Annotated in this window: 53 protein-coding genes, 1 pseudogene and 1 riboswitch (2 of these 55 running past the window's edge); of the genes and pseudogenes, 31 read left to right on the forward strand and 23 right to left on the reverse strand. The window is 68.3% G+C overall.

Annotated features, from left to right (window positions below):
• From pknB to thiO, 4 genes are all read right to left on the reverse strand, one after another.
• On the reverse strand, positions 1–1,770 hold the 5' portion of the coding sequence (gene pknB / locus RIF23_RS00275) for a Stk1 family PASTA domain-containing Ser/Thr kinase (protein WP_310910247.1). Its footprint begins 126 nt before the window's first position; only the first 1,770 of its 1,896 coding nucleotides appear in the window; the start codon lies at positions 1,768–1,770; the stop codon falls past the left edge of the window.
• Between the two features lie 75 nt (positions 1,771–1,845).
• Positions 1,846–2,592 (reverse strand): thiazole synthase, encoded by a 747-nt coding sequence (locus tag RIF23_RS00280; RefSeq protein WP_310911181.1) that lies wholly within the window; start codon positions 2,590–2,592, stop codon positions 1,846–1,848.
• 86 nt (positions 2,593–2,678) lie between these two features.
• Positions 2,679–2,879, reverse strand: a complete 201-nt coding sequence (thiS, locus tag RIF23_RS00285; protein ID WP_310911182.1) for a sulfur carrier protein ThiS — start codon at positions 2,877–2,879, stop codon at positions 2,679–2,681.
• A 44-nt stretch (positions 2,880–2,923) separates the two neighbouring features.
• The gene (thiO, locus tag RIF23_RS00290; RefSeq protein WP_407659341.1) at positions 2,924–4,231 is read right to left on the reverse strand and encodes a glycine oxidase ThiO; all 1,308 of its coding nucleotides are present in this window, start codon (positions 4,229–4,231) and stop codon (positions 2,924–2,926) included.
• Positions 4,225–4,336: riboswitch (TPP riboswitch) on the reverse strand. It overlaps the preceding gene by 7 nt.
• 130 nt (positions 4,337–4,466) lie before the next feature.
• On the opposite strand from thiO, the gene RIF23_RS00295 reads away from it, so the two are divergent.
• From RIF23_RS00295 to RIF23_RS00330, 8 genes are all read left to right on the forward strand, one after another.
• Positions 4,467–4,826, forward strand: coding sequence for an Rv2175c family DNA-binding protein (locus RIF23_RS00295; RefSeq protein WP_310910248.1), 360 nt, complete (start codon positions 4,467–4,469; stop codon positions 4,824–4,826).
• Positions 4,827–4,860: 34 nt separating this feature from the next.
• Complete coding sequence (thiE, locus tag RIF23_RS00300; protein WP_310910249.1) at positions 4,861–5,508, forward strand: thiamine phosphate synthase; 648 nt, start codon at positions 4,861–4,863, stop codon at positions 5,506–5,508.
• Between the two features lie 229 nt (positions 5,509–5,737).
• Entirely contained in the window at positions 5,738–6,718 is a 981-nt protein-coding gene (gene whiA, locus RIF23_RS00305) for a DNA-binding protein WhiA (protein ID WP_310910250.1), read from the forward strand.
• 205 nt (positions 6,719–6,923) lie between these two features.
• A complete protein-coding gene (gene gap / locus RIF23_RS00310; protein ID WP_310910251.1) occupies positions 6,924–7,934 on the forward strand; it encodes a type I glyceraldehyde-3-phosphate dehydrogenase in 1,011 nt (336 codons plus the stop codon).
• A 104-nt stretch (positions 7,935–8,038) separates the two neighbouring features.
• Positions 8,039–9,256, forward strand: coding sequence for a phosphoglycerate kinase (locus tag RIF23_RS00315; RefSeq protein ID WP_310910252.1), 1,218 nt, complete (start codon positions 8,039–8,041; stop codon positions 9,254–9,256).
• A complete protein-coding gene (gene tpiA, locus RIF23_RS00320) occupies positions 9,253–10,032 on the forward strand; it encodes a triose-phosphate isomerase (protein ID WP_310910253.1) in 780 nt (259 codons plus the stop codon). The genes RIF23_RS00315 and tpiA overlap by 4 nt, the downstream gene beginning before the upstream one ends.
• A gap of 190 nt (positions 10,033–10,222) precedes the next feature.
• Entirely contained in the window at positions 10,223–10,450 is a 228-nt protein-coding gene (gene secG, locus RIF23_RS00325) for a preprotein translocase subunit SecG (protein WP_310911184.1), read from the forward strand.
• A gap of 77 nt (positions 10,451–10,527) precedes the next feature.
• On the forward strand, positions 10,528–10,890 hold the full coding sequence (locus RIF23_RS00330; protein ID WP_310910254.1) for an RNA polymerase-binding protein RbpA: 363 nt from the start codon (positions 10,528–10,530) through the stop codon (positions 10,888–10,890).
• Between the two features lie 326 nt (positions 10,891–11,216).
• On the opposite strand, the gene RIF23_RS00335 is transcribed toward RIF23_RS00330, so the two are convergent.
• Positions 11,217–12,008, reverse strand: a complete 792-nt coding sequence (locus tag RIF23_RS00335) for an IclR family transcriptional regulator (RefSeq protein ID WP_310911185.1) — start codon at positions 12,006–12,008, stop codon at positions 11,217–11,219.
• A 269-nt stretch (positions 12,009–12,277) separates the two neighbouring features.
• Between RIF23_RS00335 and tnpA the strand changes: the two genes are divergently transcribed.
• The 6 genes and pseudogenes from tnpA (at position 12,278) to hutU (ending at position 18,564) form a co-directional block, all read left to right on the forward strand.
• A complete protein-coding gene (gene tnpA / locus RIF23_RS00340; RefSeq protein ID WP_310910255.1) occupies positions 12,278–12,724 on the forward strand; it encodes an IS200/IS605 family transposase in 447 nt (148 codons plus the stop codon).
• Entirely contained in the window at positions 12,691–13,947 is a 1,257-nt protein-coding gene (locus tag RIF23_RS00345; RefSeq protein WP_310910256.1) for an RNA-guided endonuclease InsQ/TnpB family protein, read from the forward strand. The genes tnpA and RIF23_RS00345 overlap by 34 nt, the downstream gene beginning before the upstream one ends.
• 18 nt (positions 13,948–13,965) lie before the next feature.
• Positions 13,966–14,798, forward strand: a pseudogene (locus tag RIF23_RS00350) (ring-cleaving dioxygenase); the annotation flags it as partial.
• Positions 14,799–14,841: 43 nt separating this feature from the next.
• Positions 14,842–15,213, forward strand: coding sequence for an alpha/beta hydrolase (locus RIF23_RS00355; RefSeq protein WP_310911186.1), 372 nt, complete (start codon positions 14,842–14,844; stop codon positions 15,211–15,213).
• A 93-nt stretch (positions 15,214–15,306) separates the two neighbouring features.
• Positions 15,307–16,851 (forward strand): histidine ammonia-lyase, encoded by a 1,545-nt coding sequence (hutH, locus tag RIF23_RS00360; RefSeq protein WP_310910257.1) that lies wholly within the window; start codon positions 15,307–15,309, stop codon positions 16,849–16,851.
• 27 nt (positions 16,852–16,878) lie between these two features.
• A complete protein-coding gene (hutU, locus tag RIF23_RS00365) occupies positions 16,879–18,564 on the forward strand; it encodes a urocanate hydratase (protein WP_310910258.1) in 1,686 nt (561 codons plus the stop codon).
• Positions 18,565–18,589: 25 nt separating this feature from the next.
• Here hutU and RIF23_RS00370 read toward each other — a convergent pair whose 3' ends face one another.
• Entirely contained in the window at positions 18,590–19,135 is a 546-nt protein-coding gene (locus RIF23_RS00370) for a GrpB family protein (protein ID WP_310910259.1), read from the reverse strand.
• A gap of 133 nt (positions 19,136–19,268) precedes the next feature.
• Between RIF23_RS00370 and RIF23_RS00375 the strand changes: the two genes are divergently transcribed.
• Together RIF23_RS00375 and hutI are read left to right on the forward strand one after the other, a co-directional pair.
• Entirely contained in the window at positions 19,269–20,690 is a 1,422-nt protein-coding gene (locus RIF23_RS00375) for a formimidoylglutamate deiminase (protein WP_310910260.1), read from the forward strand.
• Positions 20,687–21,919, forward strand: coding sequence for an imidazolonepropionase (hutI, locus tag RIF23_RS00380; protein WP_310910261.1), 1,233 nt, complete (start codon positions 20,687–20,689; stop codon positions 21,917–21,919). The genes RIF23_RS00375 and hutI overlap by 4 nt, the downstream gene beginning before the upstream one ends.
• 133 nt (positions 21,920–22,052) lie before the next feature.
• Here hutI and RIF23_RS00385 read toward each other — a convergent pair whose 3' ends face one another.
• Entirely contained in the window at positions 22,053–22,367 is a 315-nt protein-coding gene (locus tag RIF23_RS00385) for a hypothetical protein (protein ID WP_310910262.1), read from the reverse strand.
• Positions 22,368–22,562: 195 nt separating this feature from the next.
• Positions 22,563–22,865, reverse strand: a complete 303-nt coding sequence (locus RIF23_RS00390; RefSeq protein WP_310910263.1) for a TFIIB-type zinc ribbon-containing protein — start codon at positions 22,863–22,865, stop codon at positions 22,563–22,565.
• Between the two features lie 209 nt (positions 22,866–23,074).
• Between RIF23_RS00390 and RIF23_RS00395 the strand changes: the two genes are divergently transcribed.
• The 3 genes from RIF23_RS00395 to RIF23_RS00405 all read left to right on the forward strand — a co-directional run bounded on the left by RIF23_RS00395 (position 23,075) and on the right by RIF23_RS00405 (position 26,333).
• Positions 23,075–23,530, forward strand: coding sequence for a DUF485 domain-containing protein (locus tag RIF23_RS00395; RefSeq protein WP_310910264.1), 456 nt, complete (start codon positions 23,075–23,077; stop codon positions 23,528–23,530).
• Positions 23,527–25,215, forward strand: a complete 1,689-nt coding sequence (locus tag RIF23_RS00400; RefSeq protein WP_310910265.1) for a solute symporter family protein — start codon at positions 23,527–23,529, stop codon at positions 25,213–25,215. The genes RIF23_RS00395 and RIF23_RS00400 overlap by 4 nt, the downstream gene beginning before the upstream one ends.
• A gap of 239 nt (positions 25,216–25,454) precedes the next feature.
• Positions 25,455–26,333, forward strand: coding sequence for a phosphotransferase (locus RIF23_RS00405; RefSeq protein ID WP_310910266.1), 879 nt, complete (start codon positions 25,455–25,457; stop codon positions 26,331–26,333).
• Positions 26,334–26,548: 215 nt separating this feature from the next.
• Here the strand turns inward: RIF23_RS00405 and pgl are convergent, their stop codons facing one another.
• The 6 genes from pgl to tkt form a co-directional block, all read right to left on the reverse strand.
• Positions 26,549–27,331 carry a 6-phosphogluconolactonase gene (gene pgl, locus RIF23_RS00410; RefSeq protein ID WP_310910267.1) on the reverse strand — a complete coding sequence of 261 codons (783 nt, stop codon included), beginning with the start codon at positions 27,329–27,331 and terminating at the stop codon, positions 26,549–26,551.
• Positions 27,332–27,366: 35 nt separating this feature from the next.
• Entirely contained in the window at positions 27,367–28,275 is a 909-nt protein-coding gene (locus tag RIF23_RS00415) for a glucose-6-phosphate dehydrogenase assembly protein OpcA (protein WP_310910268.1), read from the reverse strand.
• Between the two features lie 30 nt (positions 28,276–28,305).
• Complete coding sequence (zwf, locus tag RIF23_RS00420; RefSeq protein WP_310911187.1) at positions 28,306–29,835, reverse strand: glucose-6-phosphate dehydrogenase; 1,530 nt, start codon at positions 29,833–29,835, stop codon at positions 28,306–28,308.
• Positions 29,836–29,886: 51 nt separating this feature from the next.
• On the reverse strand, positions 29,887–31,587 hold the full coding sequence (locus tag RIF23_RS00425) for a glucose-6-phosphate isomerase (protein WP_310911188.1): 1,701 nt from the start codon (positions 31,585–31,587) through the stop codon (positions 29,887–29,889).
• Between the two features lie 39 nt (positions 31,588–31,626).
• The gene (gene tal, locus RIF23_RS00430; protein ID WP_310910269.1) at positions 31,627–32,733 is read right to left on the reverse strand and encodes a transaldolase; all 1,107 of its coding nucleotides are present in this window, start codon (positions 32,731–32,733) and stop codon (positions 31,627–31,629) included.
• A gap of 195 nt (positions 32,734–32,928) precedes the next feature.
• Positions 32,929–35,025, reverse strand: coding sequence for a transketolase (gene tkt / locus RIF23_RS00435; RefSeq protein WP_310910270.1), 2,097 nt, complete (start codon positions 35,023–35,025; stop codon positions 32,929–32,931).
• A gap of 744 nt (positions 35,026–35,769) precedes the next feature.
• Between tkt and RIF23_RS00440 the strand changes: the two genes are divergently transcribed.
• Both RIF23_RS00440 and RIF23_RS00445 read left to right on the forward strand, forming a co-directional pair.
• Positions 35,770–36,771 (forward strand): heme o synthase, encoded by a 1,002-nt coding sequence (locus tag RIF23_RS00440; protein WP_310910271.1) that lies wholly within the window; start codon positions 35,770–35,772, stop codon positions 36,769–36,771.
• 127 nt (positions 36,772–36,898) lie between these two features.
• Positions 36,899–38,179, forward strand: coding sequence for a PrsW family intramembrane metalloprotease (locus RIF23_RS00445; RefSeq protein WP_310911189.1), 1,281 nt, complete (start codon positions 36,899–36,901; stop codon positions 38,177–38,179).
• Here RIF23_RS00445 and RIF23_RS00450 read toward each other — a convergent pair.
• Both RIF23_RS00450 and RIF23_RS00455 read right to left on the reverse strand, forming a co-directional pair.
• Entirely contained in the window at positions 38,124–39,221 is a 1,098-nt protein-coding gene (locus RIF23_RS00450; protein ID WP_310910272.1) for a COX15/CtaA family protein, read from the reverse strand. The two genes, RIF23_RS00445 and RIF23_RS00450, sit on opposite strands and share 56 nt — an antisense overlap.
• A gap of 161 nt (positions 39,222–39,382) precedes the next feature.
• Entirely contained in the window at positions 39,383–40,339 is a 957-nt protein-coding gene (locus tag RIF23_RS00455; RefSeq protein ID WP_407659342.1) for an EamA family transporter, read from the reverse strand.
• A gap of 133 nt (positions 40,340–40,472) precedes the next feature.
• On the opposite strand from RIF23_RS00455, the gene RIF23_RS00460 reads away from it, so the two are divergent.
• Positions 40,473–41,717 carry an arginine deiminase gene (locus tag RIF23_RS00460; RefSeq protein ID WP_310910273.1) on the forward strand — a complete coding sequence of 415 codons (1,245 nt, stop codon included), beginning with the start codon at positions 40,473–40,475 and terminating at the stop codon, positions 41,715–41,717.
• Between the two features lie 151 nt (positions 41,718–41,868).
• Here RIF23_RS00460 and RIF23_RS00465 read toward each other — a convergent pair whose 3' ends face one another.
• A complete protein-coding gene (locus RIF23_RS00465) occupies positions 41,869–42,594 on the reverse strand; it encodes an ABC transporter permease (protein ID WP_310911191.1) in 726 nt (241 codons plus the stop codon).
• Positions 42,595–42,707: 113 nt separating this feature from the next.
• Positions 42,708–43,658 carry an ABC transporter ATP-binding protein gene (locus tag RIF23_RS00470; RefSeq protein WP_310910274.1) on the reverse strand — a complete coding sequence of 317 codons (951 nt, stop codon included), beginning with the start codon at positions 43,656–43,658 and terminating at the stop codon, positions 42,708–42,710.
• Between the two features lie 274 nt (positions 43,659–43,932).
• On the opposite strand from RIF23_RS00470, the gene RIF23_RS00475 reads away from it, so the two are divergent.
• From RIF23_RS00475 to RIF23_RS00510, 8 genes are all read left to right on the forward strand, one after another.
• On the forward strand, positions 43,933–44,685 hold the full coding sequence (locus RIF23_RS00475) for a helix-turn-helix transcriptional regulator (RefSeq protein WP_310910275.1): 753 nt from the start codon (positions 43,933–43,935) through the stop codon (positions 44,683–44,685).
• Between the two features lie 64 nt (positions 44,686–44,749).
• Positions 44,750–46,162, forward strand: a complete 1,413-nt coding sequence (gene sufB / locus RIF23_RS00480; RefSeq protein ID WP_310910276.1) for a Fe-S cluster assembly protein SufB — start codon at positions 44,750–44,752, stop codon at positions 46,160–46,162.
• Entirely contained in the window at positions 46,163–47,362 is a 1,200-nt protein-coding gene (gene sufD, locus RIF23_RS00485; protein ID WP_310910277.1) for a Fe-S cluster assembly protein SufD, read from the forward strand.
• Entirely contained in the window at positions 47,355–47,681 is a 327-nt protein-coding gene (locus tag RIF23_RS00490; RefSeq protein WP_310910278.1) for a non-heme iron oxygenase ferredoxin subunit, read from the forward strand. The genes sufD and RIF23_RS00490 overlap by 8 nt, the downstream gene beginning before the upstream one ends.
• Positions 47,682–47,695: 14 nt before the next feature.
• Complete coding sequence (gene sufC / locus RIF23_RS00495) at positions 47,696–48,457, forward strand: Fe-S cluster assembly ATPase SufC (protein WP_310910279.1); 762 nt, start codon at positions 47,696–47,698, stop codon at positions 48,455–48,457.
• Positions 48,458–48,465: 8 nt separating this feature from the next.
• Positions 48,466–49,740, forward strand: coding sequence for a cysteine desulfurase (locus RIF23_RS00500; RefSeq protein WP_310910280.1), 1,275 nt, complete (start codon positions 48,466–48,468; stop codon positions 49,738–49,740).
• A 16-nt stretch (positions 49,741–49,756) separates the two neighbouring features.
• Positions 49,757–50,215, forward strand: a complete 459-nt coding sequence (sufU, locus tag RIF23_RS00505) for a Fe-S cluster assembly sulfur transfer protein SufU (protein ID WP_310910281.1) — start codon at positions 49,757–49,759, stop codon at positions 50,213–50,215.
• A 19-nt stretch (positions 50,216–50,234) separates the two neighbouring features.
• The gene (locus tag RIF23_RS00510) at positions 50,235–50,579 is read left to right on the forward strand and encodes a metal-sulfur cluster assembly factor (protein ID WP_310910282.1); all 345 of its coding nucleotides are present in this window, start codon (positions 50,235–50,237) and stop codon (positions 50,577–50,579) included.
• A gap of 111 nt (positions 50,580–50,690) precedes the next feature.
• Here RIF23_RS00510 and RIF23_RS00515 read toward each other — a convergent pair whose 3' ends face one another.
• Both RIF23_RS00515 and RIF23_RS00520 read right to left on the reverse strand, forming a co-directional pair.
• Positions 50,691–52,745, reverse strand: a complete 2,055-nt coding sequence (locus tag RIF23_RS00515; RefSeq protein ID WP_310910283.1) for a hypothetical protein — start codon at positions 52,743–52,745, stop codon at positions 50,691–50,693.
• Positions 52,746–52,991: 246 nt separating this feature from the next.
• A complete protein-coding gene (locus RIF23_RS00520) occupies positions 52,992–53,618 on the reverse strand; it encodes an SseB family protein (protein WP_310910284.1) in 627 nt (208 codons plus the stop codon).
• 304 nt (positions 53,619–53,922) lie between these two features.
• Between RIF23_RS00520 and RIF23_RS00525 the strand changes: the two genes are divergently transcribed.
• Positions 53,923–54,819, forward strand: coding sequence for an SGNH/GDSL hydrolase family protein (locus RIF23_RS00525; protein ID WP_310911192.1), 897 nt, complete (start codon positions 53,923–53,925; stop codon positions 54,817–54,819).
• 386 nt (positions 54,820–55,205) lie between these two features.
• Here the strand turns inward: RIF23_RS00525 and fabF are convergent, their stop codons facing one another.
• The 3 genes from fabF to RIF23_RS00540 form a co-directional block, all read right to left on the reverse strand.
• Complete coding sequence (gene fabF / locus RIF23_RS00530) at positions 55,206–56,438, reverse strand: beta-ketoacyl-ACP synthase II (protein ID WP_310910285.1); 1,233 nt, start codon at positions 56,436–56,438, stop codon at positions 55,206–55,208.
• A gap of 86 nt (positions 56,439–56,524) precedes the next feature.
• Positions 56,525–56,764: an acyl carrier protein gene (locus RIF23_RS00535; RefSeq protein WP_310910286.1), complete on the reverse strand. Its 240-nt coding sequence runs from the start codon at positions 56,762–56,764 to the stop codon at positions 56,525–56,527.
• 79 nt (positions 56,765–56,843) lie between these two features.
• A protein-coding gene (locus RIF23_RS00540; protein WP_310910287.1) for a beta-ketoacyl-ACP synthase III crosses the window boundary here: on the reverse strand, positions 56,844–57,671 show its 3' portion. It continues 129 nt past the right edge of the window; 828 of the gene's 957 nt are visible here — the last part of the coding sequence; its start codon lies beyond the right edge, outside the window; the stop codon is at positions 56,844–56,846.

Here is a 57,671-nt window from a genome sequence, read left to right on the forward strand (position 1 = left end):
TCCGAGAATCCCCCGCACGGTGACTTCCAACCCCAGTTCCTCCAGCTCCGCCTGTGCCTCGTCGAGTGGCATGCCGTGCAGGTCGGGAACCTCGACGTCGGGGGGACCAGCGGACACGGTGAGGGTGACGGTGTCCCCGTGGGCCACGGATTCCCCGGCCGCAGGGGCCTGCTCCATGACCTCGTCCTCGGGGATGTCCTCGTTCTCCTCCTCGACAATGTCCGCCTCGAGACCGGCGTCCTCGAGCTGGGTCCTGGCGTCGTCCACGTGCTCGCCCACGAGGTCCGGAGCATCGAAGCCCGCACTGACCCGCAGTTCGATCGGCTCCTCCCGATCGGCGGCGGAACCCTCGCTGGGGCTGATGCCGACGACCACGTCCATGGGTTGGTCGTAGGAGACCGTCTCCTCCTCCTCGAACTCGGTGAATCCGAGCTCTTCCAGCTCCGCACGTACCTCGCCGGCCGGCCGCCCCACGAGCCCCTCGGGAAGTTCGACGTGCCGCCCGCCCTGGGATAGCGACAGGGTCACCGTGTCCTCGTCCGGGAGGATGGACGCTCCGGCCTCGGGGCTGGTTTCGGCAACCTCGCCCTCGGCCACGTCGTCGCTGTAGACGGGCTCGTCTCCCACGACCACATCGATACCGGCGTCCTCGGCCGTGGCCACCGCCTCGTCCTCGGTCATCCCCACCAGGTCCGGAACCGGCTCGTAGCGCCCCACCAGGAGCCACCAGGCGTAGCCGGCCAGCACCCCGAGCACCGCGAGAACAATCAACGCGCCGACCACGAGCTGCCAGCGCCCCCCACGAGCAGACGTGCTGCCGGGGTCGGTGAGGTTCTGCGTGGCCAGTCCGTCCACCAGTGTCGCGTTGTGGTGCCCCGCGGCCGCGGCTGGAAGCACGGAGGTGGCCGCGGCCACCGGCGCCGGCGCGCCGATGTCGGGAACGGCGGACTGCAACTGCGCGAGCAGCTGTTGGGCGTCGCTGGGGCGCCGCTCAGGATCGCGCGCCGTCGCGCTGGCGACCACCTGGTCCACACCCTCGGGCAGCTCCGCGACCCGCCGCGATGGTGGGGGAACGTCGGTGTTGACGTGCTGGTAGGCCACCGCGATCGGGCTTTCCCCCGTGTGTGGCTGCTCGCCCGTGAGGAGCTCGTAGAGGACGATCCCGGCCGCGTACACGTCGGTGCGGGCATCCGCCCGGTTGTCGGTGATCTGCTCCGGGGCGAGATAGGCCGCGGTCCCCAGCAGCTCACCGGCACGGGTCTGCCCGTCGACACTGCCTTCGGCGGCGCGGGCCAGTCCGAAGTCAGCCACCTTGACCTGACCGTCGGCGGTGAGGAGGACGTTCTCCGGTTTGATGTCACGGTGAACGAGCCCCGCCCGGTGGGCGGCTCCCAGCCCGGCCAGTACCGAGGCCAGAGTGCGCAGGGCCTCTTCGGGCGGTAGCCGACCGTGGGTGTGCAGGAGGTCCCGCAGGGTGCTGCCGGGAACGTATTCCATGGCCAGATACACATAACCCTGGTCCGTGCCCTGGTCGAACACCTGAACGACGTTGGCATGGGAGAGTTTGGCCACAGCCTGGGCCTCACCGATGAACCGACGGACGAACGCCGGGTCACTGGTCAGGTTCGCGTGCATGACCTTGAGCGCGACCCGCCGATCGAGCCGCTGGTCGTGCGCGATATAGACCGTCGCCATGCCGCCGCCGGCCAGGCGCGCGTCCACGTGGTAGCGCTGGCCTAAGGTGATCCCGACGAGTGGGTCCACGGTCATCTGGTCCACACCGGTGAGTGTACGGGTGATCGGGACAACTGGCGCGCACGCGGGGATGTCCCGTGGGTGCGTCGTTCAGTCCACTGGTGGGGACGAGGCGCGGGCATAGCGACGTACCGGAATCCGGCCCGCACGCCGGGCCGCGCGCCCCGCGCGAACCCCGTCGCGCATCGCAGCGGCCATCCGAGCCGGCTCCTGGGCACGGGTGACAGCTGTGGCGGTCATCACCGCCGCGCACCCCAGCTCCATGGCCAGCGCAGCTTCACTCGCCGTGCCGATGCCGGCATCCAGAATGACGGGAAGTTCGGTCTGCTCGACAATCAGTTCGATATTGTGCGGATTGCGGATCCCCAACCCTGATCCGATCGGGGCCCCCAACGGCATGATCGCCGAACAGCCCAGCTGTTCCAGACGCCGCGCCAGCACGGGATCGTCGTTCGTGTAGGGCAGGACCACGAAACCGTCGTCGACCAGCTGCTCCGCGGCCTCCAACAGCTCGACGGGGTCCGGCAGCAGCGTGTGCTCGTCGGCGATAACCTCCAGCTTCACCCAGTCGGTTTCCAGGGCCTCCCGCGCCAGACGGGCTGTTTTGAGTGCGTCCACGGCCGTGAAGCACCCGGCGGTGTTGGGTAGGAGGCGAATCGGCCGGTCACCGAGGACATCCACCAGCGAGCCGCGGCTGGTGGGGTCGACCCGGCGCATTGCCACGGTGACCAGCTCGGTTTCCGAGATGTCCAGGACCTCGGACAGCACCTGCATGCTGGGAATGCCGCCGGTGCCCATGATCAGGCGAGAGTCGAACGAGGTTCCGGCCAGTACCAGCGGATCGTCCCGGCCCTGCGCTCCCGTCGGGGAAGGCGCCGTGGATGTGGAGCCCGACTGGGCTCCGAGTTGTGCCGTCACTATGTTCAGCCTCCCTGCACCGCGGTCAGGACGTCGATCCGATCTCCGGGACGAAGGACACGCCGGGGCCACTCCGTGCGGGGCACCACCTCGTCGTTGAGGCTGACCGCGACACCCGACGTTGCCGTGGTGAGCTCGCCCACGACCGTGGCCACCGTGGTTCCCGGTGGCAGGGTGCGGGTCTCCCCGTTGACTGCGACCTCCAGTACGGTGCCGGACGGTCGGGCCTCCGGGAGCTCGCTGTGCTCGGTCACGCCTGTACCTCCTGCGCTGTGAACGTTCGGTCTGTGAACCGTGTCGCCGCGAAGTCCGCGGCCGCCGCGGGCAGGGTGCCGGTGGTCACCGACTGAGCCAAGGCCTCGGCTGTGATCGGTGCCAGAAGTACGCCATGCCGGGAGTGCCCGGCCGCCAACTGCAAACCGGGTACACCCGTGGGGCCCAGGAGAGGGCCGTTGTCCGGCGAGCCGGGGCGGAACCCGACCGACGTTTCGGTGATCTCCAGTTCACCCACACCGGGAACCAGTTCGTGCGCGTCGCGGAGCAGGCGCCACACTCCCTCCGCGGTGAGGCTCGCATCGAATCCGAGTTCCTCCTGGGTGGCACCCAGCACGATTTCGCCGGTGTCGCGGGGCACCAGGTACACCGGGCTCCCCCGAACCAGGCCACGCACGGTGCGCGAGACCAGTGCCCCGCTGCCTCTCCGCGCTCCTGCCGCCGGACGCAACCGCAGGACCTCACCCTTGACCGGGCGTATGTCCACACACAGATGCTGAGCCAGGTCACGAGGCAGCAGCTCACTCGCCCAGGCTCCGGTAGCCAACACCACCGTGGACGCCTCCACGGTCTCGCCGGTATCCAGACGAATGCCGGACACCGCCGCGTCAGGCTCGGGTGCTGCTGACGCGGTTGACTCTTCCGTTCTCCGGACGCAGAGCTCACGAACCCGGCCGGTGTGCAGCTGCACTCCCCGGCGGGTCGCTGCACTGTACAGGGCCGTGGTGAGCGCCCGAGGATCGACGGAGTGGTCGTCGGGCGCGAGAATCCCGCCACGCACCCCCGGAGCCAGCCCCGGTTCCAGCCGGCGACAGGCACGGCTCGTCAACCGTTCGGTGCGGACCCCGATCCGGTCCTGGAGCAGTCGGAGCTCATCCAGGCGGGCCAGGTCGTCCTGGTCGAAGGCGACCTGGAGCGTTCCGGTGCGGTGATACCCGGACCCCGAGGCGGGAGGGCTGTGTCCGCGATCGGCGTCGACCTCGGCGACGAAGCTCGGATACAGGTCCCGCGAGGCCATCGCCAGGCGCATCAGTGGCTCCTCGCCGAACGACGCCTCCGTCGCCGGTGTGAGCATTCCCGCGGCAACCTGGGATGCCGCGTGTGGGTGTGCGGAATCGACGACCATGACCCGCTGGCCCCGGCGGCCCAGGCGCCACGCGGTCGCAAGCCCGATGATCCCGCCGCCCACCACGATCGTGTCCAGCCTGCTGCCGGCTCCGGCCACCACCGGGGGTGTGGGGCGAGTCGTCGCCGTGGCTGATGTGGGCGCAGCTTCGAACTGCACGAAACACCACTCCCTTCGCCGGCATGATCCGGATCAGGTCTGTGCGGTCGGAGACGCTGAAGTCTCCCTCTCAGCCGGGTGCTCCCGGCTCCCGCGGGTTCGACGGCTCTGTGTTCTTGCCCTCCCATTCTAGGAGAGCCCTCAAGGTCGGCGTTCTGCGCCGGTGAACACGGGCCCCACGCCACGAGGCGAAACCCGGGTTTGTCGAGGCGCGAAACGTGGCACATTGGGCTATGTGACCGAGAACGTTCAAGACATCGAGACCCTCGTCGACGACTGGCTCACTCTCGAGGAGGCGGCACGCGCCCTCAACGTCAGTCCGAACCGTGTGAAACAGTTCATCCGGGACCATAAGCTGCTCGGTGTGCGGAGTCAGGGGGTGCTACGGATCCCCGCGGCGTTCGTCGCCAACGGTGCCGTGGTCAAGGGGCTTCCTGGAACCCTCACCGTGCTCGCGGACTGTGGATTCACCACCGAGGAAGCCCTTCGGTGGCTGTTCACCGCCGACGACACGCTTCCCGGGGCGCCGATCGAGGCGATCGTTGCCAACCGCGGGACCGAGGTGCGACGTCGAGCCCAGGCCATGGCTCTGTGAGGCGGCTGGTCCGAGTCGGGCTAGCCTGGGGGCAATGACCGAATCCGCCCGTGCGCGCCTGGCTGCCGCGCGCCTCTACCTGTGTGTCGACGCCCGTCGAGAACAGGGCGACCTGCCGGAGTTCCTCAACGAGGTGCTCGGGGCGGGCGTCGACATCGTGCAGCTGCGGGACAAGTCGCTGGAAGCCGCCGAGGAACTGGAGGTCCTGGCGACGGTCCGGGAGGCGTGCAACCGCCACGGTGCCCTGCTCGCGGTCAACGACCGCGCCGACATCGCGCATGCCGTTCGCCCCGACATCCTGCACCTCGGCCAGCGGGACCTGCCGGTGCCGATGGCCCGCGCCATCGTCGGTGCGGACATGATCATCGGCCGTTCGACCAACACTCCGGAACGCGCCGACGCCGCGGCGAGTGCAGACGGCGTCGACTACTTCTGCGTCGGCCCGGCCTGGGCAACCCCAACCAAGCCGGGGCGACCAGCCGCCGGCCTGGACCTGGTCGAACACACCGCGCGACGCGCCCCCGCCCGCCCCTGGTTCGCGATCGGCGGGATTGACCACACCAACCTGGATGCGGTACTGGCCGCCGGAGCCCAACGGGTTGTCGTGGTTCGGGCCATCACCGAGTCGACCGACCCGGCCGCGGCCACCGCCGAACTGGCGCGACGGCTGCATCAGCACTGAATCCGACTGAACCCGCCTACGCCGTGCACGACCGACGTGCCTCGCCGCTTCGCGGCCCGTGTCCGGCCCGTCCGGATATGGTCGGAAACGGTGGCACGTGCGACGCGCCGGATTGTTTCGGGGATGGCGATCCTGCGTGTGGATGCGTGGCCCTGCGGCCTCGGACCAGTAGTCTGCGATCAACGGCAGGGACAGCGCGGCAGTTGCAGAGGGGGAGGACGCAGATCTGATGGCGATGACCGGTGTCGTGAAGGATGAGTTGAGCCGGCTCACCGTGCTCAAGCCGTGCTGCCGTAAGGCGGAGGTGTCGGCGACACTGCGTTTCGCCGGTGGCCTGCATCTGGTCGGTGGGCGGATCGTGATCGAGGCGGAGCTGGACACGGGCTCGGGGGCGCGTCGACTCCGCAAGGACATCTCCGAGATCTTCGGGCACGACTCGGAGGTCGTCGTGCTGTCCCCGAGCGGGCTGCGCAAAGGAAACCGCTATGTGGTGCGTGTGATCAAGGACGGCGACAGCCTGGCCCGGCAGACCGGCCTGATCGATGCGCAGGGACGGCCGGTGCGGGGTCTGCCGCGGCACGTGGTGGTCGGGGGAACATGTGACGCCGAGGCCGCCTGGCGGGGCGCCTTTCTTGCGCACGGCTCCCTGACCGAGCCGGGACGTTCGATGTCGCTGGAGGTGACCGCGCCCGGACCCGAGGCGGCTCTCGCCCTGGTGGGAGCGGCGCGGCGGCTGCGGATCCAGGCCAAAGCCCGCGAGGTGCGGGGAGTGGATCGAGTGGTGGTACGCGACGGCGATTCCATCAGCGCACTGTTGACCCTCTTGGGGGCCCACGAGAGCGTTCTGACCTGGGAGGAACGCCGGATGCGCCGGGAGGTCCGGGCCACGGCCAACCGGTTGGCGAACTTCGACGACGCGAATTTGCGCCGCAGCGCCCGAGCCGCGGTTGCGGCGGGTGCTCGGGTGGAACGCGCATTGGAGATTCTCGCCGAGGAGGCCCCCGAGCATCTGGCGGCGGCCGGGCGGCTTCGCCTGACGCATAAGCAGGCCTCCCTGGAGGAGTTGGGTCAGCTTTCGGACCCGCCGCTGACCAAGGATGCGGTTGCCGGACGGATCCGGCGGTTGCTGGCGATGGCCGACAAGCGGGCCGACGATCTGGGGATTCCCGGCACCGACGCGAATCTCACCGCCGACATGCTTGCGTCCTGAGTACCAGGAGCGATGCAGCTGTTGCGGATGGTGCGGATTTTGCACCATCCCTGTAACAGCGATAACTTCGAAGTGGTCTAGACCTTATGGGTGGCGTGTGCTCCCCGCGGAGGACGGCGCAGTGTGCTCCGTTAGGCTCGGTGGTGCCGCAGGCGTCTCCCCCCGATAAACAGCGACAACCCATAGACACGAGGGGATTGGTTCCGTGACCATCCGTGTAGGCGTGAACGGTTTCGGTCGGATCGGTCGTAATTTCTGGCGGGCGGTCCATGCCGCCGGGGCCGCGAGTGACGTGGAGATCGTCGCGGTCAACGACCTCACCGACACCGCGACACTTGCGCACCTGCTCAAGTACGACTCGGTGCTGGGAACGTTGGAGGGTGACGTCGAGGTCAGCTCCGACTCGATCAGCGTTGGCGGCCGCTCGGTCCGAACGCTCGCCGAGCGCGACCCCGCGGCCCTGCCCTGGTCGGACCTTGGGGTGGATGTGGTGGTCGAGTCCACCGGCCGCTTCACCAACGCCGAGGACGCGCGTAAGCACATCGAGGCCGGCGCGAAGAAGGTCATCATCTCGGCTCCGGCCAAGGGTGAGGACTGGAACGTCGTCATGGGTGTCAATGACGGGGACTACGACCCGTCCAAGCACCACGTGGTGTCCAACGCCTCCTGCACCACCAACTGTGTGGCCCCGATGGCCAAGACGCTGCTGGACAATTTCGGCATCGTCAAGGGCCTGATGACCACGGTGCACGCGTACACCAACGACCAGGTGATTCTCGACCTTCCGCACAAGGACCTGCGCAGGGCCCGGGCTGCCGCGGCCAACATCATTCCCACGAGCACCGGCGCTGCCAAGGCCACCGCGCTCGTCCTCCCCGAACTCACCGGCAAGCTGGACGGGATGGCCATGCGCGTTCCCGTGCCGGACGGCTCCGTGACCGACCTCGTGGTCGAAACCGAGCGTGAGGTCACCCGCGATGAGGTGAACGCCGCCTTCAAGGCGGCCGCCGAGGGGCCGTTGAAGGGGTACCTGCGCTACACCGAGGACCCGATCGTCTCCAGCGACATCGTTGGCACGTCGCCCTCCTGCACCCTCGATGCCGGCCTCACAATGACCTTCGGTAACCAGGTCAAGATCATCGGTTGGTACGACAACGAGTGGGGCTACTCCAACCGGTTGGTGGATGTCGCCAAGCTGCTCGGCTCCCGGCTCTAACGTCCGGCACGGTCCAGGGCTCCTCGCGACTGACCTGATTCGGTTTCTGCGGGTCTGCGATGAGCCCTGGGCCCGTCGGGCCCGAACAAGGAGGAAACCCCCCAATGCGAACGATCGCGGATCTCGACGCGGCCGGCCAACTTGCCGGACGCCGAGTGTTCGTGCGCGCGGACCTGAACGTCCCCCTGGACGGCGACCGGATCACCGACGACGGCCGCATCCGGGCGAGTGTCCCCACCATCGCGGCCCTGCTGGGCCGTGGGGCGCGGGTCGTCGTCGCTGCCCACCTCGGCCGTCCCAAGGGTGCGCCCGACCCCCAGTACTCCCTGCGTCCGGTGGCCCGGCGTCTGGAAGAGCTCCTCGGTACAGCGGCCTCGGCGGTCCATTTCGCCACGGACACGGCGGGCCCGGAGGCTCAGCGTCTCAGTGACCAGCTCGGCGATGCCGAGGTGCTGGTGGTGGAGAACCTGCGTTTCGAACCGGGGGAGACCAGCAAGGACGACTCCGAACGGGCCGCCCTGGCCGAGCGTCTCGCCGGTCTGGCCGACGTCTATGTCGGGGATGGCTTCGGAGCCTTGCACCGCAAGCACGCCAGCGTCTACGACCTGCCCATGCGCCTGCCCCACGCCGCCGGGGACCTCGTCTTCACCGAGGTCGAGGTCCTGCGCCGACTCACCGAGCATCCGCAACGGCCCTACGCGGTCGTGCTGGGCGGATCGAAGGTCTCCGACAAACTCGGGGTCATCGACAATCTGCTGGGAACCGCCGATCGCATCCTCGTCGGTGGGGGAATGGTATTCACCTTCCTGGCCGCCCAGGGATACGAGGTCGGCTCCAGTCTGCTGGAGACCGACCAGATCGAGACCGTGTCCGGTTACCTGCGCCGGGCCGAGGAACTCGGGGTGGAGTTCGTGCTGCCGGTGGACGTGATGGCCGCGGACTCGGTCTCCGCCGAGGCCCCGCACGCCGTCGCTGACGTCTCCGCGATTCCCAGCGACCGCATGGGCCTGGATATTGGTCCCCGGTCGGCCGAGCTGTTCGCCGCCAGACTCGCCGACACCCGGACGGTGTTCTGGAACGGGCCCATGGGCGTGTTCGAGATGGAGCCGTTCGCCGCCGGAACCCGGGCCCTGGCCCAGGCGCTCATCGACTCCCCGGCGTTCACGGTCGTGGGTGGCGGTGACTCGGCTGCGGCGGTGCGCTCACTCGGCTTCGCCGAGGACGCTTTCGGTCACATCTCCACGGGAGGTGGTGCGAGCCTGGAGTACCTGGAAGGCCGAACCCTGCCCGGAATCGCGGCGTTGGACAAGGACGAGTCATGAGTAAGCGCACCCCGCTGATCGCGGGCAACTGGAAACTGCACAACAACCACTTCGAGGCCATCGCACTGGTGCAGAAGCTGGCGTTCACCCTCAACGACGCCGACTTCGACGCCACCGAGATCGTGGTGCTTCCCCCGTTCACCGCGCTGCGCAGCGTACAGACGCTTGTGGAGGGCGATAAGCTGCGCTTCGGCTACGGGGCCCAGGACATCTCGGCCCACTCCTCGGGCGCCTATACCGGGGAGGTGTCCGGGAGCATGTTGGCCAAGCTCGGCTGTACCTACGCCCTGGTTGGCCACTCCGAGCGGCGCGAGCACCACCACGAGGATGACAGCCTGGTCAACGCCAAGGTGAAGGCGGCCTTCGCCGCGGACCTGGTTCCGATCCTGTGCCTGGGCGAGGGGCTGGAGGTCCGCAAGGCCAAGGAACATGTGGCGCACACGGTGGCCCAGCTGGACGCTGCCCTCGCCGATGTTCCCGAGGAACAGGCCGCACAGGTGGTGGTGGCCTACGAGCCGGTGTGGGCGATCGGCACCGGCGAGGTGGCAACCCCGGACGATGCCCAGGAGGTGGCGGCCGCCCTGCGAGTCAGGCTGGGTGAGCTCTACTCGCCGGAAACGTCCCGTGCCGCGCGGATCCTGTACGGAGGGTCGGTCAAGAGCGACAACATCGCCGGCATCATGGCCAAGAGCGATGTCGACGGTGCGCTCGTCGGCGGGGCGAGCCTGAAGGCGGACGAGTTCGCCAGCCTCGCCCGCTACCGCGAGTTGTCGTGACGACCCCCGGCCAACTAGCCTGAGTCCACAACTGCGGTACTGTCGGCGCGGTACGATACGATTCGTATCCCGATAGACCTGTCCGCGCCCCTGCTCATCAGGTGCTCGCCGCGGCACGCGTGTCCGGTGAGCAGGGGCCGTGGTCGTTTCCAATCCCCGCGACGGGGCGTTTCGAGTTACGGGTGAGCGTGTGATCCTGGGTTTGTCCATCGTCGTCATCGCGCTCAGTGCGCTGTTGATCCTGCTGGTGCTGCTCCACAAGGGCAAGGGCGGTGGCCTGTCTGACCTGTTCGGCGGTGGAGTGACCTCGTCTCTGGGTGGCTCCTCGGTTGTGGAGCGCAACCTCGACATGCTGACCATCGGCGTCGGGATCCTGTGGTTCCTGCTGGTGGTCTGGCTCGGCATGGCTTCGGTGTAGCCCGGTGGTGCCGTAACTCACGCCCGCATGCAGCATGTCCCCGCCCCCCGAGCCCGGGGAATGTAAAGGAGATTCTCGTGGGTAATGGCAGTGCCATCCGCGGAAGTCGGGTCGGTGCCGGCCCGATGGGTGAGGCTGAACGTGGTGAGGCCGCACCGCGGGTTCATGTGCCGTTCTACTGCGCGAATGGTCACGAGACCGTGCCCAGTTTCGCCTCCGAGGCAGCGGTTCCCGAGGAGTGGGAGTGCCCCCGCTGTGGGTTTCCGGCCGGTAAGGACCGCACGCAGCCCCCCGAGCCACCGCGGACCGAGCCCTACAAGACTCATCTGGCCTACGTGAAGGAGCGGCGCAGCGACGCCGATGGTGAGGCCATTCTGGAGGAGGCGCTCGCGCGGCTTCGGGCCAACCGTGCCGAAATCGAGGCGGCCACGAAGAACTGAGGTTCGTCCGGGCCTGCGCCGGAGCGTGTGGGCAGCTGGGGCGCGCCCGGTTGGCTGTGGTGTGGGTGTGGGTCTGCCTGTGGCTCAAGCGTACGGCGGCGCCCTGGCGTACCTCGCGTTGTCTCTACTCGTGGTTGGGCCAACACCGGCGTCGGCTCTCTGCCCCCAGGACACGCCCCACATCCGCACCCGCACCCGGCCTCCGAACAGGAACGGATCCTGCGGCTGTCACCGGCACTATCGCCGATCGGGAGGCCATCGCCACGTGCTACCAAGCAGCGGTGTCGCGGCCCCCTGTGAACCTCAGCAGCGACCAACACAATGGGTTACGGCTGTCCCGTTCGCCGGTGGCGGCCGCTGACACGTTCGGTCAGGCGCGCGGCGACGTGTCGCGCTCGACCGGCGAGATGCGCGCACTGGTCCGAGCGCCAGTCCGGAACGGTGATACTGACCGCGGCAACCGGATGTGTGGCGTGGTCGAACACGGGGGCGGCCACGGAGACGTATCCAGGGGTGACCTGTCCGTGTTCGCTGGACCAGCCGCGGCGCCGCTCCTCGTCCAGGAGGGTGCGCAGCTCCTGCGCGGAGGCGGGGCCGTGGTCGGTGCGCCGGACGAAGGACTCGCGGCTGGGATACAGCGCGCGCACCTGGGCCCGTGGGAGCCGGGCCAGCATCGCACGGCCCGAGGCGGTGAGGTGCGCGGGCAGGCGCACGCCGACCCCGGTGACGAGCGAGGGGAGGTTGCGGGGCTGCTCCTTGACGAGGTAGAGGGTGTCCGCACCGTGGAGTACCCCGAGATGCGCGGTCACACGTAGCTCGTCGGCGAGCCGGGCCAGTGCGGGACGGGCCAGTCGTTCCAGCGGATCGTGCCGCAGGTAGGCCGAACCGACCTCGAACGCGGCGACGCCCAGCCCCCAGCGCTGTTCCTCGGACAGGTGTACCACGAATCCCTCGGCGGCCAGGGCCTCCAGAAGCTGGTAGACGCTCGACCGGGGGAGGTCCAGGGCACATGCGAGCGTGCCCGCGGACACTGGTCCGCCCTGGCTGGCGAGAAACCGAAGCAGCCGCACCGCTCGGGTGGCGGCCGGGACGCGGGACCCCTCCTGTGCAGCGGCCATACCTGGCACTGTATGCGCCAGGTCGACGTCCTGGCTGTGGCACGTGTCCGCGTGCTCGTCGCCGTCGGGGTTGGTGGCGTGGCCGTGGGGAAGGCCTGGAGTATGAGCCCACAACCTGCCGGTATCCATCACGTTACGGCCGTGGCCAGTGATCCCCAGGCCAACGCTGATTTCTTTCATGCGGCGCAGACCCCCGGCTTCAGTCGTGGGGTTAGCTGCCCCTTTACGTCCTGACGCATTAGGTAGCTCCTAGCTGGATACTGTTTGGTGTGGCAGTCACCGTGCGCTCCAACGCGAACATCACGTTCCAGTGCGCCTTCCACGTCGTGTGGTGCCCCAAGTACCGGCGCCGCGTCCTCGGAGGGCGCATCGAAGCGCGCTTGAAGGAACTCATCCGCGAGGTCGCCGATGACAAGGGCGCCTGGCTCGTGGAGATGGAGGTCATGCCCGACCATGTGCACCTGCTCGTGGAGGTCGACCCCCAGTTCGGAGTGCACCGGCTCGTGAAAGCCATCAAGGGGCGCTCTTCCCGGGCGCTGAGGCAGGAGTTCCCGCACCTGAAGTCCCGGCTGCCGACGCTGTGGACCAACAGCTACTTCGTGGCCACCGTCGGTGGGGCGCCGCTGGCGGCCATGAAGCGCTACGTGGAGGACCAGAGGACCGCTGAGGAAGGGGGTGTTTCATGCTGTCGGGTTGCCGGTACCGGCTTGAGCTGACCGAAGAGCAGGCCGGCCGTTGCCAGGAGTTCGGGGACGTGTGCCGGGCGGTGTGGAACACCGCCCTGGACCAGCGCCGCCAGTACGTCGACCGGTACACGCGGGGTCGTGACGGTGAGTTCTGCGGGTACCACCTCCAGGCCCGCCAGCTCGCCGAGGCCAAGGCCGAAGAACCCTGGCTGTCGTCGGCGCCCTCGCATGTGCTCCAGCAGACGCTGAAGGACCTGGACCGCTCCTGCCGGGAGAAGGGCACCTTTAAGGTCACGTTCCGGGCCAAGCACCGGTGGAATCCCTCGTTCCGCTTCCCTGCCGGGAACCTCATCACCGTGGAGAAGCTGAACCGTACGTGGTCCCGGGCGAAGCTGCCCAAACTCGGATGGGTGACGTTCCGGTCCTCCCGGCCGATCGGCGGCACGATCCGGTCGGCGACGGTGTCGCGCAAGGGCGGGCACTGGTTCGTGTCCTTCCTCGTCGAAGACGGACAGCTCACCCCCGAGTCGCACCCGGGAACCCCGGTGGGGATCGACCGTGGCGTGGCGGTGGCGGCCACGACCAGCGGCGGCGAGTTCCACGACCGCGAGTTCGCCACCTCCGGGGAGAAGGCCCGCCACCTCAAGCTCCAGAAGAAGCTCGCCCGGCAGAAGAAGAGCAGTGCGAACAGGGCCAAGACCCTTAAGGCCATGGGCCGTATCTCCACGAGGGCGGTGGATCGGCGCGGCGACTTCTGCGCGCAGACCGCCCACCAGCTCACGACCCGGCACGGGGTGGTGGTGTTGGAGGAGCTGCGCACCACCAACATGACTGCCTCCGCTCAGGGCACTGTCGAGTCCCCTGGAAAGCAGGTGCGTCAGAAGGCGGGGCTGAACCGGGCCATCCTCGACCAGGGGTGGTACCGCCTCGAAACCGCGCTGCGCAACGCAGCCCGCACGACCGGGACCAGCGTCGTGCTGGTCAACCCGGCCTACACCTCGCAGGCGTGCCACCGGTGCACGCACGTGGACTCGAACAGCCGCACGAGCCAAGCGGTCTTCGAGTGCACCGAGTGCGGACACATCGACCACGCTGACGTGAACGCCGCCACGAACATCCTTCGCGCCGCAGGGCATGCGGTGCCAGCCTGTGGAGACCTCGCCGTTGGGCGGTCCGTGAAGCAGGAACCAGCGCCCCCGCGAGGGGTAGCGCACCAACCGGCCTTGCCGCTGGCTGGAATCCCCCACCTTTAGGCGAGGGGAGGACGTCAAGCTCCGGACACCTACCACCTCTACTACGGGGACCGCTCCGGAAATCCGGGAACGATCATGACCTTCTTTCCGTGGCCCGAGGCCCCGCGGGGGCGGCGGGGCGCGGGCCAGGCCACCACGACCTCGTTCTCGGTTCCCGAGGGGCGCTCGGGTGGTGGGAGCGGCACCTTGCCGCGCACGGTGTGGCGGTGACTCGGCCGTCCGAACGGGTGGAGGAGGACGTGCTGAGCCTGCGGGACCCGGACGGTCTGACACTGGAACTCGTCGCCAGTGTCGACACCCAGGACACCGAGCCCTGGGACGCCGGTGGAATTCCGGTCGAGTACGCGATCCGGGGCATTCGGGCGGTCACACTCACCGAACACGACCATGAGCACACCGCGCGGATGCTGTCCGGAAACCTCGGTTTCCGTCTGGATGCCGAGCAGGGAAACCGGTACCGGTTCCGCACGGCCGCTGCGGGAACAGCCGTGGGAAGTGTGGTGGACGTCGTGGCCAACCCGTCTGCCCCGCGTGGACTGGTGGCGGCCGGCACCGTGCATCACGTCGCCTATCGGGCCCCGGACGCGGCGGCACAGGTGGCGTGGCAGAGTGACCTGGCTAACGCTGGTGTGGGGGTGACCGAGGTCCGGGACCGGAACGATTTCACCTCCATCTATTTTCGGGAACCCGGTGGCGTCCTGTTGGAGATCGCCACGGACGGCCCCGGATTCGACTACGACGAGCCGCTGCTGGAGCTGGGACGGGCCTTGAGGTTGCCTCCGTGGCTGGAGCCGCAGCGCTCGCAGATCGAACAGGCCCTGCCCGCGCTGAAACTGGGGGACGGATCGTGACCGCCGAGCTCGGTTTCGAACACGTGTTCCGTCCAGGTCCGGCCTGGGAGCCAGCCCGGTCGTCGCGGTGGGCTTCTCCAACGGCGCCAGTATTGCGGCCGCACTGCTGTTGACACACCCGGGTGTGCTGCGGGCAGCGGTGCTGCTGGCGGCCGGCGCTTCGCTCCAGGACCGAAGCCCCGAGCAGGTGGATCTCTCCGGAACCGCGGTGTTTCTGGCCGCGGGCATGGCCGGCCCGATTATTCCCATCGACCAGGCCCAGCTGCTGGTTAACCAACTCACCGACCGGGGGGCCGCGGTGACGTTTCGGAGCCACCCGGGTGGGCACGGTGCTCCACCACCCGAGGTGCTGCGTTCGGCACGGGGCTGGCTGGCCACCGTGCGCGCGGCGCGCGGTGGCGTCGGGCGTCCCTGACGAGTTGGGCTCCGCTGGGCGGAATATGAAATCTCGGACACATTTCCCGTGTCGTGGCTCGCGCGTTCCGCCACGGCGTTGTGCCATGGAGGCATGTCGAGTACACCTGTCGTCGAGATCGGCCCCCACGCCCCCTCTGGAGACGAGGTACGCCAGGTGGCCCGTGACCGGGCTCGGGTGCGGCTGAGCAGTGCGGCACGTTCGGCGCTCGCCGCCGGCCGCGCCTCCGTGGAGACACTGGCCACGGGCGCGGATCCTGCCTACGGTGTGTCCACGGGTTTCGGTGCCCTGGCGACCCGGCACATCCCGGCCAAGGCCCGCACGCAGCTGCAACGTTCCCTGATCCGTTCCCACGCGGCCGGCACGGGACCCGAGGTGGAACCCGAGATCGTCCGGGCGCTGATGACATTGCGGCTGCGCACCCTGGCCACCGGCCGAACCGGGGTGCGTACCGTGACGGCCGAGACCCTCGCCGACCTACTCAACAGCGGGATCACTCCGGTCGTCGGCGAGTACGGAAGCCTGGGGTGTTCCGGCGACCTGGCGCCGTTGTCCCACATCGCCCTGGCTCTCATGGGTGAAGGCGAGGTTCGGGATGCTTCCGGGCAGCGCGTCCCGGCAGGCCAGGCCCTGCCCGCGGCCGGAATCGAGCCGCTGGTGTTGGAGGAGAAGGAGGGGCTCGCCCTCATCAACGGCACGGATGGCATGCTGGCGCACCTGCTCCTGGCCTGCCACGATCTCCAGCAGCTGCTGATCACCGCCGACATAGCCGGCGCCATGAGTGTCGAAGCGTTGCTGGGGACCGACCGTGCCTTCGCCGCCGAGCTACAGGCCCTGCGTCCCCACCCCGGGCAGGCCGTCGCGGCGGAGAACATGATGGCTCTACTCGCAGACTCGCCGATTGTCGCCTCCCACCGGGGCCCGGAGTGCACCCGGGTTCAGGACGCCTACTCCCTGCGGTGCGCCCCACAGGTCGCTGGTGCCGCGCGGGACACCCTTGCCCACGCCCGTACCGTCGCCGAACGGGAGCTCGTCTCGGTCATCGACAATCCCGTGGTGTTGCCGGACGGGCGCGTGGAGTCCAACGGGAATTTCCACGGGGCTCCCGTGGGCTATGTTCTGGATTTCCTCGCTGTCGCGGTGGCGGATCTGGCGTCGATCGCGGAGCGCCGTACCGACCGGATGCTGGACGTGGCGCGATCGCACGGATTGCCGGCGTTCCTCGCTGAGGATCCCGGTGTGGATTCCGGGCACATGATCGCCCAGTACACACAGGCCGCCATCGTCTCCGAACTGAAACGGATGGCCACCCCGGCCAGCGTGGATTCCATCCCGAGTTCCGCCATGCAGGAGGACCACGTGTCCATGGGGTGGGCGGCGGGACGCAAGCTGCGCGGTGGGCTGGATGGTCTGCGCCGTGTTCTGGCCGTGGAGATCCTCACCGCCGCCCGTGCCCTCGACCTGCGTGCCCCACTGGAGCCCGCCCCCGCCACCGGTGCGGTCGTACGCGCCGTACGGGAACGGGTTCCCGGGCCCGGCCCGGATCGGCACCTTGCCCCCGATATCGAAGCCGTCGTCGACCTCGTCGCCTCGGGTGCCGTTGTTGCCGCGGCGCAGCGGGAAACGCCCCTGCGGTGAACGGCGAGTCCCCCGGAGAGGAGCAGCATGTCCCCGCAGTCACCCGGTCAGCACGCCGCCCCGGCCACGCCCGTGCGCGCCGCCCGCGGATCCACCCTGCACACTCGGGGGTGGCCGCAGGAAGCGGCGCTGCGGATGCTGCACAACAACCTCGACCCCGAGGTCGCCGAACGTCCCGAGGATCTGGTGGTGTACGGCGGAACCGGACGCGCCGCCCGGGACTGGTCCAGCTTCGCGGCGATCGACCGGTGCCTGCGGTCGCTCGGCCACGACGAAACGCTCCTGGTGCAGTCCGGACGCCCGGTGGGAGTGCTGCGCACGCACGAGTGGGCGCCACGGGTTCTCATCGCCAACGCGAACCTGGTGCCGGACTGGGCGAACTGGGAGGAGTTCCGTCGCCTGGAGCACCTGGGATTAACGATGTATGGCCAGATGACGGCCGGCTCCTGGATCTATATCGGAACGCAGGGAATCCTCCAGGGCACCTACGAGACCTTCTCCGCGGTGGCCGAGCAGCGGTTCGGAGGCAGTCTCGCCGGTACCATCACCCTCACCGCCGGACTCGGGGGTATGGGGGGAGCCCAGCCCCTCGCGGTTACCCTCAACGGTGGGGTGGCCATCGTCATCGAGTGTGACCCGAAACGCATCGAACGGCGGCTTTCCCACGGCTACCTCGACGTCCGGGCCGAGTCGATGGCCGAGGCACTGCGCCTGGCCACCCGGGCGCGGGATGCCCGCCAGCCCCTCTCCATCGGCCTCCTCGGCAACGCGGCCGACGTCCTGCCGGAACTGGCTCGCTCCGCCGCGCCCATTGACATCGTTACGGACCAGACGTCGGCGCACGATCCCTTGGCCTACCTGCCCTCCGGCGTGGATGTCGCCGACTGGCCGGAGTATGCCCGCACTGCCCCCGAGGAGTGTGCGCGACGTGCTCGGGCGTCCATGGCTGCGCATGTCGCGGCGATGGTGCAGTTCGCGGATGCCGGATCGGAGGTGTTCGACTATGGCAACTCCATCCGTGGGGAGGCGCACGGGGCGGGATGCTCCCGCGCGTTTGACATTCCGGGGTTCGTGCCCGCCTACATCCGTCCCCTGTTCTGTCAGGGCAAGGGCCCGTTCCGGTGGGCGGCCCTGTCTGGTGACCCCGCTGACATTGCCGCCACGGACCGGGCCCTCCTGGACCTGTTGGGAGACAATGAGGGACTGTCCCGATGGATTCGCATGGCGGGTGAGCGGGTCTCCTTCCAGGGGCTGCCCGCACGCATCTGCTGGCTGGGGCAGGGGGAGCGTGCCGCGGCCGGAAACCGGTTCAACGAGATGGTGGCCTCCGGTGAGCTGGCGGCCCCACTAGCCATCGGCAGGGATCATCTCGATACGGGCTCGGTTGCCTCCCCCCACCGCGAGACCGAGGCCATGGCCGACGGTTCGGACGCCATCGCCGACTGGCCGCTCCTCAACGCACTGGTCAATACCGCGTCCGGAGCAACGTGGGTGTCGGTCCACCATGGTGGTGGTGTCGGTATGGGGCGTTCCATCCACGCCGGGCAGGTCAGCGTGGCCGACGGCACCGACCTGGCGGCAACCAAACTGGAGCGGGTGCTCACCAACGACCCGGGAACGGGCGTACTCCGTCACGTCGACGCCGGGTATCCGCTTGCCCATACCACCGCCCGCCAGCACGGCCTGACGGTGCCGATCCCTCCAGAGGCCTAGTGTGACTGCGCTGGAACCGGGGGGACTACTCGGGCAGCCGAACGCGCTGCGGCGGGGTGATCCCGGACTCCCGCAGCACCCGGTCCACGAACGCACTCTTGGCATTCGTGTAGGCGTTGCGGTTGCTGGGGTGGCGTTTGGCCAGCCATTCCTTGAGTGCTGCGTACTCGATGCGCAGCGCCTGACTGCCACGCAGTGCGTCGCGGAACGCCAGCAGTGCCTGTGCCTGTGGCGACCCGGTGGCACGGATCTGAAGATGGTGTGTGCGTTGCTCCGGCGACGGGCGCAGCAGCCACAACCGTTCCTCGCCCATCGGGTCCTCGGCCCAGTACCACCAGCCCGACTTTTCCAGGGTGGGCAGGGCGGCCCGCGCATCCTCGAGGGAGTGGACCTCCGCCAGCATGTCGATGATCGGCTTGGCCCGCAGGCCGGGCACCGCGGTCGACCCGACATGCTCCACCTCCGTGGCCAGCAGTGGCCCCAGCAGGCTCCGCACGTGCTCCTGTTCGGCAGCGAACCGGTCGGACCAGTTCGGATCATGGTCGACGATACGCACAATCTGGTCGGGCATGGCCAAGACCCTACACATCCGGGGGGGAGAAACGCCATGCGCGCCTGTACCCGGCGCGAACCATGGAGCAGCGAAGCAACAGGGTGCGGACGAGAGCCACACCGAACACCGGTCGTCCAGAGGAGGTACCGCGGTGCACGATGGTGAGTCCCGCGGGCGTCGTTACTGGTGCGAATGGGCGCTCCTGCCCGATACGGCGGAGTCGCACCGGCTCGCGGTAGCGGCCAGTCCTGGAGTTGTGCTGGAAGAACGAAACGGTGTCCTGGACGCGGTCCATCCGGAGGTCCCGACCCCGCCAGCCGGGGCCGAACCACTGCGTGGTCTGACACTCCCCGGCTTCGCCAACGCCCACTCCCACGCCTTCCACCGGGCCCTGCGCGGCCGAACCAGCGCGGGGGCAGAATCATTCTGGGGTTGGCGGGAGACCATGTACCGCGTGGCCGGCCGGCTCACCCCCGAGAGCTACTACCGGCTCGCACGCGCCGTCTACGCCGAGATGGCATGCGCGGGAATCACCTGTGTGGGCGAGTTCCACTACCTGCACCACACCCCCGGTGGCACTCCGTACACCGATCCCAACGCCATGGGCACAGCACTCCTCGCCGCCGCGCAGGACGCCGGAGTGCGCATCACACTCCTGGACACCTGTTACCTGCATGGTGGCCTCGACACGGACGGGTACCAGCCGCTGCGTGGGGTCCAGCACCGGTTCTCCGACGGTTCGGTCCACGCCTGGGCGGATCGTGTCGCCCGGCTTGCCCCGACGGCAGACCACGCCAGGATCGCAACCGCCGTGCACTCGGTCCGTGCCCTCAACCGTGCCCAGCTCACGGAGCTGGTTCGGCTCGCAACCGACCACCGCGCCCCGGGTGCCGCCGTGGACTGGGGCAGCCCCCACATCCACCTCTCCGAACAACCGGCCGAAAACGCCGCCTGCCGTGCGGTGCACGGCCGCAGCCCCACGCAGCTCCTCGCCGACACCGGGCTTCTGGACCGGCTACACCCCGTCCTCGTGCACGCCACCCACCTCACCGACACGGACCTGGGCCTGCTGCGGCACCACCAGCCCCGGGTGTGCCTGTGTCCAACAACCGAACGGGACCTGGCCGACGGCCTGCCCCGGCTCGGCGAATTAGCCCCAGGCCGTATTCCCCTGGTGCTGGGTACGGACGGGCACTCCACGATCGACATGATTGAGGAAGCCCGCGCCGCCGAGATGAACGAACGGCTGCGTACCGGACACCGTGGAACCCTCCCGGCGGCATCCGCCCTGACCGCCGCCACAACCGCCGGGCACGCTGCCCTCGGATGGCCGGACGCTGGGCACATCGCCGCCGGCTATCGCGCGGACCTGGTGACCCTGGATCTCACCGGGGTGCGTACCGCCGGCCTGGACCCCGCACGGGCTGCCGACATGGTGCTGGCTGCCGCAGGCACCCCCGACGTTACCGACGTGTTCGTGGACGGCCGCCGGGTCGTGCACGACCGAACCCATCAGCAGTTGCCCAACGTCGCCCACACCCTCGACACGACCATAAAGGAGCTCCTGGCGTGAGTGCGACCCTGATCGACAACATCGGAACACTGGTGACCAACGATCCCCAGCTGGGCGAGGGACTGCTTGGACAGATCACCGAGAGCGCCATGGTCCTCGATGGGCCACGGGTGGGCTGGGTCGGGCCGCGCGCCCAGGCCCCAGCCGCCGACACTCGCCACGACGCTCAGGGAGCCTGCATCCTGCCCGGATTCGTAGACAGCCACTCGCACATCGTGTTCGCCGGGGACCGCTCGGGGGAGTTCGCCGCACGTATGAGCGGACAGCCCTACCGAGCCGGCGGCATTCACACCACGGTGGCGGCCACCCGCGCGGCCTCCGACAGTCGACTACAGGAGGTGGCCCGGTGGCAGCGGGCCCAGGCCCGGATGCAGGGCACGACCACACTGGAAATCAAGTCCGGATACGGTCTGACCGTGGCCGACGAGCAGCGGACCCTGCGCGTGGCCGGTGAGTTCACCGAGGAGACCACCTTCCTCGGAGCCCACCTCGTTCCCGAGGAGTACCGCGCGGACCCAGACGGATACGTCTCCCTCGTCACCGGCGACATGCTCGCGGCGTGCGCTCCGCACGCCCGCTGGATCGACGTGTTCTGCGAACGCGGCGCCTTCGACGCGGAGGCTGCACGCCGCGTGCTGGAGGCCGGGCGCCGCTGGGGACTGGGGACCCGCATCCACGGCAACCAACTGGACCACGGGCCCGGCGTACAGCTTGCCGTGGCCGAGCGCGCCGCCTCCGTGGACCATTGCACCTATCTGACCGAGGCGGACGTGGCGGCCCTGGCCGAGGCTGCCCGTCGTGGCCCGCAGGAGCAGACCGTGGCCACCCTGCTTCCCGGAGTTGATTTCGCAACGCGCCAGCCCTATCCGAACGCGCGCACCCTCTGGGACGCGGGAGCGACCGTGGCCCTGGCCAGCGACTGCAACCCCGGGTCCTGTTTCACGTCCAGCCTCGCGTTCTGCATCGCGCTGGCCGTGCGCGAGATGCACCTGAGCCCCCAGGAAGCGGTATGGGCCGCCACCGCCGGCGGGGCGCGGGCACTACGCCGCAGCGACGTCGGTCATCTCGCCCCCGGGGCCCGAGCTGATGTGGTGCAGCTGGAGGCACCCAACCCCGTCTATCTCGCCTACCGGCCGGGAGTACCGCTGGTACACAGCGTGTGGGAGAGCGGAACCATGGTCTACCAGAACACATTCCCCCCGACAGCGCCCCGGTTCGGTTCCCGGTGAGACCGCTGGTCCGCGAAGCCGGACCGCGCGCCGCGGCGCCGTCGGGGCCGTGCTGTGCGGGAGGCTCGCCGGGACACCCAACAGTGGGGACTGGGTATCCCGGCGAGAGGAGAACGAGGAGAACGTCGGACGGTCAGCTGTTGTCCGCGGCGTCGTCCTGCTCGGTTGAGCCCGCGGCGGTGTCGCCCTGATCCGAGGAGTCACCGTGCTGGTCCTGGGACCCAGAGCCAGTGCTGTCGCTCTTGGTCTTTCGGCGCTTCTTCACCGGACGGGAGAAGTCGACCAGTGGTTCGATCCGCGCGTCGTAGTCCTTCTTGCATTCGGCGCAGGCATCGACCTCGCGGATCGCCCCCTCGAAGGCGAACTGGATGACGTCCGTCGCTTCCACCCGCTCCTCGTGGACGGCGTGCGGATCACAGTACTTGCGGGTGATGACCTCGGTGACCACGACAGGAAACCTCTCACTTCGTGTCGACGGGCGGTGCTCGCTCCTGCGGCCCAATCATACACGCGTTCGAAGGCCGTCGCGGGTGCTGGAACGCGGACGCCAACAGCGGCCGCAGCGAAGATCACAACCGTCGATCCTAGTGCACGAGTACCGTACTCGCGCCCATCCGTACCTGCCGTGCACAGCAGGCGGGAATCACGTGAAGATCTCGTCCAGGAAGCTCTCCCGGCGGCGCTGCCCCGCGTAGTCCGGCTCCGGCTGCTCCCCCTGGTGGGTCACCTCGGCGATGGACTCCGTGGGGCGACGACGGCGTCGCCCCACGCCATCGTCGGTGGGGTCCAGACCCCGGCTCCACCGGTGCTCCGCCTCCAGGAGCTGTTCGAGCTCACCGCGATCCAGAAAGATTCCGGAGCACTGTTCACACTGGTCGATCTCCACGCCGATGAGGGCGTGACGGCGCATGGCGCCGGGGCATTTCGGGCAGTTGAGTGCGGTCATAGCGCCTTGGACTTCGGACTCGGCCGCACGGTTCCCGCAGTCCAGAATCCGTTCGGGGAAATTGGGACCGAATGCGGGGGAATTCGCGCATTTCCCGAACAGCGAGGGGGCCACGTCGCTACGGTGTGGGAGATCACTCCGGGGGCGCGGCTCGACGGCGGGGCGGCGGCCCCCGGAGGAGAGCTGGACTCGCAAGGGGGGACGCCAAGGTGGTGGAGCACGTCGGATACACGACATCCGAGCAGGCCGAACCGCACAGGCACGCGGACTCCTGGACAGCCGGGCAGCGTTGGGACGCCCGAGAGCTGTCCACACTGGTGGTGTCGCATGGGCTCGGTACGGTCCGTGTGCACGGGGATCCACGGTTCGTACTCCTGCGGCGCCGGTTCCGAACCCGGATGGTGCTGCTGTTGTCGGGTGTGCTCGCCTGGTACCTGGGCTACATCGGGCTCACGGCATTCGCTCGGGACCTGCTCATCATCGACGTGTACGGCAGCGTCAACATCGCCATGGTGTTGGGTCTGGGCCAGTTCGCCAGCACGTTCCTGCTGGCCTGGATGTTCGGGAGATTCGCGAGCCGCACCATGGATCCGATCGCGGCGGAGCTGCGTCGCGAACTCGGATCCCGAAACACCCCGGGAACCCCGGGGCAGGTGTCCCGATGAGCAAAGCCATCCCCGATGCTGCGCTGGACACCACCGTGTCGCTCGAGTTCAGCAGCCACGCCCTGACCCTGCTCCTGTGCGCGCTCTTCGTCGCTCTCACACTGGGGATCACCGTGTGGGCGCGGCGCAACACCCGCGGGGCAGTCGACTTCTACGCCGGGGGTCGTCGCTTCGGACCGGTCCAGAACGGGCTGGCACTGACCGGGGACTACCTCTCCGCTGCCTCGTTCCTCGGAATCGCCGGCATGATCGCGTTGTGGGGCTACGACGGCTTCCTGTACTCGGTGGGGTTCCTCGTCGCCTGGATGCTGGTGCTGCCTCTCGCCCAGCTGATGCGCAACACCGGCCGGTTCACCATGGCGGACCTGCCCGGGTACCGCATGCCCCGGATGCGGGTCCGCGCGGCGTGTGCCTGTGCCACGGTCACGGTCTGCGTGTTCTATCTGCTGGCCCAGATGGTCGCGGCGGGGGCGCTCGTGGCGATGCTGGTGGGCACCACTGCCACCAGCACCCGGATCATGGGCATCGTCGGAGTGGGCGTCCTGATGATCGTGTACGTGATGTACGGGGGCATGAAAGGCGCCACCTGGCTACAGATCATCAAGGCGGTCCTGTTGTTGCTGGGTTCGGCGCTGGTGTGCGTTCTGGTGCTCGCCCAGTTCGGATTCGACCCCAGCCGTCTGCTCACCTCGGCATCCGATGCCAGCAGCCACGGAACCCAGCTGCTCCAGCCCGGCCTGTACCTGGGGCAGGACGTGCCCGGGGACACGGCCCAGACCCTGGTCAACAAGCTCGACCTGTTCAGTCTGGGGTTGGGGCTGGTTCTGGGAACGGCGGCCCTGCCGCACGTCCTGATTCGCTTCTACACCGTCCCCGACGGTACGGCGGCGCGGTCCTCGGTCCGGTGGGCCATCGCCCTGATCGGCGCCTTCTACCTGATGACACTGGTTCTGGGCTTCGGTGCGGCCGCCATCGTGGGACGGGACGCGATCCTGGACCAGGACCGCAGCGGCAATACCGCGGTCCCACAACTGGCATTGGCCCTGGGGGAGTCCCTGGGTGGTGCCGTGGGCGGTGCCGTTCTGCTGGCGTTCATCTCCGCGGTGGCGCTGGCCACGATCCTCGCCGTCGTTGCCAGCCTGACCCTGGCGTCTTCCATGTCGCTGGCGCACGACGTGTTTGGACACATCGTCATGTGGGGGCGTCCCAAGGAGTCCCAGGAGGTCGGGGTTGCCCGGGTCTGTGCCGCCGTGGTCGGGGTGGTGGCGATCGGACTCGCGATCCTGGCTCGGGACCTGAATGTGGCGTTCCTGGTTGGTCTTGCCTTCTCGGTCGCCGCGGCGGCGAATCTTCCGGTGATCCTGCTGTCGCTGTTCTGGCGGAGATTCAACAGCCGGGGAGTGCTGTGGGGTATCGCCGGGGGACTGGTGTCCTCGATCACCCTGGTACTGCTCTCACCGGTGGTGTCCGGCAAGACCGATCCGCAGACCGGGGAGAACCTCTCGCTCCTTCCAGCCTGGATCAACATCCAGGTGTTCCCGCTGGAGAATCCCGGCATCGTGGCGATTCCCGTCGGCTTTCTGTGTGCGGTGCTCGGCACGCTCACCTGTCGGGAGTACGATCCCGAGCGTTACCAGGACCTCCAGCTCCGCTCCCTCACCGGCAGCGGAGCCGCGCGCTCCTAGGCAGTGCTGGCTGGGCAGGGCCGTATCGAATGTCGGTGGGATGGGCAGGTGCGGGCTCACACACCACTCCTGTCCGCACCGTGGCCAGCACGGTGGGCAGGGGATCGGCACCGACCCGAACCACCGGGCGGGGACACCCCCAGTCGTATCCGCAGCGCGCCGGCACCAGCCCCGAAGTCACGCCCCCGGACGGCGGTACCAGCGCGATCGGTCCCAGGGAAGCCAGTAGCCTTGGGCGAATGAGTACGGGTCCACGGCGGGAGCCTCCCCACTCCCGGAGGTATCACGAAACGGCCACACAGCCGGAGCTGAGGCTACCCGCCGGCGACGTAACCGAAGGCGTGGTCCGGGTCGGCGACACGGTCCGTCGCCCCCACCAGCCACAGAGTCTCGCCGTGGCCGAGTATCTCGATCACCTGGAGCGGGTCGGGTTTCCGGGAAGTCCTCGTTACCTCGGGCGCGACGATTCTGGCCGGGACGTGTTGACCTTCCTGCCTGGCCACGTTCCGGGAGATCCCGTCGAGCCCTGGGCCACAGACGAGCGATTGTTGACCAGTGTGGGCCGGTTGCTGCGTGCCCTGCACACCGCCTCGGCCGGTTTTGCCGCGGACCGTGGTTTCGCCGCTCCGGCCGGTTCGACCTGGCGCAGGGACCTGGTTCCGGTGCACCTGCCCGCACCGGAGCCGCAACCGGAACTGGTCTCCCATCTCGACGTGACGCCGCAGAACGTGGTGGTGCGCGACGGCGAGGCCGTGGGCCTCGTGGATTTCGATCTCGCCGGCCCCACCACGCGACTCACCGACCTCTACAACACCGCGATGCACTGGGTTCCGCTGTGCGCCCCCGAGGATCTACGGCCACCGTGGGACGTCGTCGACCAGCTTTCACGGCTGCGCGCACTGGTCGACGCCTACGGGGCGACCTCCGGAGAACGCTCCAGTCTGCTCGACCTCGGGATCGCACGCGCGGATGTCTCCTGGGAGCGGATGCGTGCCTCCGCCGAACAGCTGGGTGGCGGTTGGGCCCGAATGTGGCGTGCGGGGGTCGGCGACATGATCCTCAGGCGCAAGCGTTGGCTCGTGTCCCGGCGCGCGGAGCTGGCCGCGGCTCTGGTTTAGGTCCGGGGTGTGGGTTTGGTTTGGTGAACGGTTTCGGACCTGCGTCTGCGGCCCTGCTCCCGAACGAGGATCGCTGTTCCGCTGTGCTCGCACAGTCAATCCGGGATGTAGGTGGCGAAGCTGAGGGTAGCGGCCTCGGTCGCCACACCGGGTCTGCGCCACGCGCGTTCCAGGAAACTCCCGAGGCTGGGCAGGTGGCCCTGTGCGGCCAGCGGTCACAGGACCCCGGGGGAGGCCATCGACCGCGGAAGTTCACCGGCCGCGGATTCGTCCACCAGGTAGAGCGTCTGTTCCCGTCCCCAGGCCCCCGCCGCCGGAACCTGCACGGGCCCACCTCCGGACACGGCCAGGCGGACCGCGGGTGCCTTCGCCGCCCCCGCGGCCAACAGCCACACCTGCCGTGCGTTCCGGATCGCCGGAAACGTCAAGGTGAGGCGGGTCGGCGGAGGTTTCGGCGCACCGTGCACGGCCACGACACTGCGTTCCTCCTCGTACACCGCGGGCTGTTCCGGAAACAGCGAGGCCACATGGGCGTCCGGTCCGATCCCCAGCAGGCACACGTCGAACCAGGGAACCGGGGCATGGTCCTGCGCGCGCGTGGCGTGCCGCAGCGCTTGAGCGTACTGCTCGGCTGCCCGCTCGGGGGTGGCCTCGTCCGCGTCGTCGGAGGCCGCGAACGGACGGATCCGGTTCGGGTCGAGGGGAACCCGGTCGAGGAGGGCGGCGCGTGCCTGGGTTTCGTTGCGGTCGGGATCGCCGCGGGGGAGGAAGCGTTCGTCTCCCCACCAGACGTCCAGCCGCTGCCAGTCCACCGCGTCGCGGGCGGGAGCTACTGCAAGCTGCTCCAAGGTGGCGATACCAATCCCCCCGCCCGTGAGTACGACCGAGGCCGCGCCTCGCGCAGCCTGCGCGTCGACGATGCGGGTGACCAGACGGGCCGCCGTGGCGCGGGCGAGAAGTTCCCCGTCCGGGTGGATGACGACGCTGGGATGGGACATGCGGCGGCTCCTTGGGCAACGGGATGGTCAGACCGTCAGACTGTCAGGGCGTCCAGGTGGCGGGCGGCCTGCTCATAGGTGACGTCCGGGTCGAGCCGGCGTAGTTCTTCAGCGAGTGCTTCGGCGGGGCCGCGGCGTGGGAGGGAGACGGTCTGGTCGGGAAAGCCCGGACGTGACAGGGTCGCGGTGCGCCCGTCGAGGCGGTGCAGCGCGATCCGGCCACAGTCGGTGTCCAGCGTGGCCGCGGTGATGCCGGGGCCGGTGGAGGTGCTTCGGCGCACGGGTACGTCCAGGCGCAGGGAAAGCCAGGACGCCAACAGGTCCGCGCTCGGCTGGTGGGTGGCCGCGGTCACCTCGGCCGCCGTGACCCAGCCACAGGGTTGGTCCATCGTCGACGCGAGTAGGGATCGCCACGGAGTGATCCGGGTCCAGGTCAGGTCGGTGTCGCCGGGGCGGTAGTGCTCGATGCGCGTACGCAGATCGGTGTACGGATCCGGGGCGGAGGCCGCGTCGGTGATCCTACGGTGCGCGAGCCGCCCCACCGGATCCTCGGCAGGGTGCAGGGGGCCCGCTCCGGGCCACCACACGACCACCGGGCTGTCCGGTACCAGGAGGGGGATGACAACCGAGTCGGCGTGGTCGCCGAGCGGTCCGTACAGGCGCAGCAGCAGGGTCTCACCGGGGCCGGACGTGCCCGACCGACGGATCTCGGCGTCCACAGCCGGGTCGGCGTCCGGGTCCCGACGGATCAGAGCAACGATGCGGCTGGGATGCTCCTTACCTGCCTCCGTCGCCGCCTGCACAGCCTCGAAATGGGTGGCTTCGTCCGTGACCACGACGAGGGTGAGCACCATGTTCATGGCGCCACCACCGATGCTGTGCCGTTCCGCGGCCAGTGTCTCGGTGATCTGGCCGGTGGTGGTACGCGGTAGGTACAGCGTCATGTTCTCTCCCCGTGCGGCCGGATGGGCGGCTCAGGGACGGCGCCACTGGCGTCCGTCCCGGGTCAGTAGCTCGTGCGCACAGTGCGGCCCCCAGGTGCCGGCCGCGTACTGCTCCGGCTGCCCCTCCTTGGCCCAGTGTTCCTCGATCGGGTCGAGGATCTGCCAGGACAGTTCCACCTCCTGTTGGCGGGGAAACAGGGGCGGGTCCCCGATGAGGACATCCAGGATGAGGCGTTCGTAGGCTTCGGGGCTTGACTCCGTGAACGACTCCCCGTAGGCGAAGTCCATACTCACGTCCCGAACCTCCATCGCCGTGCCCGGAACCTTGGATCCGAACCGTAGGGTCACCCCCTCGTCGGGCTGGATCCGTAGCACCAGGGCGTTGGAGCCGAGCTCGGCGACGTCCGCGGAGTTGAAAAAGGCGTGTGGTGCGTTCTGGAACACCAGGGCAACTTCGGTCACCCGGCGCCCCAGCCGCTTCCCGGTCCGGAGGTAGAAGGGCACCCCGGACCATCGCCGGGTCGCCACCCCGAGCTTCAGCGCCGCGTAGGTTTCCGTGGTGGAGTCGGTGGGGATCCCCTCCTCCTCGAGATATCCCGTGACCGGAGCCCCGCCCTGCCAGCCGGCGGCGTACTGACCTCGGGCCGTCTCCCGCGCGAGGTCCTGCGGCAGGGTTACCGCGGACAGTACCTTCTCCTTCTCCGCGCGGATGGCATCGGCCGTGAACGAGACGGGTTCTTCCATGGCCACCAGCGCGAGCAGCTGGAGCAGGTGGTTTTGGATCACGTCCCGGGCCGCCCCGATCCCGTCGTAGTACCCGGCACGCCCCTCCACTCCCACGTCCTCGGCCATGGTGATCTGGACGTGATCCACAAAACCGCGGTTCCACAGGGGTTCGAACAGGGTGTTGGCGAAGCGCAGCGCCAGGATGTTCTGGACGGTTTCCTTACCCAGGTAGTGATCGATCCGGAAAACGGAGTGCGGGGGGAACACCTCGTCGACGACGGCGTTGAGCTCCTGGGCGCTGGACAGGTCGTGCCCGAACGGCTTCTCGATCACCACCCTCCGCCAGGCCTCATCGGAAGCGTCCGCCAGACCGCTACGTTTGAGCTGGGTCACCACGGTTGGAAACAGTTTGGGTGGTAGGGAGAGGTAGAAGGCGTAGTTGCCTCCCGTGCCGAGGTCCGAGTCCAGCTCCCGCACGGTGCGGGCGAGCGTGTCGAAGGCCTCGTCGTCGTCAAGGTCGCCGGGAACGAAACGCATACCTTCCCTGAGCTGACGCCACACGTCCTCCGAGAACGGGGTGCGGGCGTGCTCACGGACGGCGTCGTGGGCGACCTGGGCGAAGTCCTGGTCGGCCCAGTCCCGGCGCGCGAAACCCACCAGTCCGAATCCGGGGGGCAACAGGCCACGGTTGGCGAGGTCATAAACCGCGGGCAGCAGCTTCTTGCGTGCCAGGTCTCCGGTCACACCGAACAGGACCAGCGCACCGGGGCCGGCGATGCGCGGCAGCCGCCGGTCGGAGGCGGCCCGGAGCGGGTTGGGAACCGCCCCGGGCATGATGGGTTCCTTCACCTCGATGCCTCCTCGCTGTGTGGGACTCCCGTGTTGCTAGCTCGCTACCCGCCGGAGTGCGTCGACGACACGGGCCACCCCCTCGGCGCGGTCCCGCAGGTGCAGCCGCACTGTGGGGCGGTCACGGCGCGTCAGCGCCTCCAGGTCCCCCTGTGCCTGAGCCCGCTGGAGCCGAGCAAAGGTGTAGGGCCGGTCCGGAATGGCCACATCCTGGGGTGCTTCCCCGGTGATCTGGAGGAAAGCGCCCGAGCGGGGGCCGCCCTTGTGATACTGGCCCGTGGAGTGCAGGTAGCGCGGCCCCCACCCGAAGGTGACCGGGCGGGTGGTTCCCCGTGCCAGCAGGGTGCGAATCTCGGTGGCGCGCGTGTCGACATCCCGGTCGAGATACGCCAGGACGGCGAGATACCCGTCCTCGGGAACGGTGGCGAGGAGGGCGCGCAGGAGATCGGGGAGATCCTCGTGGACCGCTAGCTCCCGACTGGCGGGGGAATCGCCCAGGTACACCTCGACCGGCCCGGCCACCAGGTGCGGCTTCGATGCTGGGGTGCCGGTGTTCTCGTCCTCGGGCGCGGCCAAGAGTGCCTTCGTGTTGTCCTTGGACTCGGTGACGTTGGGCTGGTTGAACGGGTCGATTCCCAACAGGCGCCCAGCGACCGCCGTGGCGTACTCCCAAGCTAGGAACTGTGCCCCCAGGGGACCGGTCACGGTCGTGTCCACCAGCGCGGTGGTCTCCGAGGCTCCGGCGGTGGCGGCGGTTTCCACCCGCAGCGCATGGGCGTCGGGAGCGGGGGCGACCCCGGGAACGCTGGTCTCGGGAACCACAACCGGTAGCAGGCCGGTGCCGTCCTTCCCGGTCGACTCGGCAACGAGTTGCTCGATCCAGTCGCCGAGTCCGGTGCTCGCGCTTCCGGTGACCAGGAGCTTGTCGTGGCCCCACCAGCCACCCAACAGCGCGCCGAGGATCAGCGCCGGATTCTCCTCGGGCGGCGCGGACAGGGAGGCCATGAGGGCCTCGGCCTCGTCCAGCAGCGCGGCCACGTCCACACCCGCCAGGGCAGCGGGCACCAGACCGAATGCGCTCAGCGCACTGTAGCGTCCCCCGACATTGGGGTCCGCGAGTACCAGGCTGTATCCCCGCTCCTGGGCCAGCTCGGCCAGCGGGGAGCCGGGGTCGGTCACCGCGACGATGCGATCGGCCGGATCGATGCCGGCCTCCCGGAACGCCTGCTCGTAGGCCCGGCGATGACTGTCGGTTTCGATGGTGGTTCCGCTCTTGCTGGCCACGACCAGCACCGTGCGTTCCAGCCGATCAGCCAGGCAGGAGTGAACCTGCTGCGGATCGGTGGTGTCCAGCACAGTGAGTTCGCATCCGCGGCTCGCCGCGATCACCTCCGGCGCGAGCGAGGAGCCCCCCATCCCGGACAGAACCACATGGTCCAGTCCGGCATCGCGCGTGTTCGCGGCCAGTTCCGACAGCCGGGGGAGAAGTTCCCGCGATGTTCGGGGAAGGCGCAGCCAGTCCAGCCGCACCGCGGCCTCCGCCGCGGCATCCGGCCCCCACAGTTCCGAGTCACGCTCGGTGAGCCGCGGGGCGACCCGATCCTCGACCAGGGACTCCAGTGCGGCCCGGGCGGCGTTGTGGACCGCCGAACGCGCCGAGACGGTCAGACCTCCGGCGCTCACCGTCGACGTGGCGGCAGGGGGCGCACTGGCCTCCCCGGATTCCGTGGCTGGCATGGGGTTGTTCGGATCGGTGCTGCGCACTGGCTCCCACTCTCACCTTCGGACGGACAGGGCGTCGGCGACACTCGCCAGCAGCTCCGTCCATGACTGCTCGAACTTCTGCACACCCTGCTCTTCGAGGACCCGGACCACGTCGTCATAGTCCACGCCCACCTCCGCGAGGGCATCCAGGTCGGCACGTGCCTGCTCGTAGGTGCCGCGGATCGTGTCGCCACGGATCTTTCCGTGGTCGGCGGTGGCGTGCAGTGTCGCCTCCGGCATTGTGTTGACCGACGACGGCGCCACCAGCTCGGTCACGTAACGGGTGTCGTCGAACGCGGGATCCTTGACACCCGTAGAGGCCCACAGCGGACGCTGGGGCTGGGCTCCATCCGCGGCCAGGGACCGCCAACGCTCCGAGGCCAGCACGTGCTCAAACTCGGCGTAGGCAAGGCGGGCATTGGCGATGGCGGCGCGTCCACGCAGGGAGGTGGCCGCCTCGGAGCCCACCTCGGCGAGGCGTCGGTCGACCTCACTGTCCACGCGACTCACGAAGAAGGAGGCCACCGATCCGATCCCGGACAGGTCCCGTCCCGCCGCACGTGCCTGCTCCATGCCCTCCAGGAAGGCATCCAGAACCGCCCGGTACCGGTCCAGAGAAAAGATCAGGGTGACGTTGACGCTGATGCCCTCAGCCAAGGCCTGAGCGATCGCCGGCAACCCCTCAACCGTGGCAGGAATCTTGATCATGGTGTTGGGGCGGTCCACCAGCCACCACAGCGCCCTGGCCTCAGCGAGGGTGCGTTCGGTGTCGTGCGCCAGCCGGGGATCCACCTCCAAGGACACGCGCCCGTCCCGGCTGTCGGTGCGCTCATAGACAGGCCGCAATACGTCCGCAGCCCAGCGGATGTCGTAGCTGGTGATGGCGCGTACGGCCTCCTCGACGCCGACTCCGCGCATCCGCAGATCAGCCAGCTGCGCGGAGTAGCTCTCGTCTGAGGCCAGGGCACCGGCGAAAATGGTGGGGTTGGACGTGACCCCGACCACCTCGTGCTTGGTGATCAGCTCGTCGAGATTCCCGCTGTCCAGCCGTCCCCGGCTGATGTCGTCAAGCCAGACCGCTACGCCCGCCTGGGAGAGTTCGGTGAGTGGATTGGTCATGATCGCCCTCCATGTCGATGCCTGCCCGGCCCCGCCGGTCGTTAACCCGGCCGGGCCGGTGGCCCCCACCTCGCGCGCTCCAGCCACACCGCCGGGAACGGGAGGAGCTGGGCCGCCGGCCCGGGGCGGGGTCGTGGATCTGTGCACCCACTGTGCCCCGAGCCACGGCACCGGGCGAGCGGACAGGCCATTCTCCTATCCGTTGACCCGGTCCAGTGTGGTGCGTACCGCCGCCACCACGTGGTCGGCGGTGAGCCCGAACTCCTCGAACAGGGTTCCGTACGGGGCCGAGGCACCGAAGTGCTCCAGGCTGACCGCCTCGCCGTCCGCACCGATGTAGTCCCGCCACCCCAGGGCGGCCCCGGCCTCCACCGAGACGCGGGCACGGACCGACGGAGGCAACACCTCCGCCCGGTAGTCGGCGTCCTGCTCGGCGAACCACTCCACGCAGGGCATGGACACAACCCGTACTGGTGTGCCGGCACTTTCCAGGCGCTCGCGGGCCTCCAGCGCGGCAGCGACCTCGCTTCCGGTCGCGATGATGAGTGCCTGGGGCTGTCCACCCGTGGCCTCGGCGAGGACATAGCCGCCACGGGCGACCCCCTCGGCGCTGGCGTACTGACTGCGGTCGAGAGTGGGCACGTTCTGCCGGGTCAGCGCCAGGCCGGTGGGCCGCTCCCCCTGGAGGATGGTCCGCCAGGCCGCCACGGTCTCGTTGGCGTCGGCCGGCCGCACCACATCCAGACCGGGGATGGCTCGCAGTGACCACAGGTGCTCCACGGGCTGGTGCGTGGGGCCGTCCTCGCCGAGACCGATCGAGTCGTGGGTCCACACGTAGGTGACCGGCAGGCGCATCATCGCCGCCAGACGCACCGAGGGGCGCATGTAGTCGCTGAACACGAGGAACGTGCCCCCGTAGGGGCGGGTGGGTCCGTGCAGCGCGATGCCGTTCAGGACCGAGCCCATGCCGTGCTCACGCACACCGAAGTGCAGGACACGCCCGAAGCGGTTACCGGAGAACTCCTTGGTGGAATGCTCCTCCGGAATGAACGATGGCTGGCCCTTCGGGGTGGTGTTGTTGGAGCCGGCGAGGTCGGCAGATCCCCCCCACAGTTCCGGCAACACGGGTGCGATGGCGCCCAGGATCTCCCCCGAGGCCTTCCGGGTGGCGATGCCCTTCGGGTCGGCCGGGAAACTGGGCAGCGCCTCCTCCCAGCCGTCCGGCCGCTGTCCCGACAGCAGACGATCCAACAGCTGTGCCCGCTGCTGGTTCTGGGATCGCCACGCGTCCAGGGACCGCTCCCAGTCGGCACGCACGGCCCGGCCGCGATCGCCCACGGAACGGGTGTGCTCCAACACCTGCTCGGGAACCTCGAAGCGTGCGTCCGGGTCCATCCCCAGAGCCCGCTTCGTCGCGGCGACCTCCTCCGCGCCGAGCGCCGCCCCGTGGATCGCCCCGGTGTTTTGCTTATTGGGTGCCGGCCACCCGATGATGGTCCGCAGCTGAATGAACGAGGGGCGTTCCGTATCCGCCTTGGCCTGCTGAAACGCTTGGTACAGCGCCTGGACATCCTCGGCGTAGCTGCCGGTCGAGGTGGTCCAGTCCACCCGCTGCACGTGCCAGCCGTAGGCTGCGTAGCGAGCTGCCACGTCCTCGGAGAACGCCACCGCCGTGTCGTCCTCGATCGAGATGTGGTTGTCGTCGTAGAGCACCACGAGATTGCCCAGTTTCTGGTGTCCGGCCAGGGCACTGACCTCGTGGCTCACCCCCTCCTGCACATCGCCGTCCGAACAGACCACGTAGACCATGTGGTCGAAGGGACTCTCTCCAGGAGCGGTCTCCGGGTCGAACAGTCCACGCTCGCGGCGCGCGGCCATCGCCATACCCACAGCGTTGCCCAGGCCCTGCCCCAACGGGCCGGTCGTGGTCTCGACCCCGGGGGTGTGCCGGTACTCGGGATGGCCCGGCGTGCGGCTGCCCCACTGTCGGAGCGCTCGCAGATCCTCGAGCTCGAGTCCGTAGCCGGCAAGAAAGAGCTGAATGTACTGGGTGAGACTGGAATGCCCGGCTGACAGCACGAATCGGTCGCGGCCCAGCCATTCCGGATCGCTGGGGTCGTGCCGCATGACGTGCTGGTAGAGGAGGTAGGCAGCCGGGGCCAGGCTCATGGCGGTTCCGGGATGTCCGTTCCCCGCTTCCTCGACCGCGTCCATGGCCAGGGCACGGACCACGTCGACGGCGCGCTGGTCGAGCTCCGACCAGGACAGCGCACCCGTGCTGTCGATGTTCACCACCGGTTGTCCTTTCGCGGCGAGCGACGGGCGTGCATGGGCCACCGGCACGCCCGTGTGACTGGGTTCTTCCTTGCAGCGGGGACCAACAGGACAGAGGGTGGCAGTGGCACTGCACCGGGCGAACTGACATCCACCGTGCGCGGTGCCCGGGGTTGCCCCGACACAGCTGGTGTGGCCGCGCCGGCCATGGTGACCGTAGCCGCCCCACGGGTGGTGCGGCCAGCACCGTCGGTCACAGTGGCCCCCCGGATACGCTGTCCTGTCATTGACCGATTCTGCGTGTTCTGCGTGTACGGCCACACCGTCCGGCGATGCGACCAGACAACGAGCTTAGCGTGCCATGGCTGTCGACGCGGCGGCGGATGCTCCGGGACCGTCACGGAGTGCCGGTCGAACACCGGAGGGTGATTGCGATTCACGTGGGAGGCTGTGCGAGCCTGGAGGCAGTGGCCCACCGGCCCGTCGGGGTCGGAGTGGCGACTCGAAGCGGCCAGGCGTGCATGGTGGGATATCGAACGCCGCGCGCGGCCGACCCCCTGCGTCGCCTCGAACAGGGAAGTACTACAGTATGTCGTTGACGGGCGCTGGCGGCGACGCGGCAAGCCCCGGAAACGGACGGGACACCCCGGAAGCGAACTGGCAGCTGATGACGAGACTTCTTGTGTGTGCCGTGGCCGGTGCGCCACGGTTCGGGCCACCGTGGCGAGCTGGACTCGGTGGTGGCATGGTTGCGGTGGCCTCATGACCGCTCCCGTGCCCCCGTCGTCCTCGATGCCGGAGCCCAGGACCGAGCAGCACGACGAGCCATCGACGCGCGCCCATTCCGACAGCGAGCGCCCGACGTCGGGATTCCTCGCACATGTACGGGCCTACGTTGCGCTGTCGAAGCCCCGTGTGATCGAGCTGTTGCTGATCACCACGATTCCGGTGATGTTTCTGGCAGCCCAGGGGGTCCCGCCGCTGGGTCTGGCCGTGGCCACGCTCGTGTTCGGCACCGCCTCGGCTGCCAGCGCCAACGCCATCAACTGCTACATCGACCGGGACATCGATGCCGAGATGCGGCGTACCCGCCGCAGGCCGGTGGCCATGGCCCAGGTGCGGCCGCAGGGAGCCCTCACCTACGGTCTGGTGTTGGCGGTCGTGTCGACCCTGGGGTTTGCCCTGGTGGTGAATCTGGTGGCCGCAGCACTGTCGCTGTTTGCCATCCTGTTCTACGTCTTCGTCTACTCCCTGCTGCTCAAGCGGCGCACCGCCCAGAACGTGGTCTGGGGTGGGATCGCCGGATGCATGCCGGTCCTGATCGGGTGGGCGGCGATCACCGGTGGTCTGGACTGGCCCCCGGTGGTGCTGTTTCTGGTCGTGTTCTTCTGGACGCCCCCGCACACCTGGGCGCTGGCAATGCGCTATCGCGAGGACTACGCGGCGGCGAGCGTTCCCATGTTGCCGGTTGTGGCCACCGACCGCCGGGTCATCGCCGAGTGTGTGCTCTACAGCTGGGTTACCGTGGCCTGTTCTCTGGCCCTGTGGCCGGTCGCAGACACGACCCTGTTCTACCCGGCGGTGGCCGCCCTCCTCGGGGGGATCCTGCTGGCCCAGGCACATCGGCTGTGGGCGCAGGTGCGGTCCGGGGTCAGTGGCCCCCAGCTACGGACGATGGGGTTCTTCCACCTGTCCAACGCCTATCTGGCGTTGCTCTTCGCCGCGGTGACCGTGGATCCACTGCTCGCGGGTATTCTGCGCTGAATTCTGCGCTGAACGTGCCACCGGCGCTGCCGGGCCGCCGGTGGGACAGTTCCTCCAGCCCATGGGGACGCGCGAGGCCCGTGGGCCTACTCTGAGGGTGACCACAGCCAACGGTACTCTTGACCCGATGCGTGCCTTGGACACCCAGGCGATCCTTCAGGGCCACCGGCCCGGTCGCCACTCGGTCGGTCTCGTCGTCGGAACCACGGTCAGTGTGCTGTGCCTGCTGGGCGTACTCGGATACATCCTGGTGCTGGGGGCTGCCGGCGCCGGCGCGAGCGGGGTCGTCGGGTTCGTCCTGAGCCTGATGCTGGCAACGATTCCGGTCAGCATCATTGTTCCACTGATCCTCCTGTTGGACCGGCTGGAACCCGAGCCACCCGCGATGCTGCTGTTCGCGTTCCTGTGGGGAGCCGGGGTGGCAGTTCTGGTGTCACTCATCCTGAACACGCTGGGTATGGAGCTGTACACCATTCCTGCGTTCGGGGCGGGGATGGGCGAGTACCTGGGTGCCACCGTCATCGCGCCCGTCGTCGAGGAGAGCGCCAAGGGCATGGTGTTGCTCTTCCTGCTGTGGCGTCGCCGGCACGAGATCGACTCCTACACCGATGGCGTGATCTACGCGGGCATGGTCGCCGCGGGTTTCGCCTTCACCGAGAATGTCATGTACTTCCTGACCTCGTTCTTCGAGGCGGGAGCACTGGGTGTGGCGTTCACCTTCCTGCTGCGGGGGCTTGTGTCCCCGTTGGGGCACCCCCTGTTCACGGCCATGATCGGGCTCGGTGTCGCCCACGTCGCGATCAACCGGGACGCGGTCCGCTTTCTCGCTCCGTTCGTGGGCTGGGTCGGTGCGGTTCTGCTGCACGCCTTGTGGAACGGATCGACGGTCTTCGGCTGGCTGGGATTCGCCTTCGCTTACTTCGTCTGCTTCTGGGTCCTGGTCGGAGTGATCGTCCGAGCCGTCCTCGACCGCCATCGCCAAGTAGCCGCGATTAGTCGGTACCTCAGTCCGTACCAGGTCACGGGGCTGGTTACCCCGGCGGACATTCACATGCTCAGTTCGATGAAGGCACGGCGCCGGGCCCGCGGCTGGGCGCAACACAACGCCGGATCCGGAGGGCGCCGCGCGATGCGGGACTATCAGCTCGCAGCCACGGAACTCGCCCTGCTACACCAGCGTCTGGAACGGGGGGTTGCCCGCCCCCGCTGGTGGGAGCGCCGGGACGCCTTCCTCGCACTCATGCACGTGGCCCGGGACGCCTTCCTCGGTGGGGTGCGCCGTCCGGTCGTTCCCGTGTGGGCGGGCAGTAGCTCAGACTCCGGACTCATGCACCATGATTCTTTCCAGCACGTCATCGACCGGGCGCGGGTGCAGCCTCCCGCGCACCCTCCGGACTCGGTTGGGTGAGTTCCGCACGCCGCGTGGCACTGAAGTAGAGCCGCAGGATCGTCACCCAGCACACCACGGCGCCAAGGACGTGCAGCACGACGAGCCCTTCGGGAAGTGCCAGGGAGTACTGGATGTAGCCCAATGCCCCTTGGCCGACGAGGATCGTAAGGAGTAGGACAGCCAGGACGCGTGGTTGGCGCCCGGAGCGAGTGTAGAGGAGGGTGGCCAGCAACAGGCCGGTGGCGGCGAGGAGGACCCAGGCCAGACTGGAGTGCGTCTGGGTCACCGCTGCCAGGTCCAACGGCCAGCGGGGTGCGTCCAGATCCCCGCCGTGTGGACCGGTGCCGGTGGTGACCACCCCGGCGGCCAGGACAACGAAACCGAGGCCGGTGACCAGGACTGCCAGCCGGTGGGCGAGGGGAGACACGGTGCGTTGCAGTTCACCCCCCGGTTCCTGACACCGGACATACAGGGCCACCGCAACGACCAGGATCACCATGGACAGCAGGAAATGGGAACCGACGGCGGCGGGATGCAGCTCCGTCAGCACGGAGATTCCGCCCACCACCCCCTGACCGAGTACTCCCAGTGGAGTGATCACAGCCAGCAGGAGCAGGTCCGGGCGGGGGTGCTCGCGGTGCTGGTGGTGCTGGTGGTGCAGGCGCCACACGGCGAGCAACACGATGAGGCCGACCGCGAGTACGAGGAAGGTGAGCATGCGGTTGCCGAACTCGATCGCCTCGTTCAGGACCGGATGGTACTCCCCGCCCGAGGGCACGAAACTGTCCGGTGTGCAGCGGGGCCATTCGGGGCAGCCGAGGCCGGACTGGGTCACCCGCACCGTGGCGCCGGTGACCGCGATCCCGGCGTTGACGACCACGTTGCCCAGTGCCCACCAACGTAGCGCGGACGGTGTGGGATGCCAGGCGGTTCGTGCCAGGGCGGCGAGTGTGAGCACGCCGATGCCGGAGAGCAGAATCTGCCAGGCCCAGAATGGAACACCGAGAACGTGGGCACCGGTGGCGGCCAGCTCGGCGCCGTGCCACGAAGAGTTCAGCATACGACGAAGTGTAGTAGGTCGGTGGGTTCAGGATATCCCGCCCCCGCATGGGAGTCCCGCAGTCCGGTCCCGCTCGAGGTCGTCGCGGACCAGTGGGTGAGGACGTCCGCTGTGGGTGCGGCCCTGGCCGAGCACCTACGGGGCGGAGCCCCGCGTGGCGGTCAGCCGGACGGCTTGGCCCCGGATCGACCTGCACCACGCGATCCGGGGGCTCCACTGGCGCGTGTCGCTCCGGCACTGGCGGCGATCACGCAGCCCACAGCGAGCCACTGCCACGGGGTGAGGAACTCGCCCAGCAGTACCATACCGGCCAGGGCGGCAGCGGCCGGCTGGAGACTCATGAGAATTCCGAAGACCCGGGGTGGCATTCTGCGTAGTGCCTGGAGTTCCAGGGTGTAGGGAATGACCGAGGACAGGACGCCGACAGCGAGCCCGACCGCGACCAGGCGCCAGTCGAGTAGAGCGGCGCCGGCCTCCGCTACGGCCACCGGGGCGAGGCCTGCTGCGCCCACCATGCTGGCCAGGGCCAGTCCGGACATGCCGGCGAAGCGTTGTCCGGTCGCTGCGCTGAGCAGGATGTAGCTGGCCCAGGCGGCCGCGGCGAGCAGAGCAAATGCGACGCCCACGGGGTCGAGTTCGCCGTTGTCCCATCCCAGCAGGGTCACGCCTACCCCGGCCAGCACCACCCAGACCAGGTCAAGACGGCGTCGCGATCCCAGGACCGCGATGAGGAGCGGCCCGAGAAACTCGATCGTCACCGCGATGCCCAGCGGAATCCGGGCGAACGACTGGTAGATGGCCCAGTTCATTAGCGCGAGGCTGGCCCCGAACCCCAGCACAACCAGCCAGTCGGTGCGACTGTGTCCCCGAACGGCGGGGCGTACCACCAGCACGAGCAGCACCATGGAGGTCAGCAGCCGTAGCCAGACCACCGCACCGGGAGGAAGCACCTCGAACAGGATCTTGGCAACGGCCGCTCCGGACTGCACCGAGGCGATGCTCCCGAGTACCAGCCACGCGGGCGGGAGACGCTCCACCATGTCCTGGGTGAGAGCCCGGACGGACGTGGGCGTCCCGTCGTTTCCGCGGGGGCGCGACTCCAGTTCCACGGGATACATCCTATGAATTGCGTCGGTCTGGGGTGGATGTCGTCGCCACATGTTCCGGTGCCGGGTCCTGGCGCCACGTCGCCGGCCCGACTAGCCTCAGCCATGCGGGGGGGCCGAGGTGACACGCGGAAAGCGAGGGGTCATGCCGTTGACCGTCAACTCCGAAGTGGGGCATCTGCGCCAGGTGATTATGCACCGCCCAGACCTGGAACTTCGGCGGCTCACACCACGCAATTCCGCGGAACTACTGTTCGATGACGTGTTGTGGGTGCGCCGGGCCCAGGAGGAGCATCTCGCCTTTCATCAATTGCTCCAGGACCGCGGTGTCCGGGTGCACCTCCTCCACGAGCTGCTGGAGACCGTGCTCGACATCCCCGAAGCGCGTTCCCACATTCTGGAGCGCAGCCTGGACGAGCGGTTCCACGGTCCGCTCGCTCTGGATCCGGTTCGCAACGCCTTCGACGCGATGGACACCCCGACCCTACGTCGCCATCTGGTTGGCGGAATCACCAAGCGGGAACTCCTCGACCAGGTCGACGAACCCCCCTCGGTATGGCTGCATGGTCTTGACCCCGAGGACTTCGTGTTGACGCCACTGCCGAACCACCTCTTCACGCGGGACACCTCCTGTTGGATCTACGGTGGTGTCGCCGTCAATGCCATGCGGAAGAAGGCCCGACGTCGGGAGACCATCCATTACGAGGCCATCTACGGCTGGCATCCGCTGTTCAGCGGCGGTGACTTCGCTCGCTGGGCCCCGGGTAGTGCCTGGGCCCCGGCGACACTCGAGGGCGGCGATGTGATGCCGCTGGGCAACGGTGCTGTTCTCGTCGGGTTGAGTGAGCGAACCCAGCCCCAGGCGGTGGAGCTACTGGCTCGAGAGCTGTTCACCCGGGGCGGGGCACGTCGGGTCCTGGGTGTGTGGCTGCCGCAGCGGCGTGCGGTCATGCATCTGGACACCGTGCTGACCATGGTGGACTACGGCGTATTCACCCAGTACGCCGGGCTGGGGATGCTCCCGTCCACCCTGCTTGAGCCCGGGGATGGTCCGGCCGGCGGCACCACGGATCCGGTCAAGGAGCTCCGGGTGACCCACTATCCCCCACAGGAGATGCACCGTCAGATTGCGGCACTCCTGGACCGGGACGAGATCACGGTGCTGTCCCCGATGCAGGATGCGCACTCCGCCGAGCGGGAGCAGTGGGACGACGGGTGCAATGTGTTCGCCCTCGAACCGGGGGTGGTGGTGGCCTACGAACGTAACACCACCAGCAACGCCTATCTCCGGGATCACGGAATCGAGGTACTGGAGATCTCCGGGGGAGAACTCGGGCGGGGCCGGGGCGGGCCACACTGTATGACGTGCCCGATCGAACGGGAAGCCTAGGTGTGGCGGTTGGAGTGCCTGCGGGACGGGGTGGACGTCGCCAGGCCAGGCCCAGTCTCGCTACCGACTCCACGAACCAGCCCCCGAGCGGCGGGGCCGTCCGGTGTCGGCAGGTTCCGGCGCCGGGTGCCGCGTCATCCGAGTCGAGATGTTACTCCCAGCGGAAGAATCGGCTGGCCAGGAGTGCGCCGCCCACGCTCCACACCAGGAGCACCAGCAGCTCGGTCCCCGGGAAGACTGCGCCCCGACTCAGGACTGCGCGCAGCCCTTCGGACAGCGCGGTGATGGGCAGGAGCGCGGAGATCGTCTGCACCGTGGAGCCGAGCCGTTCCACCGGGAACACGACTCCACCCATCCCCAAAAGGATCACATAGACGAGATTGGCCGCCGCCAGCGTTGCCTGGGCACGCAGTGTTCCGGCCAGCAGCAGGGCTAGGGCGCTGAACGCGGCAGTTGCCCCGAGTACCAGGAGTGCCGCACTCACCATTCCGCTCGGGGTCATGGTCGGGCTCCAGCCCAGGAGTGCGGCCACGCTGCCCAGCACGATGATCTGGAACGCCTGAACGGCCAGGACGGCGCTGGTCTTGGCGGCCAACAGGCCGCTGCGCGGTAGCGGAGTGGTGCCCAGGCGCTTGAGTACGCCGTAATGGCGCTCGAAACCGGTTCCGATGGCCTGGCCGGTGAATGCGGTGGACATCACGGCCAGCGCAAGTACGCCGGGCGCCAGGAAGTTCACCGGTTGCTCGACCCCTAGGTTGAGCAGATCCACCTGGCTGAACAGGACGAGCAGCATCACCGGGATCACGAGCGTGAGAATCAGTTGTTCGCCGTTACGCAGCAGGATCCGCAGCTCCATCCCGGTCTGGGCGAGGACCATGCGCCACAGTGAGGCGGCGCCGGGACAGGGGGTGAAGGATCCGCTGGGCACCTGGTCTCCGGGCGAGAACGACGGCGACGAACCGTGAGGGCGGGCGGACTCGGCTGGCATGATCAGGACTCCCGCAGACCCTGGCCGGTCAGTTCGAGAAACACGTCCTCCAGCGTCCGGGTGCGTACCTGAACGTCCTCGGCCAGGACGTCGCGGGCCGCACACCAGGTGGTGATCGTCGCGATCAGCTCAGGGCCGACAAGTTCGGGGTTCGTGGCCTCAACCACGTAGTGTCCCGGGGCTCGCTCCGTGGCCGAGGTGCCCGAGGGGAGGGCCTCGGCGAGCGCCTGGAGGTCCAGGCCCGGCCGGGTTCGGAAGCGCACTTCACGTTCGTTGCTGGTGAGTTCGACGGGGCTGCCCTCCGCGATGACCCGACCGTGGTCCACGATGACGATGTGGTCGGCCAAGCGCTCCGCCTCCTCCATGTAATGCGTGGACAGCACCACCCCGGCACCGGCCAGACGCAGTTCGTCGACCAGCTCCCAGGTGGCTGCCCGGGCCTGGGGATCCAGACCCGCGGTGGGTTCATCCAGAAATACCAGTTCCGGACGTCCGATGATCGCAGCGGCCAGGGACAGGCGCTGCTGCTGACCACCGGAGAGGCGACGGAAGGGTGTGCGTTCCACGGAACACAGCCCCAGCCGTTCCAGGAGAAGCTGGGGGGAGAGCGGGCTCCGGTGGAAGGAGGCCATGAGACGGAGCCACTCGCCGGCACGAGCCCCGGTGGGGATCCCCCCGGATTGGGGCATGACCCCAACCCTGGGGCGCAGCGCACGGGCGTCCCGAATAGGGTCGCGTCCCAGTACCCGCGCTGTTCCCGTATCCGGGCGGCGGAATCCGGTGCAGATCTCCAATGTGGTGGTCTTGCCCGCGCCGTTGGGGCCGAGGACGGCGGTGACGGCACCCCGCTCCGCAGTGAGGGACAGCCCGGCGACAGCGGTGACAGATCCGTAGCGCTTGACGACGTCGCGGACGTCGACCGCGATGGGGAGCGGGTCGTCGGCTGTGTCCATGCTGCTGAGTCTAGGTTGGCTGGTGCGTCGCCGGGCACGGGGTGGTCCGACGGTGGGGGTGGACCCCACGCCACCGTGCAAGCCGCGTATTGAAATGTGAGACACATGCCTGCTATGTGGACGATCCCGGGGGAATCGCGACGCTCGGGTGTCGATTTGAGACGCGGCTGATCGGGCGATGTCCAGTTAGGAAAGCCTGTCCTGCGTGGCCCATCGCACGATGTCGGGTTTGCTGTTTGGGATGGATTTAGGCCACACTGATGTTGTGAAAAGCGTGAGCAGGCGCGAGCGGTCTCAGCGGAGTGGAGCGGAGCCACCCCGCCGGTCCGGCGCGGCCGAGCTGAACGCCGACACCGGCACGCGGGCCGCGGTGGCCAGGCTCATCCTGGAGCAGGGGCCGATCACCGCCTCTGCCTTGGGGGAACGACTCGGGCTCACCTCGGCTGCGATCCGCCGACACCTCGACAACTTGACACAGGAGGGCATGGTGACGGCGCGGGACGCCCATCCGGGTGGCCAGCGCCGGCGGGGGCGCCCACCACGTGTTTACACCATTACGGACGCGGGACGGGACACCTTCGTACACGGCTACGACGACCTGGCTGCCAGTGCATTGCGGTTTCTCGCCGAGAAGGCGGGGCCGGACGCGGTCGCCGAGTTCGCGCACCGCCAGGTCGCCGACCTGGAGCGCAGGTATCACACAGCCCTGGCCGGTGTTCCACCACAACAGCGGGTGCGGCTACTTGCCGAGGCGCTGAGCGCGGACGGCTACGCGGCCTCGGTGGAGCAGGCACCCGCACCCGGCGGTGGCGAACAACTGTGCCAGCACCACTGTCCGGTAGCACACGTAGCCGCCGAGTTTCCCGAGCTGTGCGAGGCCGAGATGGCAGCTTTCGCTCGGCTTCTGGAAACTCCGGTACGCCGGTTGGCCACGATCGCGCACGGCGATGCCGTGTGTACGACCCACGTCAGCCCCCGTGACCTTGGTCCCGCGGAGCGTCAGGAGTCCACCGAGCCGAGTCAGTAGCTAGCTCGAACCCGTTGAGTATCACCCAGAAACCAGGACAACGTTGGTCCAGGAGGAACCGCGCATGACCTCGATCGCGCACCCCGAGCTCGAAGGGCTCGGCAAGTACGAGTACGGCTGGGCAGATCCGGATGTAGCCGGCCAGTCCGCGCGCCGTGGCCTGAACGAAGAGGTGGTTCGCGACATCTCCGGCCAGAAGGACGAGCCGGACTGGATGCGCGACATCCGTCTCAAGGGACTCCAGCTCTTCGAGAAGAAGCCGATCCCCACCTGGGGCTCGGATCTTTCCGACATCGACTTCGACAACATCAAGTACTTCGTCCGGTCCACCGAGGAGCAGGCCACCTCCTGGGAGGAACTGCCCGAGGACATCAAGAACACCTACGACAAGCTCGGTATCCCCGAGGCGGAGAAGCAGCGGCTGGTCGCAGGTGTGGCCGCACAGTACGAGAGCGAGGTTGTCTACCACCAGATCCGCGAGGACCTGGAGGCCCAGGGTGTGCTGTTCCTGGACACCGACACGGCGCTGCGGGACTACCCCGAACTCTTCCAGGAGTACTTCGGCACCGTGATTCCGCCCGGGGACAACAAGTTCGCAGCGCTGAACACCGCGGTGTGGAGTGGTGGTTCCTTCATCTACGTGCCCCCGAACGTCCACGTGGACATCCCGCTCCAGGCCTACTTCCGGATCAACACCGAGAACATGGGCCAGTTCGAGCGGACCCTGATCATTGTGGACGAAGGCGCCTACGTGCACTATGTCGAGGGCTGCACCGCGCCGATCTACAAATCCGACTCGCTGCACTCCGCGGTGGTCGAGATCGTGGTGAAGAAGAACGCCCGGTGCCGGTACACCACCATCCAGAACTGGTCCGGAAACGTGTACAACCTGGTCACCAAGCGGGCGGTGGCCTACGAGGGCGCCACCATGGAGTGGGTCGACGGCAACATCGGCTCCAAGGTGACCATGAAGTACCCCGCCGTCTACCTGATGGGCGAGCACGCCAAGGGCGAGACCCTGTCCGTGGCGTTCGCGGGGGAGGACCAGCACCAGGACGCCGGCGCCAAGATGGTGCACTGTGCCCCCAACACCTCCTCGACGATCGTGTCGAAGTCCGTGGCTCGTAGCGGCGGGCGCGCCTCCTACCGTGGACTGGTCCAGGTGGAGGAGGGCGCCAACCACTCCAAGTCCACGGTGAAGTGTGACGCCCTGCTCATCGACACGGTCAGCCGGTCCGACACATACCCCTACGTGGACGTCCGTGAGGACGACGTGGAGATGGGCCACGAGGCCACCGTCTCCAAGGTGAGTGAGGACCAGCTGTTCTACCTCATGAGCCGTGGCCTCGACGAGGACGAGGCGATGGCGATGATCGTGCGTGGGTTCGTCGAGCCGATCGCGCGCGAGCTTCCCATGGAGTACGCCCTGGAACTGAACCGGCTCATCGAGCTACAGATGGAAGGAGCGGTTGGCTAAGTGAGCGCCACCAACCCAACGACAGCCGCCAGCGCCCCGGCGCCGCACAGCCACGGCGCCGGCGAGCTGCCGATTTCCCGGATCGACGTGCGCGGATCCTTCGATGTCACCGCGTTTCCGGTACCGAGCGGGCGCGAGGAGGAGTGGCGCTTCACTCCACTGCGGCGACTGCGTGGCCTGCACCAGGACGCAGCCGAAGGCCAGGAGGTCAGCTCGGATGTGACGGTGGAGGTCACCGCCGCGGACGGCGTCGTGGCCGAGACCGTGGCACGCACGGATTCGCGCCTGGGCACGTCCTTTCTGCCCACCGACCGGATCAGCGCACGGGCCTACGCCTCGTTCACCGAGGCCACGGTGCTCACCGTGCCCAAGGAGACCGAGGTTGCGGAACCGGTGACCGTGAAGGTCACCGGGCACGGACCGGAGCGTCCCGAGAACCGGTCGTTCGGCCACACCCTGATCAACGTCGAGCGCCACGCTTCCGCCACGGTCGTGCTGGACTACTCCGGGTCGGCCGTCTACGCCGACAACGTGGAGGTTGTGCTCGGCGACGGCGCGCGGTTGACCCTCATCAGCTTGCAGGACTGGGACCGGGGGGCCGCCCACGTCTCCCACCAGTATGACCGCATCGGGCGTGACGCCACCCTGCGGTCGTTCTCGGTGACGCTGGGGGGAGACCTGGTGCGGGTCTCGCCCAGTGTCCGCTACGACGGTCCGGGCGGCGACGCCGAACTGCGCGGGCTGTACTACACGGGTGCCGGGCAACACCACGAGCATCGCTCGTTGATCGACCACAACGTTTCGCGGACGCGGAGCCGGGCCGACTACAAGGGGGCTCTCAGCGGCGCGGACGCCCACGCGGTGTGGATCGGTGACGTCATCATCGGTGAGGGCACCGAGGGAACCGACTCCTACGAGCACAACCACAACCTGGTGCTGACCGACGGCACCCGGGTGGATTCCGTGCCCAACCTCGAGATCTTCACCGGTGAGGTGGAGGGAGCCGGTCACGCGAGCGCCAGCGGGCGGCTCGACGACGTGCACCTGTTCTATCTCCAGTCCCGGGGGATCCCCGCGGATGAGGCCCGCCGGCTGGTGATCCGTGGCTTCTTCGCCGAGTTCATCAACCGGATCGAGCTGCCGCAGCTACGGCAGCGCATCAGTGACGAGGTTGAGGAGAAGCTGGCCGAGCATGAGTGAGGAATTCGTCCGCGCCTGTTCGCTCAGCGACTTGCCCGAACAGGGCGCACTGAGTGTGGAGATCGGCAGTACGCCGATCGCGCTCGCGCGCAGTGACGGCGAGGTCTACGCGGTACGCGACGTGTGCTCGCACGCGGAGGTGGCCCTGTCCGAGGGCGAGGTTGAGGACGGAACCATCGAGTGCTGGCTGCACGGATCCTGCTTTGACCTTTCCTCGGGTGCGGCGATCAACCCGCCCGCGACCAAGCCGGTGCCGACCTACCCAGTCAAGATCGACGGCGAGGATGTTCTCGTCTCGGTCGCCACAGAGAACGCTTAAGGCAGAGACAAACCATGACCAAGTTCGAGATCCGCGGCGTACACGCAGACGTCCTGATCGGTGCCGAGGAGCGCGAGGAGATTCTCAAGGGCGTTGATCTGACCATCAACTCCGGTGAGACCCACGCGATCATGGGACCGAACGGGTCGGGCAAGTCCACCCTGGCCTACGCCATCGCCGGCCATCCCCGCTACGAGATCACCTCCGGTGAGGTGCTGCTGGACGGGGAGAACGTTCTGGAGATGGGCGTGGATGAGCGGGCACGCGCCGGCCTGTTCCTCGCCATGCAGTACCCGGTCGAGGTGCCGGGCGTATCCATGTCCAACTTCCTGCGCAGCGCGGTCACTGCCGTGCGTGGTGAGGCACCGAAACTGCGGGACTTCTCCAAGGAGTTGCAGGGCTCCATGAAGAACCTCGCGATCGACTCCAGCTTCGCTTCCCGCGGTGTGAACGAGGGCTTCTCCGGCGGGGAGAAGAAGCGGCACGAGATTTTGCAGCTGGAGCTGCTCCAGCCGCGTATGGCGATCCTGGACGAGACCGACTCCGGACTCGACGTGGACGCGCTGAAGGTCGTCTCCGAAGGGGTCAACCGTATCCGGCAGAGTGGCGAGGTCGGGGTCATGCTGATCACCCACTACACCCGCATCTTGCAGCACGTCCACCCCGACTATGTCCACGTTTTCGCCGGTGGGCGCATCGCCGAGTCGGGTGGTCCCGAGCTGGCCGACGTGCTGGAGTCCGAGGGCTACGAGCGGTTCGCAAAGGCGGGCGCATAGCCGTGGCGGTGAGTGAGCCTGTCGACGTCGCACGGATCCGGTCCGATTTTCCCATCCTGGACCGGACCGTGCGGCAGGATCGTGCCCTGGTCTACGTCGATTCCGGGGCCACCTCCCAGAAGCCACGCCAGGTCCTCGACGCCGAACGTGACTTCTACGAACGGCACAATGCCGCGGTCCACCGTGGGGCACACCAACTGGCCGAGGAGGCCACCGACGCCTACGAGGACGCACGCTCCACCATCGCCGGATTCGTGGGGGCGCGTTCCGAGGAACTGGTGTTCACGAAGAACACCACCGAGGCCATCAACCTGGTTGCCTACGCGTTGAGTAACGCCGCCACGGCAGGCGAAGCCTACGCAGATCTGGCGGTTGGCCCGGGGGACGAGATCCTGGTGACCGAGATGGAGCACCACGCCAATCTCGTTCCGTGGCAGCAGCTGTGTGAACGTACCGGAGCCCGGCTGCGGTGGCTGTCGGTGACTGCGGACGGCCGGCTGGATCTGTCGGAGCTGGAGGACCTGCTCACGGCACGCACCAAGGTCGTGGCGCTCACACACCAGTCCAACGTGCTGGGAACGATCAACCCGGTCTCCGAGGTCGCGGCCCGGGCCCACGAGGTGGGTGCGCTGGTCGTCGTGGACGGGGCACAGTCGGTGCCACACTTCCCGGTGGACGTCACCCAGCTGGGGGCGGATTTTGTGGCCTTCTCGGGGCACAAGATGCTCGGCCCCAACGGTATCGGGGTGTTGTGGGGGCGCTCGGAGCTCCTGTCGGCTATGCCGCCGTTCCTGACCGGTGGGTCCATGATCGGTGTGGTCTACATGGACCATTCGACCTGGGCTGAACCTCCCCAGAGGTTCGAGGCCGGAGTGCCTATGGCACCCCAGGCGGTGGGGCTGGCCGCGGCATGTGACTATCTCACCGCCGTGGGGATGGACGCGGTGGCGGCGCATGAGCACGCCTTGACGGCCTACGCCGTCAAGCAGATCGGGTCCCTGGACGGAGTGCGCCTGCTCGGCCCGGAGACGGCGGAGAACCGGGGCGCCACCCTGTCCTTCACTGTGGACGACATTCACCCGCACGACGTTGGCCAGGTTATGGACGACCGGGGGGTGGCGGCGCGGGTGGGGCACCACTGTGCGTGGCCGCTGCACCGAAAGCTGGGGGTGGTGGCCAGCACCCGAGCGTCGTTCTACCTGTACAACACCGAGCAGGATGTCGATGCGGTGGTCGAGGGAATCCGCGCAGCGCAGGACTTCTTCGCCCGCACATCGAAGTAGGAGGACATCGGGACGGATGCAGCTCGACAGCATGTACCAGGAGATCATCCTGGACCATTACCGCGATCCGCACCACAAGGGGCTGCGGGAACCGTTCAACGGGGAGGCGCATCACATCAACCCCACGTGCGGGGATGAAGTGACTCTGCGGGTGCAGTTGACTCCGGCTGGTGAGGTTCTCGACGGGGCGGCGACCATCACCGACGTCTCCTACGACAGTATGGGATGTTCCATCAGCCAGGCGAGTGCCTCGGTTTTGACCGACCTGTTGATCGGACAGACTGTCGACGAGGGGATGCGGATCGCAGACGAGTTCACCGAACTGATGCACTCCCGCGGTAGGGGAGAACCGGACGAGGAGATCCTCCAGGACGCGGTCGCCTTTGCCGGGGTGGCCAAGTATCCCGCCCGTATCAAGTGCGCCTTGCTCGCCTGGATGGCGTGGAAGGACGCGACCGCCCAGTCGCTGGCCTGAACTAGTTGGGGAGCGCACGATGACCGAAGCACAGACCACACAGAGCACCGAGGCGCTGGTCGAGGACATCACGGAGTCCCTCAAGGATGTCGTCGACCCCGAGCTGGGCATCAATATCGTCGATCTCGGCCTGCTGTACGGAGTGAACCTCGGTGAGGGAGACAACGGGGACATCACCCTGGACATGACACTGACCAGTGCGGCCTGCCCGCTGACCGATGTCATTGAGGACCAGGTCAACAGTGCGCTCGCCGACTATGAGCGTGAGGTGCACATCAACTGGGTGTGGATGCCCCCGTGGGGGCCGGAGAAGATCACCGAGGACGGCCGCGACCAGCTGCGGATGCTCGGGTTCAACGTCTAGGCTCGCGCCGGACCGTTTCCGCGCGAGCGCCGTGTGGCCGGGGGCTCCCGAACGGGATGCCCCCGGCCACCAACGTATGTGGGGTGCGTTCCGCGATGCCGACGCGTCAGCTCAGCGCGTGGCGTAGAGAGCTGGCCGGAGCTCACCGGCGATGTCGCTGTCGCCTCGGCGCTCCAGCAGCTCCAGCACTCGGTTCACCTCGACGGGGCCGGTCTGGTCGGTTTCGGAAATGCGGCGGAGGATGATCTCAAGCGCTTCTTCGGTCGAGGCGGGAGCCGTGTAGCCGATGAGGTGCAAGGCACGGCTGGTCGGTGGGTGCTCGGGAACGTCTGCGGCGGCGAGACGCCGCGCATCGAGCCGGTCCCCGTCGACGGTGAGGAACACATGATCCCCGGGACGGGCATCGAGCCGGCGCAACAGCGGCCGTAGCGAGTCGAACGCGGGCGCGTCCCGCCAGACCAACACGATCAGGTCCGCTCCCGGCCCGGTCAGGCACAGCAGTTGTCCGGGGCCCAGACCCAGGTGGGCGGCGTATCCCTGCGGCACCCCGACCGGAGCGCCGTTGAGCTGGTCGGCTGTCACGTCGACACGGTGCCACCAGCGCCCGTCCGGAGCGCGGAAGCACTGCGCCGAGGTGGAAACCCGGGCCGGCTGCTGGCTGCGTCCCTCCGTGCGTCTGCGAATGGGGAGCCCGTTGGATGTGGTGGGGCTGCGCGGCTCGGGTGTGGCCGCGGGCGCGGCCACGGGCGGCACGGTGCGTCCGTCGGGCGAGGGTTCTGCCGTGGGCGGGCTGTCCAGGTGGACATAGTCGTCCCGGATGGACACTCCGGGGGTGCTCGCGATCCACGCGTGGGCGACGGGGTGCCGGATACCCAACTGGGTCAGGCGCATGGTCGCCTCGGCCATGCTGGGCTGTCCGGCGAGTAACTGCCGGGTCTGCCACCGAAGCTGCCCAGGATCACCGGTGATCAGCCAACCGTCCTGGGCTCGGCGGTCGGTGAACAGGACGAGCAGCACGCGCCATAAGGGGACCCCCAGGGCGGGAACCTCCACCGTGTGTTCGCTGTGGGCAGCCACGAGCTGGTCCACGGTGGTGGCAACACCCAACTGCTCGTCCACGGTGCGCAGATGCGTGGCCAGTGGGGCACCCTCGGGTGAGGAGAGCCAGCGTAGTAGCCGGTCCTCGACGTCCCGTTGTGCGCTGCGTAGCTGCGCCACGTCGAGACTGTACTGGTGCGCAAGGTCGCGGATGCTCACGGGTTCGGCCGCGAACAGCCGCTGGGAGGCGAGGAGGCGCTGTGGGGCGGACCAGCTCCGAACCACACTGTCCACACGGTCGACGAGGGGGTGCTCGGCCGGGGGCGCGGCACCGGCATACGGGGCGGACACGTCGGGAGTGGGGTGGGGCTGCTCGGGGGACGAACCGCCTGGCCGGGCGGGGGAGAACGCGGGGCGTCGTAACGAGCCGTCCGGCCCCCGCAGGGCGGAGCTGCGCTCCGGACGGGCTGTCCGGGGCTCCTCGTCCCGCTGGTTGCGTAGGGCACGCAGGGTCCGGATCGCCCGGGACGAGGGTGGTGGGGCTTCCGATGCTGGGGGAGAGCCGACGGCGTCGGTGAGATAGTTCAGGGCATCGTGAACGTGCTGGGGTGCCTCAGTCGGAACCCACCCCGATACCGTGCGCAGCGCCTCTTGCATCAGGGCGGGGGAGGGGACGGTGCCACCGGTTCCTGGGGTGCCGAACGGTTGAACCACGCGCAGCATCACCGTGCTCACGACGTCAACCACCCCACAGCTCGGTGGGAGACTCCACGCGCGAAGCGTGGTCAGCGGGGTGTCCACCAAGGTGTCCCAGTCCCCTGCCGTGCGCAGAATGGCGCTGCGTACAGGTTCGCCGATCTCGTTGATGTCCACGGGCGTGGAGTGCAGGCTCGGCAAGGCCTCCCGCAGCGAGAGGTGTTCCCACTGTTCCACCGCGAGCCGGGCGAGATTGGCCGCCAGCCAGGTGGACCCCGCGATCTCCAGGACCCGCGCGAGCGGAAGCGTGTGCCACCACGCGTCTCCCAGCCGGTGGTGCCCCAGGTAGGACTCTGTGGTCACCGGTTCGGGTTTGCTCCACCGCAGCGCAGGGGCGAGGTCGGCGAGGCAGATCGGCGATACGGGGTTCATCTGCGGGGGACCTCGACCTCCTGGAAGCGACTCGCTGGTTTGGGGGGACTCACGCTGGCGCGCCAACTGGATGTGATGGTATGCGCACCGGGGCGCCTACGCCTACCCGGGGGCAGCGCCGAATGCGTGCCCCCGGGTAGGCGGTGGCGGGGTCCGAAACCACGACAACCGGCGCCGCTAACCAGGCTGCGACCGACTGACGTTCCTCGTTTCTGTGATCCTCACCACAAAGATTTTACCGTTTTGTCAACCATGTCCGGTCTCGGAGCGGGGATCGCTACCGTTGGTGTGTTCCGGATGGCCCTCGTCATCCCGAATCGTGTCCACCATGGCGGGGTAGACCGGGACGCTGGCCTCGTTGCCGGGATTGAGGACGAGACCAATTCCCTCCGGGAGGGCACTGGTCAGGTCTCGAACGGCGAGTCGGGCCCGGGGCAGCTCCGCACTGTGCAGATTGAACTGCTCTTCGGAGGTGAAGGCGGGAACAAAGGTGGTCTCGCGAACCTGCAAGGTGGGCAGCGCCACCGAACCGTCCTCCTGTTGCCCCGTGCCCTCCGGCAGGGGGAGCCACAGCTCGCCCTGCCGCAGTACCCCAAGGAAGCGACTCACCGCCTCCACGGTCGCGTCGCTGGCCTCGGATGCGGTCGCGCCTGCCACGCCTGCCGCATCCGGGGCTTCTGCTGTGTTGGTGCCGGCCTCTCCGCCACCCGATGCCGCCGCAGCGGTGTCTGTGGAGTCACCGGTCGCATCCGCGGCGGCGTTTCCGGCCGCGAGCGCGTTGCCGAGCTCAACCTCGACGTCGTTGACGGGAAAACCCGAACCATCGGAGATGGTGGGGTTGTCCGTGGGCTCGCCCGAATCTGAGCTGGTCATAACCTTCCTTGTATCGTCGAGTGCCGGGTGGGCGAGTACTCGCACCCCGGTGGCTGCCAGGGACGGTATGCTGAACTGGCCCCGCCGTACCCAGGCCGTCCGGATCGATGCAACGGTGTCCTGTGACACTCTGTTCGTTGCCCGGCCGTGACCGCCCGCGAGGTCGGTGCCTCCCATGGTGTCCCATTGCGGCGTGGTGCGCACAGTTCGGCTCGAGTCGCATTGATTGGTAACCGTGACAGGACTGGATACAGACCCCCATCGTGACCCTGGCGGCGCTGGTCCCGCAGTCGTTCGTTCCCTGGTGGCGATCGGGGACAGCTTCACCGAAGGATTGGACGACCTCGGTGTGGACGGGGAGTACCGCGGGTTCGCGGATCGCCTCGCCCAGCACCTTGCCATCCAGTGTCCCGGCTTCCGGTATGCGAACCTCGCGGTGCGGGGGCGGCGGATGAACCAGATCTGTGGTGAGCAGCTGGACCAGGCCCTGACGATGTCGCCCGACCTGGTGACCGTGCACGCGGGAGGCAACGACGTTCTGCGGCCCAATACCAATCTCGACCGGCTGGCCGCCATGTTGGACGAGGGGGTGCGCGAACTCCGGGACGCCGGGATTCGCGTGGTGATCCTGTCCGGGCATGACACCGGTTGGATTCCGGTCCTGCGTGCCTATCGTGGGCGGATCGCCGTGTTCAGCATGCACCTACGTGCTATCGCCGAGCGTCACGCCTGCGACATCGTGGACATGTGGGCCATGGCCGCGCTAAACGACGCCCGGGCCTGGAGCGTGGATCGTCTGCACTTCAACGCTGCCGGACACACGATCGTGGCAGCCCGCACCGCCGAGGTGCTCGGTCAACCGATGGGTGGACCTGAACTCTGGAAACATCCCTGGACGACCCCTGCGCTGACGCCGCCGCCGGCAGTTCGGCGCCGCAAGACCCTGCGCTGGACCTATGAACACCTGGTCCCGTGGATCGGTCGGCGGGCCCTGGGGCGGTCCTCCGGGGACGGGCGGCAACCCAAACGACCCGAGCTGACCGTCCTGAATCCGGGGGTTGAGCCCGCAACCGGCAGTGCTCCAGCCACCCACGCGAGTACGGTCGAGAACGTCGACAACACCACCCCCAGCTGGAACGGTCAGTGGGCCTCGCCGACCCAGCACTGTGACCGGCGCATGCCCCAGCCGGACCGCGGATAGCCCGCCGGTGGTGCCCGCGGGATGACGCGTCTCCGTTGATGTCCCGGACGACAGGCCCCGAACTCACGGAACGATCCAGGGACGCTGGAGATCCCTCGTTCGGCGCAGCTGCCCCCGTGTGTCACCCCCATCGACCTTTCCCGACCCTCATCGGCCTCTCCTGAGCCCGATTGTCTGGGGGCTACCCCCAGATGCCACAACCACCCCCATCCCACCCAGCTAGCCGCCCCCATCCCCGGGCCGAGTCGAGAGGCCCGCTCCGGGGGTGAGGCTGGCGTCTGGCGTTGGCCCCGGGCGGTGGGGATAACGACGGGCCATCGCGGATCACGCCCGCTGCCGACCGTGTGCGTTTGCGCGGTTCCGGCCCGGTCTCACTGGATCGGGCTTCAGGGGCGTCGGAAGGCCACGGCGACATTGTGCCCCCCGAAGCCGAAGGACTGGTTCAGGGCACCCACAGCGTCGTTGGGAAGCTCTCGAGGCTTGTCCTGCACAATGTCCACGACGACGTCGTCGTCCAGATCGCTGATGTTGATTGTGGGGGGGATCCGTCCCTCGTGCAGAGCCAGAATGGTCGCGATCGCCTCCACGGCACCGGCACCGCCCAACAGATGCCCGGTCATGGATTTGGTGGAGGTGACCGCCACCCGATCGGCCACGGCATCGCCCAGGGCCTGACGGATTGCCACGGTTTCGCCGACATCTCCGGTCGGCGTGGAGGTGGCATGGGCATTGACGTGGGCGATTTCCGTCGGGGACATCCCGGCATTGGCCAGGGCGCCACGGATCGCGTGCACCTGCCCCTCCGGATCGGGGGCAACCAGGTCGTGTGCGTCGTCGGAGTAGCCGGCCCCGGCCGCCACCGCATACACACGGGCCCCGCGTGCTGCCGCGTGCTCTGCCGATTCCAGGACCACGATTCCGGCGCCCTCACCCATGACGAAACCGTCCCGGTTCACATCCCAGGGGCGGGATGCGCCTGCCGGATCCTCGTTGTGGGTGGACAATGCCCGCATCGACGCGAAGGCAGCGATATTCAGGGGGTGCAGGGCCGCTTCGGTTCCTCCGGCGATCACCACGTCCGCCCGACCGGAGCGCACCATGTCGATGGCATTACCGATCGCCTCGGAACTCGAGGCGCACGCACTCACCGGGGAATGAGCTCCGGCCCGCGCCGTGAACTCCAAAGCGACCGCGCCGGCCGAGCTATTGGGCATGAGCATCGGCACCGTGAACGGCGACACCCGCTTCCAGCCCTTGTCCCGGAAGATGTCGTACTGGTCGAGAGTGGTCAGGATGCCGCCGATTCCGCTGCTGACGACGACCCCCAAGCGCAGCGGATCCACCTCGGTCAGCCCCGAGTCCTGCCACGCTTCCTTCGCCGCGATCAGCGAGAACTGCTGGGTCCGGTCCAGCCGCCGTAGACGCGGGCGGGGCAGGATCTCCGCGGGGTCCACCGCCGCCTGTCCGGCAAATCGCACCGGCAGTTCCGCAACCCAGTCCTCGGTGATGGGGGTTATCCCGGAACGGCCCTCCAGCATCGCGGACCAGGTGGTGGCGACGTCCCCGCCCAGGGGAGTGGTCGCACCCAGGCCAGTGACGACGACATCGCTTGTACTCATGGCCGATCGCGCCCTTCGACGTTCGTTGGGGCGGGTGCCCTCGCCCGGATCGGTATGAGGGCACCCGACAGGTCACGTTCTGCGGACTACTTCTGAACGTAGTTGACGACGTCCTGCACCGTCTTGAGGTCCTTGAGCTTGTCCTCCGGGATCTCCACCCCGAACTTGTCCTGTGCCTCGATCGAGATCTCCACCATCGACAGCGAGTCGATGTCGAGGTCGTCCACGAAGCTCTTCTCCGGGGTGACCTGGTCGGCGGGGACTCCGGCGATCTCGTTGACGATCTCGCCGAGGTTGTTCAGAATTTCCTGCTCGGACAGGGCCATGAGGCTTCTCTCTTTCCTGTGTCGCTGGTCGTGTGTACCGGGGAACTGCGAGGGACGCACCCGGATGGCCCCCGGTTGGCTAGGGCAGTTCCAACACCTGCGCCGCGTACGTCATCCCTGCTCCGAACCCCAGGGTGAGGACGGTGCTGCCGGGAGGAAGATCCCCACGGCCGGACATGCGCGCCAGAGCGAGTGGAATCGACGCGGATGAGGTGTTGCCCGCGGTGACAATATCGCGGGCGATCAGTGCCTGGGGCGCCCCCAGCTTGCGGGCGATCCCCTCCACGATGCGAAGGTTGGCCTGGTGTGGGACGAATGCCGTCACCTCCTCCGGAGCTACACCGGCCCGTTCCAGCGCGGCCAGGGCCACGGGGTAGAGTTCGGTGATCGCCCAGCGGAACACCGCCTGACCCTCCTGATAGAGGTACGCATGGTCCCGCAGGTGGATCGTCTCCGCCTTGTCGCCCGCGCTGCCCCACACCACGGGGCCGATACCGGGACTCTCGTCCGGGCCGACAATCGCGGCACCCGCCCCGTCGGCGAAGATCACGCAGGTGGAACGGTCCGTCCAGTCCACCCAGTCCGACAACTTCTCCGAACCGACCACCAGAACCCGCCCCGCGGAGCCACCACGGATCGCGTCACTGGCCACGGACAGGGCATAGCAGAACCCGGCGCAGGCCGCATTGATATCGAACGCGCCGGGCGCCTCGATCCCGAGTCGGTGCGCGACACTCGCAGCCGTGTTCGGGATCTGGTCGAGCGGGGTGCAGGTGGCCACGATCACCAGATCGATGTCGTGTGGAGTGAGCCCGCTGGCAGCCAAGGCCTTGCCCCCGGCCGCGACAGCCATGTCCACCACGGACTCCTCCGGACCGGCGATGCGCCGCTCGGCGACACCCACCCG

It is taken from the genome of Lipingzhangella rawalii (genome assembly GCF_031628175.1).
In the GTDB taxonomy this organism is placed as follows: Bacteria; Actinomycetota; Actinomycetes; order Streptosporangiales; family Streptosporangiaceae; genus Lipingzhangella_A; species Lipingzhangella_A rawalii.

Coding starts and splice junctions, on each gene's coding strand:
- thiE (WP_310910249.1), top strand. CDS start 4,861: ATGACCGAATCCGCCCGTGCGCGCCTGGCTGCCGCGCGCCTCTACCTG.
- whiA (WP_310910250.1), top strand. CDS start 5,738: ATGGCGATGACCGGTGTCGTGAAGGATGAGTTGAGCCGGCTCACCGTG.
- RIF23_RS00315 (WP_310910252.1), top strand. CDS start 8,039: ATGCGAACGATCGCGGATCTCGACGCGGCCGGCCAACTTGCCGGACGC.
- tpiA (WP_310910253.1), top strand. CDS start 9,253: ATGAGTAAGCGCACCCCGCTGATCGCGGGCAACTGGAAACTGCACAAC.
- RIF23_RS00335 (WP_310911185.1), bottom strand. CDS start 12,008: ATGGCCGCTGCACAGGAGGGGTCCCGCGTCCCGGCCGCCACCCGAGCG.
- RIF23_RS00345 (WP_310910256.1), top strand. CDS start 12,691: ATGCTGTCGGGTTGCCGGTACCGGCTTGAGCTGACCGAAGAGCAGGCC.
- hutH (WP_310910257.1), top strand. CDS start 15,307: ATGTCGAGTACACCTGTCGTCGAGATCGGCCCCCACGCCCCCTCTGGA.
- hutU (WP_310910258.1), top strand. CDS start 16,879: ATGTCCCCGCAGTCACCCGGTCAGCACGCCGCCCCGGCCACGCCCGTG.
- RIF23_RS00370 (WP_310910259.1), bottom strand. CDS start 19,135: ATGCCCGACCAGATTGTGCGTATCGTCGACCATGATCCGAACTGGTCC.
- RIF23_RS00390 (WP_310910263.1), bottom strand. CDS start 22,865: ATGACCGCACTCAACTGCCCGAAATGCCCCGGCGCCATGCGCCGTCAC.
- RIF23_RS00400 (WP_310910265.1), top strand. CDS start 23,527: ATGAGCAAAGCCATCCCCGATGCTGCGCTGGACACCACCGTGTCGCTC.
- RIF23_RS00405 (WP_310910266.1), top strand. CDS start 25,455: ATGAGTACGGGTCCACGGCGGGAGCCTCCCCACTCCCGGAGGTATCAC.
- pgl (WP_310910267.1), bottom strand. CDS start 27,331: ATGTCCCATCCCAGCGTCGTCATCCACCCGGACGGGGAACTTCTCGCC.
- RIF23_RS00415 (WP_310910268.1), bottom strand. CDS start 28,275: ATGACGCTGTACCTACCGCGTACCACCACCGGCCAGATCACCGAGACA.
- zwf (WP_310911187.1), bottom strand. CDS start 29,835: ATGCCCGGGGCGGTTCCCAACCCGCTCCGGGCCGCCTCCGACCGGCGG.
- RIF23_RS00425 (WP_310911188.1), bottom strand. CDS start 31,587: ATGCCAGCCACGGAATCCGGGGAGGCCAGTGCGCCCCCTGCCGCCACG.
- tal (WP_310910269.1), bottom strand. CDS start 32,733: ATGACCAATCCACTCACCGAACTCTCCCAGGCGGGCGTAGCGGTCTGG.
- RIF23_RS00440 (WP_310910271.1), top strand. CDS start 35,770: ATGACCGCTCCCGTGCCCCCGTCGTCCTCGATGCCGGAGCCCAGGACC.
- RIF23_RS00445 (WP_310911189.1), top strand. CDS start 36,899: ATGCGTGCCTTGGACACCCAGGCGATCCTTCAGGGCCACCGGCCCGGT.
- RIF23_RS00450 (WP_310910272.1), bottom strand. CDS start 39,221: ATGCTGAACTCTTCGTGGCACGGCGCCGAGCTGGCCGCCACCGGTGCC.
- RIF23_RS00455 (WP_407659342.1), bottom strand. CDS start 40,339: ATGTATCCCGTGGAACTGGAGTCGCGCCCCCGCGGAAACGACGGGACG.
- RIF23_RS00460 (WP_310910273.1), top strand. CDS start 40,473: ATGCCGTTGACCGTCAACTCCGAAGTGGGGCATCTGCGCCAGGTGATT.
- RIF23_RS00465 (WP_310911191.1), bottom strand. CDS start 42,594: ATGGTCCTCGCCCAGACCGGGATGGAGCTGCGGATCCTGCTGCGTAAC.
- RIF23_RS00470 (WP_310910274.1), bottom strand. CDS start 43,658: ATGGACACAGCCGACGACCCGCTCCCCATCGCGGTCGACGTCCGCGAC.
- sufB (WP_310910276.1), top strand. CDS start 44,750: ATGACCTCGATCGCGCACCCCGAGCTCGAAGGGCTCGGCAAGTACGAG.
- RIF23_RS00490 (WP_310910278.1), top strand. CDS start 47,355: ATGAGTGAGGAATTCGTCCGCGCCTGTTCGCTCAGCGACTTGCCCGAA.
- sufC (WP_310910279.1), top strand. CDS start 47,696: ATGACCAAGTTCGAGATCCGCGGCGTACACGCAGACGTCCTGATCGGT.
- sufU (WP_310910281.1), top strand. CDS start 49,757: ATGCAGCTCGACAGCATGTACCAGGAGATCATCCTGGACCATTACCGC.
- RIF23_RS00510 (WP_310910282.1), top strand. CDS start 50,235: ATGACCGAAGCACAGACCACACAGAGCACCGAGGCGCTGGTCGAGGAC.
- RIF23_RS00515 (WP_310910283.1), bottom strand. CDS start 52,745: ATGAACCCCGTATCGCCGATCTGCCTCGCCGACCTCGCCCCTGCGCTG.
- RIF23_RS00520 (WP_310910284.1), bottom strand. CDS start 53,618: ATGACCAGCTCAGATTCGGGCGAGCCCACGGACAACCCCACCATCTCC.
- fabF (WP_310910285.1), bottom strand. CDS start 56,438: ATGAGTACAAGCGATGTCGTCGTCACTGGCCTGGGTGCGACCACTCCC.
- RIF23_RS00535 (WP_310910286.1), bottom strand. CDS start 56,764: ATGGCCCTGTCCGAGCAGGAAATTCTGAACAACCTCGGCGAGATCGTC.